Raw genomic sequence first — 55,490 nt, forward strand, 5'->3', positions numbered from 1 at the left:
CAGGGCCGTCGCGATGACCAGGCGCAGCGCGACCGACCCGGCGGCACCGACCACTGGCACCAGGGTGGCGGCCAGTGCGCCGCCGAACTGCACGGACACGACCGCGGCCACGACCAGCAGCGGCGCGGGCGGCCGGCGGGGCATCAGCTCGTGTGCGGCGCGCCCGGGAAGCGTCCGGCCCCGGCCAGGGTGGCCAGCCGGTCGGCGTCGAGGTCCTCCTCGAGGATCACGCCGAGGCCGTCGTTCTCCGGGGCGTGCAGCATCCGGCCCGGCGCGGTGACGATGCCGACGTGGTGGGCGCGCCGGCCCTCGCGGGCGAAGAAGTAGAGGTCGCCGGGGCGCACCTGTTCCAGCGGCACGGGCTCGCACGCGTCGTGCTGGTCGTCGGCGTCGCGGGGGACCACCACCCCGAGCTCGCGCATGGCGCGGTGGACCAGGCCGGAGCAGTCGAGCCCCTCCGCGGACATGCCGCCCCACAGGTAGCGCAGACCGACGTGCCGTCCCGCCTGCTCGAGGAAGGTCCCCTCGACCCGCGGCGTGGTCACGGTGCCGTCGGTGGCGTGGTCGGGGGCAGCGGCGGCGTCCTCGGGGCGTTCGGCGACGAGGTGGGACAGGGGCACCCATCCCGGGTAGCCGCGGGCGTCCAGGGAGCTCGGCTGCCAGGGGCAGACGACCTCCGCCCAGCCGTCGTCGGAGCGGTCGAGCACAAGGACGGGCTCGCCGCGCTCGAGCTGGGTGAGCACCCGCCCGTGCAGGCCGAGCCGGCCCTCGGGGACGGCGTCGTCGAGCAGGGCGAGCCAGGCCTCGACATCGGGCTGCTCGGCCACGGCGGGGCCGTCGATCTCCCGGGGGGCCCGGGCGCTGGTCCAGAGGGCGGTCACCGGCACGGTGACGTACATGCGGTTCTCCACGCAGGCCATACTCACATGTCGTGCTCGCTGAGGAGATCAGGTCCATCATCCGGCGTGCCCCGGGAACGCTCGGGGTGGTCGTGCAGGACCCCTCCGGCGTGGTCGTGGACCTTGGGGGTGACCGGGTCGTCCCGTCGGCCTCCACCATCAAGGTCCTCGTCCTGGTCGCCGCGCTGCGGCGGGTGGCGGACGGCCGCAGCCGCATGGGGGACCTGCTCGACCTGCCGGCGCCGGCGGACCGGGTCGGGGGGAGCGGGCCCCTGCAGGCGCTGGGCTCGGTCACCCGGCTGCGCCTGGGGGAGCTGCTGGAGCTGATGGTGACGCTGAGCGACAACGACGCCACCAACGTGGTGCTCGACCTGGTCGATCCGGACGAGCTGGCCGCGGTGGCTGCCGAGCTGGGTCTGGCCGACACCCGGCTGCAGCGACGGATGATGGACTTCGCCGCCCGAGACGCCGGTCGGGAGAACCTCACCAGCGCGCGCGACCTCGCCGCGCTCGTGGCGGCGCTGCGACGGGGTGAGGCGTTGCCCCCGCAGCAGACGCGGGACGCGCTCGAGGTGCTGGGCCGTCAGCAGCTGCGCGACGGGCTGCCGGCCCTGCTGCCGGAGGCGGTGGTCTGCGGCAACAAGACCGGCGAGCTGCCCGGGATCCGCCACGACGTCGGCCTGCTGGAGTGCGACGGCCGCTGGGCGGCGGTGGCGGTGACCGCCACCGCCCTGGGCGACGGCCAGGTGGACCACGGCTCGCTGGTGTGGCCGTCCATCGCCGCGGTCGGCGCGGCCGTGGGGGACTGGCTCAGCAGCGGCACAGGCAGAACGGGTGCCCTGCCGGGTCCGCGTAGACCCTGAACGTGCGGGTGTCGCCCGGCTGCGGGTCGGTGATCGGGTCCAGCGGCCGGGCGCCCAGCGCGAGCACCTGCTGGTGCGAGGCGACGAGGTCCGTCACGGCCACGTCGAGGTGCAGCTGCTGGGGCGGGCCGTCCGGCCACGCCGGCGGCTCGTAGCGGGACGCGCGCTGGAAGCCCAGGGAGACCCCGCCCGGCGCGGCCTCCAGGCTCACCCAGGCACCGTCCTCGCCGGAGTCCTCGTCCGAGCTGACCGTGGTGCCGAGCAGGGCGGCGTAGAACTGCGCCAGGGCGCGGGGGTCGGGGCAGTCGAGCACGACGGCGTCGAGCGCTCCGACCCCCACGCCGGTGGTGGGGGTGCTCACGCGGCGCAGCCCATCGGGGAGCTGCCTGCCGGGTGGCCGGTTGCCTGCGCCGTCGTGGTGCTGGCGGCAGCCGCGGCGGCGCGGGCCGCCGTACGGGCCCGGCGGGTCAGGTGCGGAAGGTGCGGAAGGTGCGGAAGGTGGCCACGGCCCAGGGCCTGGAGCCCCAGGAACCGTGCGCTGGCGGCACTGACGGGCAGGGTGTGGTCCGCCCGGCGGTGCAGCTCGTGGATGCGCTCGTCAGCCAGGGCCCGCGTCAGTTCGGGGTTCAGCATGTCGATCTCTCCTCCGGTTCACCGGTCACCGTCTGTGCTAACCGGTGAAATGATGATGGCAGTTACCCTCGCTGTTGCGCAACCACCTTTTCGGCTATGGTGGTTACATGGCAGAAAAGAGCGCAGGCGTGTCCGGAACCCGACCCCTCGTGCTCCTGGATGTCTGCGGGGACCCCGCCGAGCTGCTGGTCGACTTCCTCAACACGCTCGACGTGGACGAGGGCACGGACCTGCTGGCCTCGGCCCAGGCCTGGCAGGGGTGGCTCGAGGCGCATGAGCTCGGCTGCTTCGACGCGGCCACGGGGGAGGAGCTCGCCCAGGCCCGGCAGCTGCGCGACGACCTGCGGGCCCGGGCGGCGGGGGAGCCGTGCGCCCAGGTGCGCGAGGTCGGCATCCAGGTGGCACTGACCGGGGACGGCCAGGTGGAGCTCAGCGCCGCGAACCCCGTGGGCTTCCTCGCGGCCGCCGTGGCCACCGTGGCGATCGAGCAGCGGCTGGACCGCGTGAAGATCTGCCCGGCCGACGACTGCCGGTGGGCCTTCTACGACATTTCGCGCAACCGGTCCCGGCAGTGGTGCTCCATGGAGGTCTGCGGCAACCGCGCCAAGGCGCGGGCCCACCGGGAGCGGCTCGCCGCCCGCGACACGGCCTGACCGCCAGCCCCCGCCGGGTAGGGAGTAGTCAGGACGAAGGTCCTACCAGCCGCGTTCGCGCCACTCCGGCAGGTGCGGGCGCTCCGCGCCCAGGGTGGTGTCCCGGCCATGGCCGGGGTAGACCCAGGTGCGGTCGTCGTAGACGCCGAACACGCGCTGCTCCACGTCGTCGAGCAGCGAGGTGAAGCGGGCCGCGTCCTTGCCGGTGTTGCCCACGCCGCCGGGGAACAGCGAGTCACCGGTGAACAGGTGGGTGCCCCCCTCGGGGTCCCGGTAGGCCAGGGCGACGGACCCGGGCGTGTGCCCGCGGAGGTGGACCACGTCGAGGCTGATCTCCCCGAATGTCACCGAATCACCTTGGTGTAGAAGCTGATCCGGCTTCACCGGCAGGTGCGGGGCGTCCGCCTCGCCCGCCGCTGTCGCCGCACCAGTCGCGGCCACGACCTCGGCCAGGGCCCGGTGGTGGTCCCAGTGCTGGTGGGTGGTGACGACCAGGTCCAGGCCGCCGGTGCCCTCCTTCAGCAGGGCCAGGACCCGCGGGGCGTCGTCGGCCGCGTCGACGAGCATCTGGGCGCCGGTGGCCCGGCAGGTGAGCAGGTAGACGTTGTTGTCCATCGCGGACACGCTTGCCTTGCGGATCGTCAGGGCGGGCAGCTCGCGGGTCTGGCTGGGCCCGCCAGGGGTCACGTCACCGGTGTAAGCCATGAGCCCATCTTGGCAAATGCCTGATCTGTCTCCGGCAAAAGTTTCGCCCGCCAATAGTCACGATTGACTATGGCCCGTCCTCCACGGAGGCACCTAACTTGGCGTAGGTAAGGGCTCCGGACACGCCCGTACGGCCGTGGTCGGTCCCTCCCCCAAGACCTGGGTTGAGGTGCTGAGATGACAACAGCTGTGGTGCACGACCCCTCGCGGGCGCCACTGGCGCAGGGGTCTGACGTCGACACGATCAGGGCCCTGTGCCATGACCTGCGCCAGCCGCTCGCGGCCATCCGTCTCCTGGCCGCCTCGGACGGCGGCGACGTCCGGCGGCGCATGGACGGCATCCTCGAGCAGGCCTCCTGGCTGGCCGAGATGGTCGACGAGGTCCTCGTCGGGGCCAAGTCCGACCTGGCCGAGTACGTCGACGCCGGGCACCTGGCCGAGATGTGCGCCGTGCGTGCCCAGCCCACGGCCGCCGGCGAGGTCAGCTGCGCCCATGACGACACAGCGATCGTGCTGGCCAAGCCGGTCGCGCTGAGTCGGGCCATCGGCTGCCTGGTCGACAACGCCGTGCGCGCTGCCGGCGAGGGCGGTCACGTCCTCGTCTCGGTGCAGCAGTCCCTCGGGGTCGTGACGGTGACCGTGAGTGACGACGGGCCCGGTCTCGGGCACGTCGCCTCGCGCACCTCGCTCGGCCTCACGATCACCCGCGCCCTCGTCGCCTCGTGCGGCGGGCGGTTCGAGCTGGTTCCCGGTGAGTCCCGGGGCGCCGTTGCCCGGATCACGCTGCCCGCCGTCGCCCCCGCTGCGGCTGCTTCCTGAGAGATTGGTCCGGTGATGTGTCGTGCGTCTCGTCGTCTGCGATGACCACAGGCTGCTGCTCGAGGCGCTGAGCCTCGCCCTCGGCGAGAGCGGCCAGGAGGTGCTGGCCATGGCGGTCAACACCACCGATGCGGTGGCCGCGGTGCGCGAGCACCAGCCAGACGCCGTCCTGCTGGACCTCAACTTCCCTGACGGGACCGCCCTGGGGTCGATCAGCGACCTGCGGCAGGCCTGTCCCACCGCCAAGATCGTCATCCTGTCCGCCTCGGCGGACCACAGCGTGGTGGCCGAGGCGATCGCCCAGGGCGCGCACGGCTTCATCGGCAAGGACCGCCCGGTGGCCGACATCGTCGGCGCCCTCGAGCAGGCCCGGCGCGGCCAGACGGCGGTGGACCCGGTGCTGCTGCAGCAGGCCCTGCGCCCGCGCCCGGCGGTGGACGACCCGCTGTGGGTGCTGAAGTTCCTGACCGACCGTGAGTGGGAGGTCATGCGCTGCATCATGGACGGCCAGTCCACCGACGAGATGGCCGAGAGCCTCGGGGTGCGCCGCAGCACCGCCCGGACCCACGTCCAGAACCTGCTCGCCAAGCTCGGTGTGCACTCCCGCCTCCAGGTCGCAGCCCTGATGACCGCCCACGGCACCCCCGAGATGTGGCCTCCGCGGATGCGCTGAGGCGATCCCCCCGTGCATCTGCATGAGGCGACGGTCCCTCCTTCGCCTGATCTGCGCAGATGCCGTCTCCCACAGGCTGTACACCATGGCCGCACAGACAATCAGGGTGCTCGTGGTCGACGACCACCCGGTGTTCGCAGAGGCGCTGGCCCAGTTCCTCGGGTCGCAGCCGGACTTCGAACCGGTGGGTACGGCGTCGACCGCTGACCAGGCGCTGCGCGTGATGCAGGAGCACCCCGTCGACGTGGTGACCCTTGACCTCGACCTCGCGGGTGAGGACGGGCTCGAGCTGGGGCGCAAGATCGCCGCGCAGTACCCCGAGACCGCGCTGGTGGTGGTCACGGGGGCCCGCGACACCAGCCGGATGCTGGAGGCGGTCCAGGTCGGGGCGCGGGGCTGGGTCACCAAGGACGGTGAGATCGAGGGCCTGGTCTCGGCCCTGCGGGGTGCTGCCCGCGGCGAGACGCACGTGCCCGCGGCGATGCTGCAGCGCATGCTCAACGGCCTCGCCGGCGGGGGACGGGAGCTGTCCGCGGAGGGGGAGGCGGTCGAGCGGCTGACGCCGCGCGAGCGGGAGGTCCTGCGATGTCTCATGCAGGGCATGGCCCGCAAGCAGATCGGGGAGCTGCTGCAGGTGTCGCCGAACACCGTGCGGACCCACGTCCAGAGCATCCTGCACAAGCTCGAGGTGCACTCGGCGCTCACCGCCGTCGCGCTGGCCCGCCGGGGGGGCCTGGACGAGGAGCCCACGGGAGGCGGGACTGGAGGCGCGGGCGGGGGCAACCACCCCACGGGCCACCACGCCCCGATGGCCGGCCGCAGCGGCTGACCCGCTCGGGCCCGCCGACGCCCCTTTCGCGCGGCGTCAGCCCCAGGACGGCGGGGCGGGGACCGGGCGGTCGCTGGACAGGCCCAGGTCCACGCCCCGTGCCAGCCAGGCCAGCAGCGCGGCGTCGGTGCCGGTGACCACCTGCCCGCCGCTGCCGACGGTCCACTCACCACCCTCACGGGAGCGCAGCGTCAGGGACAGGTCCCGGGCGTGCAGCCGGCCGATGGCGTGGTCGACCGACCGGCGCACGAACCCGGGGTCGGCGTCGGCGAAGCCGTATCCGGCGCGGAGGTCGACGTGGTGGAACACCACCTCGCGCAGCCGCAGGGTCGGCAGGGACCCGCCGCTGACGCGCACCCCGCCGCGCATCTCCACCTCGGCCGCCTCCGGCTCGCCCTCCAGCTCCGGCGCGGCGGCGGCGAACCGGGCCGCCGACGCCTCGAGGTCAGCCAGGATCGCGCTCAGCGGTCGCCGGGCGCCGTCCTCGATGTCGGCGTCGCGGGCCTCGGGGGAGGCGTACATGGGTGTCGGCTCCCCGGTCACCGCCCAGTGCACGAGATGGCCCAGGGCGTCGGCGTTGCGGGCAAGGTGGGACAGGACGTGCGCCCGCGACCACCCCTCGCACAGGCTGCCCTGACGCACCGAGACCTCGTCCAGGGCCGACGCGGTGCGCAGCAGGGCGGCGGTCTCGACCTCGAGCAGCGCGAGGTTGTCGGCCAGGTGCGAGGTGGCAGCCATGGCGCTCAACCTAGCTGCCGCCGAACGGCCGCGCGCGCTCCGGCGAGCCGTCGCGCAGGGTCATCGCCGCGCCGATGAGGGCCAGGTGCGAGAAGGCCTGCGGGAAGTTGCCGACCATGCGCTCGCGGACCGGGTCGTACTCCTCGGCGAGCAGCCCCAGGTCGTTGGCCAGGCCGACGAGCCGGCCCATCAGCGCCTCGGCCTCGGCCCGGCGGCCGGCGAGCGCGTAGGCCGAGACCAGCCAGAAGGAGCAGGCCAGGAACGGGTGCTCGTCCCCGCTGAGGCCGTCGACGCCGCTCTGCGTGCGGTAGCGCAGCACCAGACCCTCGTGCATCAGGTCCTCCTCGACGGCCCGGATCGTGCCCAGCACGCGCGGGTCGTTCCCGGGCAGAAAGCCGACCGCGGGGATGAGCAGCAGGGAGGCGTCGACCTCGCAGGTGTCGTAGTGCTGCACGAAGGTGCCGCGCTCGGCGTCGAAACCGCGCTCGAGGACCTCGCGGTGCACCTCGTCGCGGATGGCGCGCCACTGGTCCACCGGCCCGGACAGGCCGTGCCGCTCCACCGCCGACACCGCGGCGTCGAAGGCCGCCCAGACCATGACCCGCGAGTGGGTGAACTGCCGCTGCGGTCCGCGGATCTCCCACAGGCCGTTGTCCGGCTCGTCCCAGTGCTCGGCCAGCTCCTCCACGAGCGCGCTCTGCAGCGCCCAGGAGTCCTCGGTCTCCTTCAGCCCCATCCGGCGGGCCTGCTCCAACGCGGCCATGACCTCGCCGAGCACGTCGGTCTGCCGCTGCTCCACGGCGCCGTTGCCGACCCGCACCGGCCGGGACCCGGCGTAGCCGGGCAGGTGGTCCAGCTCGCGCTCGGGCAGCTCGCGGCCGCCGTCCACCGCATACATGATCTGCATGTCGGCGGGGTCGCCCGCGATGGCGCGCAGCAGCCAGCCGCGCCAGAGCAGGGTCTCCTCCAGGTAGCCCGAGCCGAGCAGGGCCTGCAGGGTCAGCGAGGCGTCCCGCAGCCAGCAGTAGCGGTAGTCCCAGTTGCGGTGGCCGCCGAAGTCCTCCGGGAGGGAGGTCGTCGGGGCGGCGACGATGCCGCCGGTGCCCGCGTGGGTGAGCAGCCGCAGCACCAGCAGGGAGCGCACCACCGCCTCCCGCCACGGGCCGGTGTGGTCGCAGTTGCCGGCCCAGTGCTCCGAGCGCGCCAGCGTCTCGGCGATCCGCTCGTCGACGTCGAGCGGCTCGGGCACGGGGTGGTGGGACTTGAACCAGGTCGTGGAGAAGGTCAGCTCGTCACCGGCGGCGACCTCGAACTCGTCGACGTGGTGGCCGTCCTCGGGCTGGGGCAGCCGGTCCCCGCGCAGCACGAGCATGTCCGGCCCGGCGATCGCCGAGATCCACTCGTGGCCGTGGTCGTCCTTGTGCCGGTTCACCCACGGGCGGACCTTGCCGTAGGAGAAGCGCACCACCCACTCGTGCCGCACCCGGACCGTGCCCGAGACACCCTGCACGCGGCGGACGATGTCGGCGCGGCCGTCGCCGAGCGGCATGACGTCGGTGACCCGGACCACCCCGGTGTCGGTCTCGTGGGTGGTCTCCAGCACGAAGCTGGACCCCAGGTAGCGCCTGGTGGTGCGCGCCGCCTCGACCGGGCCGAGCAGCCAGCGGCCGTGCTCGGGGGTGCCGAGCAGCGCGGCGAAGCAGGCGGGGGAGTCGAAGCGCGGCAGGCACAGCCAGTCCACCGAGCCGTCGCGCCCGACGAGTGCGGCGGTGCCGGTGTCGCCGAGCAGGGCATAGTCCTCGATCGGGAGTGCCATGCCCGGACTGTATGCCGTGTGGCTGGAGCGCCGCCCGGCACGCCGGCGGGCGGCGCGTCGCCGCAGGTCTCGGGGGTGCCCGGCGGGCGCGGGGGTGGGTATGTCGGCCGGGGCACCTAGCATGGCGGACGTGCCCGAAGTGACCACTCGCCATACCCATGACCGCCTGATCGTGCGCGGTGCGCGCGAGCACAACCTCAAGGACGTCTCGGTCGACCTGCCGCGCGACAGCCTCGTCGTGTTCACCGGCCTGTCCGGCTCCGGCAAGTCCTCGCTGGCGTTCGACACGATCTTCGCGGAGGGGCAGCGGCGCTACGTCGAGTCCCTGTCGGCCTACGCCCGGCAGTTCCTCGGGCAGATGGACAAGCCCGACGTCGACTTCATCGAGGGCCTGAGCCCGGCGGTCTCGATCGACCAGAAGTCCACCAACCGCAACCCGCGCTCCACGGTCGGCACGATCACCGAGGTCTACGACTACCTGCGCCTGCTGTTCGCCCGCGCCGGGCGGCCGCACTGCCCGGTGTGCGGCGAGCCGGTCACCCGGCAGACCCCGCAGCAGATCGTCGACCGGCTGCTCGAGCTGCCCGAGCGCACCCGCTTCCAGGTGCTCGCGCCGGTCGTCCAGGCGCGCAAGGGCGAGTTCGTCGACCTGTTCGCCGAGCTGCAGACCAAGGGCTTCTCCCGGGCTCGGGTCGACGGCGAGGTCATCACCCTCACCGAGCCGCCCAAGCTGGAGAAGCAGAAGAAGCACACCATCGAGGTGGTCATCGACCGGCTCGTGGCCAAGGGCGACGACGCCGGCGCCAAGCGGCGGCTGACCGACTCGGTGGAGACCGCGCTGTCGCTGACCGGCGGGGTGCTCATCGTCGACTTCGTCGACCTTGACGCCAGGGACCCGGAGCGGGAGCGTCGCTTCTCCGAGAAGATGGCCTGCCCCAACAACCACCCGCTGGCCATCGACGAGGTCGAGCCGCGCTCGTTCTCGTTCAACAGCCCGTTCGGTGCCTGCCCCAAGTGCACCGGCCTGGGCACCGAGCTCGAAGTCGACCCCGAGCTGCTCGTGCCCGACGAGGACCTGTCCATCCGCGACGGCGCGATCGCGCCGTGGGCGCAGGGGTCCGGCTCGGCCGACTACTTCCTGCGGGTCATCGGCGCGCTCGCCGAGGACCTGAAGTTCAGCCTCGACAAGCCGTGGCACTCCCTGCCCGAGCGGGCCCGTGACGCGCTGCTCTACGGGCAGGACTACAAGGTCCACGTCAAGTACCGCAACCGTTACGGCCGCGACCGGTCCTACACGACCGGCTTCGAGGGCGTGGTGCCGTTCGTCAAGCGCCGCCACGCCGAGACCGACTCGGACTGGAGCCGGGAGCGCTACGAGGGCTACATGCGCGAGGTGCCCTGCCCCGAGTGCAAGGGCGCCCGCCTCAAGCCGGAGTCCCTGGCGGTCCTCGTCGGCGGCCGCAGCATCTCCGAGGTCTGCGCGCTCGCGATCGCCGACTGCGCGCAGTTCCTCCAGGGGGTGGAGTTCACCTCTCGCGAGCGGCAGATCGCCGAGCGGGTGATCAAGGAGATCGAGGCCCGGCTGGGCTTCCTGCTCGACGTCGGCCTGGACTACCTCTCGCTCGACCGGCCGGCAGGCACCCTCTCCGGCGGCGAGGCCCAGCGCATCCGCCTGGCCACCCAGATCGGGTCGGGCCTGGTCGGCGTGCTCTACGTCCTCGACGAGCCGTCGATCGGCCTGCACCAGCGCGACAACCACCGGCTCATCGAGACGCTGACCCGGCTGCGCGACCTGGGCAACACCCTCATCGTCGTCGAGCACGACGAGGACACCATCGCGACCGCCGACTGGGTCGTCGACATCGGCCCCGGCGCCGGTGAGCACGGCGGCCACGTGGTCCACTCCGGCCCGGTCGCCGACCTGCTGACCCACCCCGACTCGATCACCGGCGCCTACCTGTCGGGCCGCCGTGAGATCGAGGTGCCCGAGCTGCGGCGGCCGCAGGAGAAGGGCCGCGAGGTCACCGTGGTCGGGGCGCGCGAGCACAACCTCGACGGCGTCGACGTCAGCTTCCCGCTCGGCAACCTCGTCGCGGTGACGGGCGTGTCCGGCTCGGGCAAGTCGACCTTGGTCAACGACATCCTCTACAACGTCCTGGCCAACAAGCTCAACGGCGCCCGCCACGTGCCCGGCCGGCACAAGACGGTCAAGGGCCTCGAGCACCTCGACAAGGTCGTCCACGTCGACCAGAGCCCCATCGGGCGCACCCCGCGGTCCAACCCGGCCACCTACACCGGGGTCTTCGACAACATGCGCAAGCTGTTCGCCGAGACCACCGAGGCCAAGATCCGCGGCTACATGCCGGGCCGGTTCTCGTTCAACGTCAAGGGCGGTCGCTGCGACGCGTGCTCCGGCGACGGCACGATCAAGATCGAGATGAACTTCCTGCCCGACGTCTACGTCCCGTGCGAGGTCTGCCACGGCGCGCGCTACAACCGCGAGACGCTCGAGGTGCATTTCAAGGGCAAGACGATCGCCGACGTCCTCGACATGCCGATCGAGGAGGCCGCGGAGTTCTTCGAGGCCGTGCCGGCGATCTCGCGCCACCTCAAGACCCTCGTCGACGTCGGCCTGGGCTACGTCCGCCTCGGCCAGCCCGCGCCGACCCTCTCCGGCGGTGAGGCCCAGCGGGTCAAGCTCGCCTCCGAGCTGCAGAAGCGCTCGACCGGGCGCACGATCTACGTCCTCGACGAGCCGACCACCGGCCTGCACTTCGAGGACATCCGCAAGCTGCTCGGGGTGCTCCAGGGCCTGGTGGACAAGGGCAACACGGTCATCGTCATCGAGCACAACCTCGACGTGATCAAGAACGCCGACTGGATCGTCGACATGGGTCCCGAAGGCGGTCACCGGGGCGGCCAGGTCGTCGCCACGGGCACGCCGGAGGACGTCGCCTCCCACGAGGAGAGCCACACCGGGCGGTTCCTCGCCCCGATCCTGGCCCGCAGCGCGCGGACACCGGGACGGGCCACGGGGTCCGCGGTCACGGCCTCAGGCAAGGCCGGTGCACCGGCCCGGGGCGGCGCCACGGCGCCCAAGACCGTGGCCGCGGCCCGGGCCTCCTCGCGCAAGACGGCCACCTCGTCGGCGACCTCGCCGGCCCGGAAGGCGACCGCTGCGAAGACCGGGGCCGCGAAGTCCGGGGTTGCGAAGTCCGGGTTTGCGAAGTCCGGCATCGCGAAGGCGACCGCCAAGAAGGCGGCGACCAGGGCTACCCGCCCGAAGTCCTGAGCACCCAGGTGTCCTGAGCACTCCGGGCGCCGCGGCGCCCCGGGTCGGTCTACGACTCGGGGTGCTTGCGGCGCTCCCGCGGCGGCGGGGAGATCTGCTGGCGCACCAGCGAGAACGCCTCGGTGGGCCACTCGATCCCCGGGGCGCGCTTGCGCAGCTCCCACTCGGCGAGGTCCACGAGCCGCACCGCCGACTCCGGCAGGTCCAGCGACAGGGCATCGTCGAGCTCGGCGCCCAGCAGCGGGTGCACCCGCTCGAACCGGCGGGTCGGCTCCAGCGAGTCCAGCAGCCCGGCGTTGGCGCTGACCACGTGCCGGTTGAGCAGCACCAGCAGGTGGCGGACGGCGGCGCTCTGCACCAGGGCCCGGCCGCTGAGCTTCTCCCCGCGGCGCCAGCGCCCGACGCCGACGAGGACGTTGGTGAGGAACTGCCCGACGAGGTACTCGTCGGTCTCGGCCTCCTTGTCCACCACCGCGCTCGTGGCGGCCGCCACGGCCGCCAGCCGTTCGGTGACGTCCGCGCGGTCCAGCAGCACGCGATACCGGTTGACGCGGGCGAGGGCGAGCTCGTCCGGCTCGAACACGGCCAGCTCCAGCAGGTGGCCGCTGTCGTAGAGGACCTTCAGGCCGTGGGCGGTCTCCCGGAAGCTGAACGAGATCCGCTCACTGTCCGGCAGCCAGGACAGGTCGCTGCGCAGCATCTCCGCGGCGCCGAGCCTGGTGACCACGAAGAAGTCGTGGTCGCTGTGCCGGTCGGGCGCGTAGTCGCGCAGGGCCATCGACCCGAGCGCCACCAGGCCCAGGACCTCCGGTCGTCCCCCGAGCGACTCCGTGAGGGAGTCGGTGAACCCCTGGTACTCCGCGAGCTCCATGGGGACAACTGTCCCCGATGCGCGCCCGTCCGGACAGAGCCTGCGCACAGGAAATCGTGCGCGGGAGTGGGTGAACCACAGGCAGGGTGTCTACGTTGTCCCCGACAGTCGCCGGCGTCGCCGGCACGGACCCGGGAGGCTGCAGTGACCGAGCTCGACCACCAGACCCCTGTCGAGGCCTGCGCAGGCTGTCTCGCCCGCCGCACCGTCCTGCGTGGCGCGGGCGCCATCGGCGCCGTGGTCGCCGGAGCGGCAGCCCTGGCCGCGTGCGGCAGCGCGGGCGAGGCTGCGTCCTCCGCCGCGTCGCAGGCCGTCGGCTCCGCCACCGACGCCGCGAAGAACGCGGTCAAGTCCGCGCAGGTCCCGGTCGGTGGGGGCAAGGTGCTGGCCGACGCCAAGGTGGTCATCACCCAGCCGGCGTCCGGGGAGTTCAAGGCGTTCTCGGCCGTGTGCACCCACCAGGGCTGCATCGTCGCCGACGTCTCCGGCGGCACGATCAACTGCGGCTGCCACGGCAGCCAGTACGACATCGCCACGGGCGCGGTGAAGCGCGGCCCGGCGACCGCCCCGCTGGCGCCCAAGAGCGTCAAGGTCAGCGCCGACGGGATCACCGTCACCTGAGGCGGCGACGGGGTCGGTCGGTCCCGCCTCATAGGGTGGGGGCGTGGCCGACCCCTCGTCCTACCGTCCCAAGCCGGGGGAGATCCCTGTCGACCCGGGCGTCTACCGCTTCCGCGACGCCACCGGGCGGGTCATCTACGTCGGCAAGGCCAAGTCGCTGCGCTCGCGCCTTTCCTCCTACTTCCAGGACATCGCCGCGCTGCACCCGCGCACCCGCACGATGGTCACCACCGGCGCCAGCGTCGAGTGGACCGTCGTCAGCAACGAGGTCGAGGCGCTGCAGCTGGAGTACTCCTGGATCAAGGAGTTCGACCCGCGCTTCAACGTCAAGTACCGCGACGACAAGTCCTACCCCTACCTCGCGGTGACGATGGGCGAGGAGTTCCCGTGGGCCCAGGTGCTGCGCGGCGCCAAGCGCAGGGGCACCCGCTACTTCGGCCCCTACGCCCACGCCTGGGCCATCCGCGAGACCCTCGACCTGCTGCTGCGGGTGTTCCCCATGCGCACCTGCAGCGGCGGGGTGTTCAAGCGCGCCGGCCAGGTGGGCCGGCCCTGCCTGCTCGGCTACATCGACAAGTGCTCGGCGCCCTGCGTCGGCCGGGTCAGCGAGCAGGAGCACCGCGCCATCGCCGAGGACTTCTGCGACTTCATGGCCGGCAACACCACCAAGTTCGTCAAGCGCCTCGAACAGCGCATGAAGGACGCGGCCGCCGAGATGGACTACGAGCAGGCGGCCCGGCTCCGCGACGACATCGGCGCGCTGCAGCGGGCGCTGGAGAAGTCCGCGGTGGTCCTCGGCGACGCCACCGACGCCGACGTGTTCGCCCTGGCCGACGACGAGCTCGAGGCCGCCGTGCAGGTGTTCCACGTCCGGGGCGGCCGCGTGCGCGGCCAGCGCGGCTGGGTGGTCGAGAAGGACGACGAGGCCGTGCCCGACCTGGTTGAGCACCTCCTGCAGCAGGTGTATGGCGGGGAGTCACCAGAGGGGGTCCCGCGCGAGGTCCTCGTCCCCGTCCTGCCCGAGGACGCTGCCCACCTCGGCCAGTGGCTGACCGGGCTGCGCGGTGCGCAGGTCGACCTGCGGGTGCCGCAGCGGGGCGACAAGCGCGCCCTGATGGACACCGTGCGGCGCAACGCCGAGCAGTCCCTGGCCCGGCACAAGGTCGCCCGCGCCGGCGACCTCACCGCGCGCAGCCTCGCCCTCGAGGAGCTGCAGCAGACCCTCGAGCTGCCCGACGCGCCGCTGCGCATCGAGTGCTTCGACGTCAGCCACATCCAGGGCACCCAGGTCGTCGCGTCGATGGTGGTCTTCGAGGACGGCCTGCCGCGCAAGTCCGAGTACCGCCGGTTCATCGTGCGTGGCGCCGCGGGCGCCGACGGCGGGGGAGCGGACGGCGCAGCCGCCGACGGCCCGGTCCAGGTGGACGACACCGCCGCGATGCGCGAGGTGCTGACCCGCCGGTTCCGGCGCTACCTCGACGACCGCTCCGAGGCCACCGACCTCGAGGTCGACGACCGGCTCGGTGAGGACGAGGACGGCCCGGCCGGCGCGCGGATCGACCCCGACACCGGGCGGCCGCGCCGGTTCGCCTACCCGCCCAACCTCGTCGTGGTCGACGGCGGCCTGCCGCAGGTCAACGCCGCCCAGGCGGTGCTCGACGAGCTCGGCATCGACGACGTCGCCCTCGTCGGCCTGGCCAAGCGGCTCGAGGAGGTCTGGGTGCCCGGGCAGGACTTCCCGGTGATCCTGCCGCGGACCAGCGAGGGCCTCTACCTGTTGCAGCGGCTGCGCGACGAGGCGCACCGGTTCGCGATCACCTTCCACCGGCAGCGGCGGTCCAAGGCGATGACCAGCAGCGTGCTGGACACCATCCCGGGGCTTGGCGCCACGCGGCGCAAGGCGCTGCTCAAGCACTTCGGGTCGGTCAAGAAGGTCCGGGCCGCAACGGAGGAGGAGATTCGCGCGGTTCCCGGCATCGGACCCGCGCTTGCTGCCACGATTCATACGACGCTGGCTGCCGAGCAGCAGACCGCGACGCCGGCGGTCAACGTGACCACCGGTGAGGTGCTGGACTGATGACGTGCAAAGGGGAGCACACGTGAGTGACACAGGCGGGCCCGCCAACGCGCCGACGGACGTGGTGGTACTCACCGGCATGAGCGGCGCCGGGCGGTCCACGGCAGCCAACGTGCTCGAGGACCTCGGCTGGTACGTCGTCGACAACCTCCCGCCCCAGATGATCCTGCCCATGGCCGAGCTCGCCGAGCACTCCCGCGGCGGGGTCTCCCAGCTCGCCGTCGTCGTCGACGTGCGCAGCCGCACCTTCTTCACGGCCCTGCGCGAGGCGCTGCAGACCCTGCGCAGCCGGGGCTGGAAGCCCAACGTCGTGTTCGTCGACGCCACCGACGAGGCGCTCGTGCGCCGGTTCGAGAGCGTGCGACGGCCGCACCCGTTGCAGGGCCACGGCCGGCTGCTCGACGGCATCACCCGGGAGCGCACGCTGCTCGGCGACCTGCGCTCCGAGGCCGACATCCTCATCGACACCTCGGGGCTGAACGTCCACCAGCTCTCCGCCAAGGTCTCCCAGGTGTTCGCCATCGAGGGCGGCCCGCGCCTGCGCCTCGCGGTGATGTCGTTCGGCTTCAAGTACGGCATCCCGCTCGACGCCGACCTCGTCTTCGACATGCGCTTCCTGCCCAACCCGTTCTGGGTGCCCGAGCTGCGCTCCCAGACCGGCAAGGACGCCCCGGTGGCCGACTACGTCATGAGCCAGCCGGGCGCCAAGGAGTTCGTCGACCGGGTCGTGGACCTCATGGACCCGGTGGTCGGCGGCTACCTGCGTGAGGGCCGGCGCTACGTCACCCTCGCGGTCGGCTGCACCGGCGGCAAGCACCGCTCCGTCGCCGTGGCCGAGGCGCTGGCCGCCCGGCTCTCCTCCGACGAGGTGGCCACGATCCTGGTGCACCGAGACCTGGGCCGCGAGTGAGCGGGCCCTCCGTCGTCGCCCTGGGCGGAGGCCACGGCCTGGCCGCCTCCCTGGCGGCCCTGCGGCACGTCACCGACCACATCACCGCCGTCGTCACGGTCGCCGATGACGGCGGCTCCAGCGGCCGGCTGCGCCGGGAGTTCGACGTGCTCCCGCCCGGCGACCTGCGGATGGCGCTGTCCGCGCTCACCGAGGACACCGAGTGGGGCCACCTGTGGCGGGACGTGCTCCAGCACCGCTTCCACGGGGACGGTGAGCTCGGCGGCCACGCCCTGGGCAACCTGCTCATCGTCTCGCTGTGGGAGCAGCTCGGTGACACCGTCACCGGCCTGGACATGGTCGGCCGGCTGCTCAACGCCCGTGGCCGGGTGCTGCCGATGGCGGCCGTGCCGCTGACCATCCGCGCCGACGTGATGGGCGAGGACCCGGCGCGGCCCTTGGACATCAGCGTGGTCACGGGCCAGGTCGAGGTGGCCACCACCACGGGGCGGGTGCTGAGCATCAGCCTCGACCCGGAGGCGCCACCGGCGTGCGACGAGGCGGTGTCCGCGGTCGACGAGGCGGACTGGGTCGTCCTGGGGCCGGGGTCCTGGTTCACCTCGGTCATGCCCCACCTGCTCGTGCCGGGGCTGCGCGACGCGATCGTCGGCACCGGCGCGCGCCGGCTGCTGACCCTGAACCTGCAGATGCACACCGGAGAGACCGAGGGCTTCTCGGCCGAGAACCACCTCGAGGTGCTGGCCGCCCACGCGCCCGACCTGCACCTCGACGTGGTGCTCGCCGACCCGCGGGTGGTCACCGACGAGAAGCTGCTGCGCCGGGTCTGCGAAGACCTCGGGGCCGACCTCGTCGTCGTGCCCGTGGCGGCGACCGACCAGCCCGGCCAGCATGACGAGCTGCGCCTCGCTGCGGCATACCGCGACGTCCTGACCTGACCCCGCCGGCGGGTTTGTTGCCACCTTCGGCCACGACCGGGTGGCACCGGATGGCAGGATGGCCCCCATGGCGATGACGGCGAAGGTGAAGGACGAGCTCAGCCGTCTGCAGGTGACGAAACCGTGCTGCCGCAAGGCAGAAGTGTCGGCCATGCTCCGATTCGCCGGGGGGCTGCACATCGTCGGGGGACGGATCGTCGTGGAGGCCGAGCTCGACACGGCACAGGCGGCGCGACGGCTGCGCAAGGACATCACCGAGGTCTACGGCCACTCCAGCGACGTGATGGTGCTGGCGGCCGGCGGCCTGCGCAAGGGCAGCCGCTACGTCGTGCGCGTCGTCCAGGACGGTGAGGCCCTGGCCCGCCAGACCGGCCTGATCGACACCCGCGGGCGTCCGGTCCGCGGGCTGCCCCCGCGGGTCGTCAGCGGGGCCGTCTGCGACGCCGAGGCGGCCTGGCGCGGCGCGTTCCTCGCCCACGGCTCGCTGACCGAGCCGGGTCGGTCCTCCTCGCTCGAGGTGACCTGCCCCGGCCCCGAGGCGGCGCTGGCGCTGGTCGGTGCGGCGCGCCGGCTCGGCATCCAGAGCAAGGCCCGCGAGGTCCGCGGCGTCGACCGCGTGGTCATCCGCGACGGCGACGCGATCGGGGCGATGCTCACCCGCATGGGCGCCCACGACGCCGTGCTGGCGTGGGAGGAGCGCCGGATGCGCCGCGAGGTGCGCGCCACCGCCAACCGGCTGGCCAACTTCGACGACGCCAACCTGCGCCGCTCGGCGCGCGCGGCGGTCGCGGCCGGTGCCCGGGTCGAGCGCGCGCTGGAGATCCTCGGCGCCGACGTGCCCGACCACCTGCTCGACGCCGGCCGGCTGCGCCTGGAGCACAAGCAGGCCAGCCTCGAGGAGCTCGGCCAGCTGGCGCAGCCGCCGATGACCAAGGACGCCGTCGCCGGGCGGATCCGGCGCCTGCTGGCCATGGCCGACAAGCGCGCCGCCGACCTCGGCATCCCGGGCACCGACGCCAACCTGACGGCCGACATGCTCGACGCCTGAGACTGCGCCGACCACCTGACGTCCTACCCATCGGTATCCCCTAGGGTCGAGGCGTCGTTCAACAGCAGGCTCGCGCCGCGGTGGCCCGGGCCCGTGCACCATGTGATCGAGGAGAGGCTGGACCCCCAGTGACTGTTCGCGTTGGTATCAATGGCTTTGGCCGCATCGGCCGTAACTTCTTCCGCGCCGTCGAGGCATCCGGCGCCGACATCGAGGTGGTCGCCGCCAACGACCTGGGTGACCTCAAGACGATGGCCCACCTGCTGAAGTACGACTCGATCCTCGGTCGCTTCCCCGAGGACGTCTCGGTCGAGGGTGACGGCATCAAGGTTGGCGACAAGACCATCACGATCCTCGCCGAGCGTGACCCGGGCGCCCTGCCCTGGAAGGACCTCGGTGTCGACGTGGTCATCGAGTCGACAGGCTTCTTCACCGACGCCACCAAGGCCCGGGCGCACGTCGACGCCGGCGGGGCCAAGAAGGTCATCATCTCCGCGCCGGCCTCCAACGAGGACTTCACCGTGGTCATGGGCGTCAACCACGCCGACTACGACCCCGAGGCGCACACGGTCATCTCCAACGCCTCCTGCACCACCAACTGCCTGGCGCCGATGGCCAAGGCCATCAACGACGAGTTCGGCATCGTCAAGGGCCTGATGACGACCATCCACGCCTACACCCAGGACCAGAACCTCCAGGACGCGCCGCACAAGGACCTGCGCCGTGCCCGCGCCGCCGCCCTCAACATGGTGCCGACCTCCACCGGCGCCGCGAAGGCGATCGGTCTGGTGCTGCCGGAGCTCAAGGGCAAGCTCGACGGCTACGCCATGCGCGTGCCGCTGCCCACCGGCTCGGCCACCGACCTGACCGTCGAGGTCTCGCGCGAGACGACGGTCGAGGAGGTCAACGCGGCCGTCAAGGCTGCCGCCGAGGGTGCGCTCAAGGGCTTCCTGACCTACAACGAGGACCCGATCGTCTCCACCGACATCGTCACCGACCCCGCGTCCTGCATCTTCGACGCGCCGCTGACCAAGGTCATCGGCAACCAGGTCAAGGTCGTCGGCTGGTACGACAACGAGTGGGGCTACTCCAACCGCCTCGTCGACCTAGTCACCTACGTCGGCAAGCGCCTCTGAGCCTGATGCGGACCCTCGACGACCTGCTGGCGAACGGCGTGCGCGGCAAGCGCGTCCTCGTCCGCAGCGACCTCAACGTCCCGCTCGACGCCGACGGCACGATCACCGACGACGGCCGGGTGCGCGCCTCGGTGCCGACCATCGAGGCCCTCACCGGGGCGGGCGCACGCGTCGTCGTGTGCGCCCACCTCGGGCGGCCCAAGGGCGCCCCGGAGGCGAAGTACTCCCTGGCGCCCGCGGCGGCCCGCCTCGGGGAGCTCCTCGGCGCCGACGTGACGCTCGCCCGGGACACGGTCGGTGTGTCCGCCCGCGCCCTGGTCGACGGCCTCGCCGACGGCCAGGTCGCGATGCTGGAGAACCTGCGCTTCAACGCGGGGGAGACCAGCAAGGACGACGCCGAACGTCAGGCGTTTGCGCGTGAGCTCGCGGCCCTGGCGGACGTGTTCGTCAGCGACGGCTTCGGCGTGGTCCACCGCAAGCAGGCCAGCGTGTATGACGTGGCGCAGCTGCTGCCGCACTACGCCGGCGGGCTGGTGCGGGCCGAGGTCGACGTGCTGCAGCGCCTGACCCAGGACCCGCAGCGCCCCTACGCCGTGGTGCTCGGCGGCGCCAAGGTCAGCGACAAGCTCGGCGTCATCGCCAACCTGCTGCAGACGGCCGACCGGCTGCTGATCGGCGGCGGCATGGTCTTCACCTTCCTCAAGGCCCAGGGACACGAGGTGGGCAAGAGCCTGCTCGAGGCCGACCAGGTCGAGGTGGTCAAGGGCTACCTCCAGCAGGCGCAGGAGCGCGGTGTCGAGATCGTGCTGCCCACCGACATCGTCGCCGCCGACGCCTTCTCCGCCGACGCGGCGCACGACGTCGTGGCCGCCGACGCCATCCCGGCCGACCGCATGGGCCTGGACATCGGGCCGGAGTCGGCCAAGGCGTTCGCCGCCAGGCTCGCCGACGCGCGCACGGTGTTCTGGAACGGCCCCATGGGCGCGTTCGAGATGGCCCCCTACGCCGCGGGGACCCAGGCCGTCGCCGAGGCGCTGGTCGAGGCGACCCGGGGTGGGGCGCTGACCGTCGTCGGGGGCGGTGACTCCGCCGCGGCGGTGCGCCAGCTCGGCTTCGCCGACGACCAGTTCGGCCACATCTCCACCGGCGGTGGCGCCAGCCTGGAGTACCTCGAGGGCAAGGCCCTGCCTGGCCTGACCGTGCTCGAGCAGGACTGACACCCGCCGCAACCGAACCACCACGGTGGGCCGGGCCGGGGCACCCGGCCCGGCCCCCCCGCATACGCATCCCCGAGGAGCCCCATGGCAGCCAAGCCGGCCGGTCGCACGCCCCTGATGGCGGGCAACTGGAAGATGAACCTGGACCACCTGCAGGCCACGCACCTGGTGCAGAAGCTGGACTGGACCCTGCGCGACGCCAAGCACGACTACGAGGCGGTGGAGGTCGCCGTGCTGGCGCCGTTCACCGACCTGCGCAGCGTGCAGACCCTCATCGAGGGCGACCGGCTGCGGCTGGCCCACGGCGCGCAGGACCTGTCCGTGCACGACGCCGGCGCCTACACCGGTGAGGTGTCCGGGGCGTTCCTGGCCAAGCTCGGCTGCACCTACGTCGTCGTGGGGCACAGCGAGCGGCGGGAGTACCACGGTGAGGACGACGCCACCGTCAACGCCAAGGTCAAGGCGGCCTACCGCCACGGGCTGACCCCGATCCTGTGTGTCGGGGAGGGCCTGGACGTGCGCCGGGCCGACGGCCACGTCGCCCACGTGCTGGCCCAGCTCGACGCCGCGCTCGAGGGCGTCACGGCCGAGCAGGTGCGCTCCGTCGTGGTGGCGTACGAGCCCGTGTGGGCCATCGGCACCGGCGAGGTCGCCACGCCGGCCGACGCCCAGGAGGTGTGCGCCGCGATCCGCACCCGTCTGGCCGAGCTGTACTCCGGTGACACCGCCGACGGCATCCGCATCCTCTACGGCGGGTCGGTCAAGGCGGCCAACGTCGCGGCGATCATGGCCGAGGCGGACGTGGACGGCGCGCTGGTCGGCGGCGCCTCGATCGTGGTGGAGGAGTTCGCCTCCATCTGCCGCTACCGCGAGCACGTCACCGCCGGCTGAGCCGGTGCGCCCGGCCCGTGGCCTCGACGGCGGCGGGTCGGTTGGTGGCCCCGGGGCCAGCAGGTAGGCTGAGCCCTTGGCGCGCGCGTGAGGCGTGTGCCCTCTGGTGAACTCGATGAGATAGGTGTGACCGTGACTGCGGTGAAGATCGGGCTGCAGGTCCTGCTCGTCCTGACGGGCCTGTTCCTGACCCTGCTGATCCTGATGCACAAGGGCAAGGGCGGCGGCCTCTCCGACATGTTCGGTGGCGGCATGTCCAGCACCATGGGCGGGTCGTCGGTGGCCGAGCGCAACCTCGACCGCTTCACCGTCGCCGTCGGCATCGTCTGGTTCACCTGCGTGGTCGGCCTCGGCCTGATCGAGCGGTTCTCGCCGAGCTGACCCACCCCGCCCGGGCGCCGACGGCGCACCGGGCACGCACTACGAGCACGACGTCGAGGAGCACAACAGTGGCAGGTGGCAACGCGATTCGGGGCAGCCGGGTCGGAGCGGGTCCCATGGGAGAGGCCGAGCGGGGTGACGCCGCACCGCGCGTCTTCATCTCGTACTGGTGCTCCAACGGGCACGAGACCCGTCCCAGCTTCGCCGAGGAGCCGGGCCTGTCGGTCCCGGAGACCTGGGACTGCCCGCGCTGCGGCTTCCCCGCCGGCCAGGACAAGGACAACCCGCCGGCCCCGCCGCGGGTGGAGCCGTACAAGACGCACCTGGCCTACGTGAAGGAGCGGCGCAGCGACGCAGACGGCCAGGCGATCCTCGACGAGGCGCTGCAGAGCCTGCGCGACCGCGGCCTGATCCAGTAGGCCTGATCCAGTAGGCCTGTTGGTCCAGGAGGGCGCCCGCGGCCCGATGCACGGGGCAGCCCGCTGACCATGACGACGCCCCCGGACCCAGCAGGGTCCGGGGGCGTCGTCGATGCAGGTATGCGCCGTGTCGCGCACGTCCCGCGGGCGTGGACCGGTCAGCGACCTGTCGTGCCGCTCAGGGGCTGGCCGGGCGGATGAGCTGCCGGGGCACGTGCGTGGCGGCCTCACGGTCCAGCAGCCACGTCGTGGACCGCGTGCCGTGGACGCCTGCCGCAGGGGCCTGCATCTCACCCGCACCGGACAGCGCCAGCCCGACCGCGCCGGCCTTGTCGGCACCGGAGACGAGGAACCACACGTCCCGGGCGGCGCACAGGGCCGGGAACGTCAGCGAGATCCGCGTGGGGGGCGGCTTGGGCGCCCCGCGGACGCCGATCACCGAGCGCTCCCGCTCGTGCAGGGCCGCGTGCTCGGGGAAGAGCGAGGCCACGTGGGCGTCCGGCCCCACGCCGAGCATCACCACGTCGAAGGCGGGCACGTCGCGACCCGAGCCGGCCGCGGCAGCGAGCTGACCGGCATACCGGGTCGCCGCGGCGTCGGGGTCGGCACCGTCCGCGCCGTCCGGGCCAGGCATGGCGTGAACCCGGGCCGGGTCGAGCGGGACCGTGTCGAGCAGCGCCTCGCGGGCCTGGGTCTCGTTGCGGTCGGGGTCACCCGCGGGCAGGAAGCGCTCGTCGCCCCACCAGAGGTTGAGCCGGCGCCAGTCCACGGCGTCCCGGGCGGGGCTGGCGCCGAGGGAGGCGAGGATCGCCGAGCCCATCGACCCACCAGTGAGGACGATGTCGGCCTCGCCGCGGGAGGCCTGGGCGTCGACGATCGCCGTGACCAGCCGGGCGGCTGCGGCATCGGCCAGCAGCTGCTTGTCGCGGTGGACGACGACGCTGGGACCGCGGCTCACGCCTCGCTCCCGGTCTTGTCCGCCAGCTTGCGCGACGCAGCCTCCTGGACCGCTTCGGTCGAGGCCGTCTCGGGCACCTCCGCCTCGACCATCTGGGCGCTGGCGTGCTTGCGCGCCTCCCGGGCCAGCCGGTTGGCCTCCCGAGCCGCCTGCTCCACCGACGGGGCGTCGCCGTTGGCGATCGCCTTGCTGGCCGTGGTCGAGCGGCCCTGCGAGACCTTGGCCAGCCCCTTGGTCAGGGCCTGGGCGTAGATCTCATCGGGGTCGAGGCGGCGCAGCTCGTCGGCCAGGCACTCGGCCAGCCCGCGTCGGGCCAGGCCGATCCGGCGCACCGGCTGCCCGGCCTGGGTCAGCGTGGCGACGTTGCCGTCGGGGCGGACGAGGTCGACGTCGCCGCTGCGGCGCTCGAGCCGGACGCTGATCATGCCCGAGCCGGCCCGGGTGCGGGCCCGCTTGACCGGGCACTTGAGCATCTGCGCGAGCCAGCCCGCCAGCAGGTCGGTCGACGGGGAGTCCGAGCCGCCGGTGACGGTGGCGCCGACGACAGGCTCGAACGGCGGCTGGTCGAGGGCCGCGGCGAGCAGGCCACGCCACAGGGTCACGCGGGTCCACGCCAGGTCGGTGTCACCGGGCTTGTAGGTCTGCGCCCGGTAGTCCATCTCCTTGTGCGGGTTGCGCGCCTCCGCGGCGTCGGTGATGCGGCGCTGGGCCATCCGCCCGATCGGGTCGGTCGACACCGGGTGCGGGGCCGCCTTGGGCCACCACGCCACGACGGGGGAGTCCGGCAGCAGCAGGGGGGTCACCACGCTGTCGCCATGGTCGACCAGCGGGCCGAACAGGCGCAGCACGACGACCTCGGAGGCGCCGGCGTCGCCGCCGACCCGGATCTGGGCGTCGAGCCGGCTGGTGCCGCGCTTGTTGCCGCTGACGAGCGCGATGATCCGGCACGGGTGCTGGCGCGAGGCGTCGTTGGCGGCCTCGATGGCCTCGTCGGCATCGGCCTCGTCGACCACAATGATCAGCGTCAGGACCCGGCCGAGGGCCATCGCGCCGACGTCGTTGCGCAGCCGGACGAGCTTCTTGCTGACGGCCTGCGTGCTGGTGCTGGGCAGGTCGACGATCACGGCATCCTCCAGTGGCGTCCGTCGCGGTGCATCATCTCGTCGGCGCTCCTGGGGCCCCACCCACCCGAGGAGTAGGGCTCGGGACGACCATGCCGGGCCCAGAACGCCTCGATCGGGTCGAGGATGTTCCAGGACAGCTCGACCTCCTCGTGGCGCGGGAACAGCGGCGGGTCGCCGAGAAGCACGTCGAGGATGAGCCGCTCGTAGGCCTCGGGGCTGGACTCGGTGAAGGCGTTGCCGTAGCCGAAGTCCATCGTCACGTCGCGGACCTCCATGGCGGTGCCGGGCACCTTGGAGCCGAACCGCATCGTGACGCCCTCGTCGGGCTGCACCCGGATGACGATGGCGTTCTGGCCGAGCTCCTCGGTCGCCGTGTCGTTGAAGGGCAGGTGCGGGGCCCGCTTGAACACCACGGCGATCTCGGTGACCCGCTTGCCCAGGCGCTTGCCGGTGCGCAGGTAGAACGGCACCCCGGCCCAGCGGCGGGTGTCGATCTCGAGCTTCACCGCGGCATACGTCTCGGTCGTGGAGGCCTTGTTGATGCCGTCCTCGTCGAGGTAGCCGACGACCTGCTCGCCACCCTGCCACCCGGCGGCGTACTGCCCGCGGGCGGTGGTGGTCTCCAGGTCGTGCGGCAGCCGGACCGCCGAGAGGACCTTCTCCTTCTCGGAGCGCAGGTCGCTGGCGGAGAAGGAGACCGGCTCCTCCATCGCGGTCAGCGCCAGCAGCTGCAGCAGGTGGTTCTGGATGACGTCGCGGGCGGCGCCGATGCCGTCGTAGTAGCCCGCGCGGCCGGCGATGCCGATGTCCTCGGCCATCGTGATCTGCACGTGGTCGACGTAGTTGGCGTTCCAGATCGGCTCGAACATCTGGTTGGCGAAGCGCAGCGCCAGGAGGTTCTGGACCGTCTCCTTGCCCAGGTAGTGGTCGATCCGGAAGACCGAGTCCGGCGGGAACACACGCTCGACGATGTCGTTGAGCTCGCGGGCGCTCTTGAGGTCGTGCCCGAAGGGCTTCTCGATGACCACGCGGCGCCAGGTGCCGGGGTCGGGCTTGGACAGGCCGCTGCGGTCGAGCTGCTCGCACACCGTCGAGAACGCGCCCGGCGGGATGGACAGGTAGAACGCGTGGTTGCCACCGGTGCCGCGCTCGGCGTCGAGCTCCTTGACCGTCGAGGCGAGCAGGTCGAAGGAGGTCGGGTCATCGAACGTGCCGGGCACGAAGCGGAACCCCTCGGCCAGGTTGCGCCACACCTCCTCGCGGAACGGCGTGCGCGAGTGCTGGCGCACCGCGTCGTAGACGATCTTGCCGAAGTCCTGGTCGGCCCAGTCACGCCGGGCGAAGCCGACGAGGCTGAAGCCGGGCGGCAGCAGGCCGCGGTTGGCCAGGTCATAGACCGCCGGCATCAGCTTCTTGCGGGCGAGGTCGCCGGTGACGCCGAACAGGACCAGACCGCACGGGCCGGCGATCCGGGGCAGGCGCTTGTCACGGGGGTCGCGCAGCGGGTTGTGTCCCTGCGCGACGCGAGCTGGGCTCATCCTTGGCCTTCCGGGGAGGAGGACGGTATGCCGAGTGCCTGGGTCAGCTGGGCCAGGCCGGCGTCGTGGTCGGTCAGGTGCAGGCGCAGGACCGGGCGGCCGTGGTCGGCCAGCACCTGTGCGTCGCCGCCCGCCTGGGCGGCGATGAGGGTGCCGAACGTGAAGTCACGTCCGGGCACCGGGAGGTCCTCGTGCGGGGCGGACGTGACCTGGAGGTAGACGCCGGTCGCGGGGCCGCCCTTGTGGTACTGCCCGGTGGAGTGCAGGAAGCGCGGGCCCCAGCCGAACGTGGTCGGCCGCTCGGTGCGCCGGGCGACGGCCCGGCGCGCCCCGGCGAGGGGGGCGTCAGCCAGCCGGTCGAGGTAGGCCATGACGGCGACGTAGCCGTGCTGGCGGTCCAGCTGGTCGAACAGCGCGTCGAGCGCGGTGCCGACCGTGGTGGCCGAGCCGAGCCAGTCGCCGCCGAGGGAGCGCACCTCGATGGCGCCGTCGGTGAACGCAGGCTCGTCGGCGGCCTTGTCGCTGCCCTCGAGCATGGCGCGGGCGGCCTTCTTGGCGCTCTCGACGTCGGGCTGGTCGAACGGGTTGATCCCCAGGACCGCGCCCGCAGCCGCCGTGGCGACCTCCCACAGCAGCAGCTGGGCGCCGAGGGCGCCGCTGACGCGGACCTCCGAGCGCGGGGCGCCGGTGGCGTCGTCGGGGGAGGGGGCCTGCTCGTCGGCGACGTCGGCCACCAGCCGGGCGACCGTGACGTCGGCGGCCGGCCAGGCCACCTCCGGGTCGTCGTCGCCGTCGACGACCACCGGCAGGAGGCCGGTGCCGTCCTTGCCGGTGCTCTCGGCGATCAGCTGCTCGGCCCAGTCGGCGAACCCGGTGATGCCCGAGCCGTCGTCGACGATCGCGAGCTTGTCGCGCAGCGGGTCGGTGCCGGCGATCGCGGCGCCGAGGACCAGGCCGGGGTTGGCCGCGTCGTCGTCGGCGAGCAGGTCGGCGACCGACTCGGCGTCGTCGAGCAGCTCCTCGATGTCGGCGCCGGCCAGGCCGCTGGGCACCAGGCCGAACGCGGTCAGCGCCGAGTAGCGGCCGCCGACGTTGGGGTCGGCGTTGACGACGCGGTAGCCGCGCTCCCGCGCGTCCTTGTCGAGCGGGCTGCCGGGGTCGGTCACCACGACGATGCGCTGGGCGGGGTCGATGCCGGCGGCCTCGAACGCGCCCTCGAAGGCGCGACGCTGGGAGTCGGTCTCGACCGTGGAGCCGGACTTGCTCGAGACCACGACGACGGCGCGGTCGAGCCGGTCGGCCAGGGCGGCCCGGACGTAGTCGGGGTCGGAGGAGTCGAGCACGGTCAGCTCGACGCCGGCGGTGGCGCAGATGACCTCCGGTGCGAGCGAGGAGCCGCCCATGCCGCACAGCACGACGTGGTCGACGCCCTGCTCGCGCAGGTGGTCCCGCAGCGCGGCGACCTCGCCGACCAGCGGCCGCGAGCTGCGGCCCAGGCCCGTCCACGAGAGGCGGACCGAGGCCTCGGCCTCCGCCGCAGGACCCCACAGCGTGGGGTCCTGGGCGAAGAGGCGGCTGGCGAACCGGTCACCGACCAGTGCCGCGACGTGGCGCGAGACCGCCTCGCCCGCCGGCCCGGAGGCCAGCACCCCCAGGGCGGAGGAGGTCACTTGGCGGCCCCCGCGGAGGTGGCGGTGGCCTTGGCCAGCTCGTCCTGGACGTCGGTGAGCAGCTCGTCCCAGGACTTCTCGAACTTCTCGACGCCCTCGCGCTCGAGGACGGCGACGACGTCGGCGTAGGAGATGCCCAGGCGCTCGAGCGCGTCGAGCACGGCCTTGGCGTTCTCGTAGTTGCCGGTGACCTGGTCGCCGGCGATCTCGCCGTGGTCGGCGACGGCCTCGAGGGTCTTGCCCGGCATGGTGTTGACCGTGTTCGGGGCGACCAGCTCGGTGACGTACATCGTGTCGGGGTAGGCCGGGTCCTTCACGCCGGTGGAGGCCCACAGCGGGCGCTTCTTGTGGGCGCCCTCGGCCTCGAGCACCTGCCAGCGCGGGGTCGAGAAGACCTCGTCGTAGGCGTGGTAGGCCAGGCGCGCGTTGGCGATGCCGGCCTTGCCCTTGAGCGCCTGGGCCTCGGTGGAGCCGTCGAGGGCGTCGAGGCGCTTGTCGATCTCGGTGTCGACGCGGGAGACGAAGAACGAGGCGACCGAGTGGATCGTCGACAGGTCCCTGCCGCCCTCGCGGGCCTGCTCCAGGCCGGTGAGGAAGGCGTTCATCACGCCGCGGTAGCGGTCGAGGGAGAAGATCAGCGTGACGTTGACGCTGATGCCCTCGGCGATGACCTGGGAGATCGCCGGCAGGCCCTCCACCGTCGCCGGGATCTTGATGAGCAGGTTGGGGCGGTCGACCGCGGCCCACAGCTCCTTGGCCTGCTCGACCGTCCTGGCCGTCTCGTGGGCCAGGCGCGGGTCGACCTCGATGGAGACCCGGCCGTCCTGGCCGCCGGTGGCGTCGTAGACCGGTCGCATGATGTCGCAGGCGTGGCGGACGTCCTCGGTGGTGAGGGCGAACACCGCCTCGTCGACGTTGCGGCCGTCGTCCGCGAGGGACTTGACCTGCTCGTTGTAGGCGTCGCCCTGGGACAGCGCCGCGGCGAAGATCGTGGGGTTGGTCGTCACGCCCACCACGTGCTTGGTGTCGATGAGCTCCTGCAGCCCACCGCTGGTGATCAGCGGTCGGTTGAGGTCGTCGAGCCAGATCGAGACACCCTGGTCGGACAGGGCCTTGAGTGCGTCAGTCATCGGTTGCCTCCTGCAGCCTGGATGGAGTCGCGGGCAGCGGCGACGACGGCCTCGGCCGTGATGCCGAACTCGCGGTAGAGCGTCTGGTAGTCAGCCGACGCACCGAAGTGGTCGAGGCTGACGATGCGTCCGGCGTCGCCGACGTAGTCACGCCAGCCGAGGGCGACACCGGCCTCGACGCTGACCCGGGCGCGGACCGCGGGCGGGAGCACCTCGTCACGGTAGGCCTGGGGCTGCGCCTCGAACCACTCGCGGGAGGGCATCGACACCACGCGGGTGGAGACTCCCTCGGCCTCGAGGGTCTCGCGGGCCTCGACGGCCAGCGGCACCTCCGAGCCGGTCGCGATGAGGATCACCTCCGGAGCGTCCTTCGAGCCGTCCGCGAGCACGTACGCACCCTTGGCAACACCCTCGGCCGAGCCGAATGTTCCCCGGTCGAGGACCGGCAGGGGCTGACGGGTCAGGGCCAGGCCGGCGGGCCGGTCGCTGTGCTCGAGGATCGTGCGCCAGGCGACCGCCGTCTCGTTGGCGTCGGCGGGGCGCACGACGTCCAGGCCGGGGATCGCCCGCAGCGCGGCGAGGTGCTCGACCGGCTGATGGGTCGGGCCGTCCTCGCCGAGGCCGATCGAGTCGTGCGTCCACACGAACGTCACGGGGATCTGCTGGAGCGCGGCGAGGCGCACCGCGGGACGCATGTAGTCGGAGAACACCAGGAAGGTGCCACCGTAGGGGCGGGTCAGCCCCTCCAGCGCGATGCCGTTGAGGATCGCGCCCATGCCGAACTCGCGGATGCCGAAGTGCAGGGTGCGGCCGTAGGGACCGCCCTTCCATTCGTGCGTCTGCTTGCCGGTGGGGATGAAGCTGTCCACCCCGGCCATCGTCGTGTTGTTGGACTCGGCCAGGTCGGCCGAGCCGCCCCACAGCTCGGGCATGACGTCGGCGAGGGCGCCGAGGACCTTGCCGCTGGCGGCGCGGGTGGCGATGCCCTTGGCGTCGGCCTCGAAGACCGGCAGCGCGTCCGCCAGGCCCTCGGGCAGCTCGCGCTCGACGAGCCGGTCGAGCAGCGCGGCGCGCTCGGGCTGGGCAGCCCGCCACGCGGCATACCGCTCGTCCCACTCGGCGTGGGCCTGCTTGCCGCGCTGCTGCACCTCGCGGGCGCGGGCCAGCACGTCCTCCTCGACGGCGAAGGTGACCTCGGGGTCGAAGCCCAGCAGCCGCTTGGTGGCCTGGATCTCCTCGTCGCCGAGGGCCGAGCCGTGGCTCTTGCCGGTGTTCTGCTTGGTCGGCGCAGGCCAGGCGATGATCGTCTTGAGCACCACGATGGTCGGCTTGTCGGCGATGGCCTTGCCGCGCTCGATGGCGGCGAGCAGCGCGTCGACGTCCTCGACGTAGGTCGCGCCGTCACCGCCCTTGCGCCAGTCGACCTGCTCGACGTGCCAGCCGTATGCCGCGTAGCGCGCCGCCACGTCCTCGGAGAACGAGATGTTGGTGTCGTCCTCGATGGAGATGTGGTTCTGGTCGTAGATGAGGGTCAGGTTGCCGAGCTCCTGGTGGCCGGCGAGGGCGCTCGCCTCGTGGGAGACGCCCTCCATGATGTCGCCGTCGGAGGCCATCACGTAGATGTGGTGGTCGAACGGGCTCTCCCCGGGTGCGGCGTCGGGGTCGAGCAGGCCGCGCTGGCGACGCTGCGCGAAGGCCATGCCGACCGCGGAGGCCAGGCCGGAGCCGAGCGGCCCGGTGGTGATCTCGACGCCGTCGGTGTGGTGGACCTCGGGGTGGCCGGGGGTCAGCGAGCCCCAGGTGCGCAGCGACTTCAGGTCGTCCAGCTCCAGGCCGTAGCCGGACAGGTAGAGCTGGATGTACTGCGTGAGGCTGGAGTGCCCGCAGGACAGCACGAACCGGTCGCGACCCAGCCACTGCGGGTCGGTCGGGTCGTGCCGCATGAGGTTCTGGTAGATCAGGTAGGCCGCCGGGGCCAGGCTCATCGCGGTGCCGGGGTGGCCGTTGCCGACCTTCTGCACGGCGTCCGCGGCGAGCAGCCGGATGGTGTCCACCGCCCGGACGTCGAGGTCGGTCCACCCGGTCTGCGTCACGACCGGCGCGGGCAGCGAGGTGTCACGCGTGCGGGGTGCGGTTCCGGTGGTCGCAGGGTTGTGCTCGGTCACGGATTTCACGACTCCTTTACACGGCGTCGCGCAGCGGGTCAGGGGGCCGATCGGGCCACCGTTCCCGGCAACGGCGCCAGCTTGGGCACGACGGTGCCGAGCCTATCCCCGCTGGTGACGGGCGTCGCACGGAGTCCGCCGTCCGGACCACGAACCGTGCGGGCTAGACTGACCGGGCCCGAAGGACGCCCCCGCCGAGACCGACCGGCACCAGCCGGCCGACCGCGAGGCGCCACCGACGCCGAAGCCCCCGAAGGACACCGTGACCGCTCTCGAGCCGCGCGCCGACGCTGCCGCGGCCCCGTCGCCGGGGCTGGCTGTCACGATCCGCAACTACGTCGCGCTGACCAAGCCGCGCATCATCGAGCTGCTGCTGGTCACCACGGTCCCGACGATGTTCCTCGCCCAGCGTGGCCTGCCCTCGCTGTGGCTCGTCATCGCCACCCTCGTCGGCGGCGCGCTGTCGGCCGGCTCGGCGAACACGCTCAACTGCTACATCGACCGCGACATCGACAAGCTCATGCACCGCACCGAGGGCCGCCCCCTGGCCACCGGGGCGATCACCCCGGCCGCGGCGCTGCGCTTCGGCATCGCGCTGTCCGTGGTCTCGACGCTGTGGCTCGGCCTGCTGGTCAACTGGCTCTCGGCCGCCCTGTCCTTCGGCGCGATGGCGTTCTACGTCGGCGTCTACACGATGGTGCTCAAGCGCCGCACCGCCCAGAACATCGTCTGGGGTGGCGCCGCCGGCTGCATGCCGGTGCTCATCGGCTGGTCCGCCGTGACCGACACGGTCGCCTGGCCCGCGGTGATCCTGTTCCTCGTCATCTTCTTCTGGACGCCGCCGCACTACTGGCCGTTGTCGATGCGGTTCAAGGACGACTACGCCGCCGCCGGCGTGCCGATGCTGCCGGTCGTGGCCCAGGACGTCGCGGTCGCCCGGCAGGTCGTGGCCTACAGCTGGGCGATGGTCGCGGCCTCGCTGGCCCTGGTCCCCGTCGCCGACATGGGCTGGGTCTACCTCGTCGGGGCGGTGGTCTCCGGTGCCCTGTTCATCGGCGAGGCGCACCGCCTGCTCGCCCGCGCGAAGGAGGGCGCTGCAGCGTCGGTGCTCAAGCCGATGCGGCTGTTCCACTTCTCGATCAGCTACCTGACGATCCTCTTCCTCGCCGTGGCGGTCGACCCGCTGCTGCACCTGGCCCTCTGATGGACGTCGCCGGCTTCGCCTCCTGGGTCGCCGGCTACGAGCGTGCCTGGCGCGCCCCCGGCACCGACCTGCTGGCCACCCTGTTCGCCGACGACGCGGCATACCTCATGAGCCCGTATGCCGACCCGGTCGTCGGGCTCGAGGCGATCAGCGAGCTGTGGGAGGCCGAGCGCGACGGGCCGGAGGAGGTCTTCACGATGACCTCCCAGGTCGTCGCGTTCTCCGGTGACACCGGGGTGGCGCGGGTGCACGTGGTCTACGGCGCGCCCTACCGCGAGTGGCGGGACATCTGGATCGTGCGCTTCGACGGGCATGGCCGGGCCGTGCACTTCGAGGAGTGGCCGATCGGCCCGCCCGGCTCGCACCGCCCCTCCGGCCTCTGACCGGTCTCCACACTCGCCGGGGTCGAAGCTGGGCACACTTCCTGTTCGCGACGTGTGGGTTCTCGTCGACCTCGGAGCCGGTGAGGGGTGTCAGGCCTGCCGGGGAAGCAGGAGGTTGTCGCTGATCCGGCGCACGACTCGCGCGAGGAGCAGGGCGGCACCGAGCAGGAGCACGTCCCCGGCGCAGGAGACCCCCATCGCGGCAGCGAGCCTGCCGAAGTCCTCGCTGCGGGCGAGCTGGGTGGACACCCGGTCGAGGAACAGACCGCCGAGCCACAGCGCCCACCACGCGGAGACGGACCGGGGCGTCGGCGAGGTCATCGCCACCGGCTCTCCCGGGGCAACCGGCTCGGAGGCGTGCCAGAGGTCGGCCGTCATGCGAGGCGGCTTGACCAGGGATATGAACGGCACGAGCCAGCCCCACACCGCCCACTTCGGTTGCTCGCGCAGGCGCAGGCCGTCGACGCGGTCACAGGTGTACGCCTGGTGGAACCACACGAGGAACGTGACGGCCGTGCCGAGGAGAGCCAGCATCGTGACGGCGCCGGCGATCACGGTCGCGGCGTCGAAGAGCCTGCCCGTGGCAAGGTCGGCGCTGGTCGGGTCGTGGGCCCAGCCCCCGATCAGCACCACGCCACAGGCGTGGACGAGCGCCGACCCGGCGAACACCGCTGCGGACAGGCCGAGCAGGATCCGCACCGCGCGGGCGAGGCTCGCGAACCCCGGTGCGAGCGGCAAGCGGCTCACCCGGGGCGGGGTCATCGGCATCGGGGCGGCCGGGTCGTGCGTGTGCGGTGTCCATGCGATGCCGTCCCAGTAGCGCAGCCGCGCCTCCGGCGCTCCCGGGTCGGGGTACCACCCGGACGGCGTGACGGTTGGAGTGCTGTCGGTGCTCATGGTTCCCCCTGCGTGACGTGTGCGAGGAGAGTATGGCGTGGGGCCGCGCCGGTCGACGCGCAGTTTGCCGCGACACGGTGATCGACCTCATGAGCCGCGGTCAGGGGGCAGGCGTCACACCCGTGGTGGGACCGATGGTGGTGGCACAGGTGGAGTGATCGCGACACGTTCGCTGCCACCGTCTCCACCTCCAAGCAGTGTGCGTGGGGGGGTGATTGCCCGGCTGGGATCCCTGGGCCAGCTAGCGGGTGCGCAGGGAGAGCAGGCCCCGGGTCAGGGTGACCACGAGCAGGCTCGCGCCGAGCATGTGCAGGGCGACCACCGCCTCGGGCAGGCCGGTGAAGTACTGGGCGTAGCCGACCACACCCTGGGCGAGGGTCACGACCAGCACCCAGGTCCACGCCCGCCGCGTCCGCCCGGGGGCGTCCACGAGGCGCACCGCCACGACCGTCGCCACGACCAGGCCGGTGAACAGCATCACCGCGTCGGCGTGCAGCCACGAGACCGAGCGCGGGTCGAAGCCGAAACGGGTCGGGTGCTCGGCGTCGCCCGAGTGCGGCCCGGACCCGGTGACTACCGTGCCGAGGGCGAGCACGACCGCCCCGAGGGCCACGGTGACACGGGCCAGCAGGCCGACCTCGCGGCGCGCCACCGGAGTCGGCGCCGCATCGCCCTCGCCGGCGCGGACCAGCAGCAGCGTGCTGATGGCGACGATGACCATCGACAGCAGGAAGTGCGCGGCCACGGTCGCCGGGTTGAGGCCGGTCAGGACGGTGATGCCGCCGAGCACCGCCTGGGCGACGACGCCGAGCAGGGGCAGCGTGGACAGGCGCAGTAGCGCCCGACGGCCCGGCGCCAGCTTCCAGACCGCGAGGATGACGGCGACCGCGGCGATGCCCACGACCGAGGTGAGCGTGCGGTTGCCGAACTCGATGACCTTGTGGATGCCTTGGGCCTGGTGGGCCACCGGGGTGAACGAGCCGGGCACGCACTCGGGCCAGGTGGGGCAGCCCAGGCCGGAGCCGGTGAGGCGGACGAGGCCGCCGGTGACGACGATGCCCACCTCGAGCATCACGTTGGCGAGCAGGATGCGGCGCAGCCAGGGGTTCGGCGAGGCGTCGACGGGCGCCGGCGCGGGGGCGGTCGCAGAGGGGATCGTCACGTCAGAAGGGTAGATGGGTAGGGTCCGGGCCATGTCGGTGACCCTGCGCCTGGTGCGGCCCGAGGACAGCGGGCTGCGCGCCCAGCTCATGGCCCACACCCTGCCGCCCGAGCAGGACTTCGCGCTCCCGGCACGCGACACGCTGCCGCTGGCCGACGCCGACCCCGGCCGCATGTCGGTCGCCATCCTCGACGGCGACCTGCCCGTGGGCATGTTCCAGCTCGACCGGGGCGGCTTCCTGCCGGAGATCACCGACCGGGTCGAGGGGACGCTGCTGCTGCGCGCGTTCTACGTCGCCCCGCCGTTCCAGGGGCGCGGCCTGGCCACCGGCGCCGTGGCGGCGGTGGCGGACTTCGTCCGCGCGACCTTCCCCGACGTGGACCGGGTGCTGCTCACCGTCAACCACGCCAACCCGGCGGCGGCCCGCTGCTACCTGCGTGGCGGCTTCACCGACACCGGCCGGGACTACCTGGTCGGGCGCCGCGGTCCGCAGGACGTGTTCGCCCTCCAGCTCTGAGCGGCGGCGGCACCCGCCAGTGCCCGGTCAGGCGCGGAGCACGACCGCCAGGCCCTGGCCGACGCCGATGCAGATCGCCGCGAGGCCCCAGCCACCGCCCCGGCGGTGCAGCGCGTGGGCGAGCGACCCGATGACCCGCGCCCCGCTGCAGCCGAGCGGGTGGCCGATCGCGATCGCGCCGCCGTTGACGTTGACGATGGTCGGGTCGAGCTCGGGCCAGGAACGCAGGCAGGCCAGCGACTGCGCCGCGAACGCCTCGTTGAGCTCCACCGCGGCCAGGTCGCCCCAGTCGATCCCGGCCCGCTCCAGCGCCCGCTGCGCCGCCTCGACCGGGCCGATGCCGAACACGTGCGGGTCGACCCCGGAGGCGGCGCGGGAGACGACCCGGGCCAGCGGCTCGGGGGAGCCGAGGCGCTCCAGGCCGGCGTCGTCGGCGAGGAACAGCGCGGCCGCCCCGTCGTTGAGCGGCGAGGCATTGCCGGCGGTCACCGTGCCGTCGGGGCGGAACACCGGCTTGAGCCGGGCCAGGCCCTCCATCGAGGCGTCGGCGCGGATGCCCTCGTCGCGGGTGAGGTCGGTGCCCTCCACCGGGACCACCTCGGCGTCGTACAGGCCCTCGTCCCACGCGCGCGCGGCGTTGCGGTGCGAGGCGACGGCGAACGCGTCCTGCTCCTCACGGCTGATCCCGAACTGGTCGGCGAGGATCTCGGCGCCCTCGCCGAGCGCCACGGTCCACTGCGCCGGCATGGCCGGGTTGACCATGCGCCAGCCCAGGGTCGTGGAGTGCAGCTGCTCGTGCCCGCGGGGGTAGCCGCGCTCGGGCTTCTGCAGCACCCAGGGCGCCCGGCTCATCGACTCGACCCCGCCGGCGAGGACGAGGTCGGCGTCACCGGCGGCGATCGCCCGCGAGGCCTGGATGACCGCCTCCATGCCCGACCCGCACAGCCGGTTGACGGTGGCGCCCGGCACGGAGGTCGGCAGCCCGGCCAGCAGCGCCGCCATGCGGGCCACGTCACGGTTGTCCTCACCGGCGCCGTTGGCGTCGCCGAGGAGCACGTCGTCGACCCCTGCGGGGTCGAACCCCCTCCCGGTATGCCGGGCCACCAGCTCGCGCACGACGGTCGCCGCCAGGTCGTCGGGGCGCACCCCGGCGAGGGCACCGGCATACCGTCCGATGGGGGTGCGGACCGCGTCGGCCACCCACACGTCGTTCATCAGCGACTCCTGTCCAGGTGAGGAACGCCACGAACCTTCTCACAGCGGCGCCTCCTGCCCATGGCGCAGGTCGGACGGCCCCTGCCTGCGCCCGTGGGGTGAGGGAGCCTCGTCGTGCGGGGGGATTCGGGGTGAGGCGCCGTGCGGCACCGTGTGGACAGCACCTGTCCCGGCCGCAGAAGGGGCCCCTGATGCCCACAGCAGCAACCACCGCCCCGCGGCGCCGCCACCGGGCGCTCGCTGCCGGCTGGCTGGCCACCCTCCTGGCGTGCGCGTCCGCACTCGTGATGGTGCCCACCGGGCCGGCGTCGGCGATGGCCAAGATCCAGTGCAAGCAGACGACAGGCACGGGATACATCGACCCGATCGTGCACCACGACCAGGCCATCTCGTCGGCCACGACGCACCTGCACCAGTTCTTCGGCAACAACGCCTGGTTGGCGCTCGGCAGCTACGCCAACCGCGCGAACTACGCCAACCTCGCCGGCCGGGGCACGAACTGCCTCAACACCGCCGACACGGCGGGGTACTGGTCCCCGGCCCTGCGCTACACGGCGACCGGCTCGGTCATCCCGGCGGTGGGGTTCTGGGCCTACTACCGGGCCTTCGACGGCAGCAACAACGGACCGGGGATGGCGTTCCCCGCCGACACGCGCCTCGTGGCGACGGTCCACAACTGGACCTGCGGGCAGTTCGAGCGGCAGGCCCCGGTGCCCAACATCCCCGACTGCCACCGGGCTGACGGCCGGCCGGGGCACACCCTGACGGCCCACATCGACTTCCCGTCCTGCTGGAACGGGGTGCGGCCGTACCACCCGAGTACCCAGGTGGGGGACACCCGGGACAACCGCAACTACGCCTACCCGGTCAAGGGCGTCTGCCCGGCGGGCTTCCCGTACAAGATGGTCCAGCTGCGCGAGACGATCGCGTACGCCTACCACGGCTACGGCACCGACGTGCAGCTCTCCAGCGACCCGATGATGGGGATGACCGACGGCATGTCGATGCACGCCGACTTCTGGAACACGTGGGTGCAGACGGGGCTGGTCTCGATGGTGGCCAACTGCGTCAACGGGACCGGCACGCGCACCAAGGCGCAGTGCGGCTGAGTCCCCCGTCACCGCCTGGTCGCCGTGCGGACCGCATCGTGGGACGGCGACGTCCCACGATGCGGGATGGTTGATGCGCGGGCCCGACGCCCGTGCAAGCGGTTCGACGCTGCCGGTGGGTTCGCGCCCGCGGATGGTCAGGCCTGCCCGACCCCGTCCGTTCCGGGTCGCCGGCGTGGCGCCTGTCACCGGGTGTGGCCCCTGGGGAGGTGGGGACGGTCCGGGTCTGCCGTGCCCGTGCCCGGGTCGGTGGTGTCCCGGAAGGTGCGGGAGGTCCACCGGGACCTAGGTCCCGAAACGCCGCAATGCCGGACAACCAACGCGTCTCTGGACCAAAGGTCACGGTTTAGGCACTCTCGGGGACTGCGGCTCACCGGCCGCCTCTCCTGTCCCCTGTGAGGAGTCCCATCCATGAGACACACGCCCCGTCATGCCGCGGTGGCCCTGCCCAGCCGTCGGCTGCAGGTGATCGCGATGGTCATGGCGGCCACGCTGGCGCTGATCGCCACCTCGCTGGTCTCGCAGTCGCGGTCCCAGTCGGCCCAGGCCATGGCCAAGATCAAGTGCAAGCAGACCACCGGCACCGGGCGGTTCGACCCGATCGTGCACCACGACGAGCAGGGGCAGGTCGGCCACAACCACCAGTTCTTCGGCAACAACGCCTGGCTGTCCCTGTCGAACCCCAACGCCGCGAACCTGTCGGATCTGCAGGGCAAGGGCACGAACTGCGAGAACCCCAAGGACACGGCCGGTTACTGGGTCCCGGTCCTGCAGTACACCGCCACGAAGAAGGCGCTCACCCCGCAGGCCTTCACCGCGTACTACCGCAGCTGGGACTTCAAGGAAACCGGTGAGGGCCAGCCGTTCCCGGCCGACACCCGCCTCGTCGCCGAGAAGCACGACTGGTCCTGCGGGCAGTACATGTCCGTCCCGCCGTCGCAGGCCATCCCGGACTGCACCGGCGCCACCGGCAAGCCCGGCTCGACGCTGACGGCTCACATCGACTTCCCGTCCTGCTGGAACGGCGTCAAGCCCAACCACCCGGCGAGCCAGGTGGGCGACACCACCGACAACAAGAACTACGCCTACCGCGTGGGGAAGAGCTGTCCGTCCGGATTCCCGATCAAGATGGTCGCGCTGCGCGAGACCATCTCCTACCCCTACACGGGCAAGGGCGCGGACCTGGAGCTGTCCTCCGACGCCGAGCACGGCACCAGCGACGGCCAGTCGCTGCACGCCGACTTCTTCAACGCGTGGGACACCGCAGGCTTCGCCTCCATGGTGAAGAACTGCATCAGCGGCACCGGCACCTTCACGACAACCGAGTGCGGCTGACCTGAGACGCGCCGGGCGCCCCGCGGCCACGGGGGCCCGGCGACCAACCAGGGGCCTGGACGGTCCGGACGTGTTCGACAGGGGGCGCGTCCGGGCCGGACCCGGGCCCACCGGTTCCGGGTGACCCCGGCAGCCGCAGGCGGAGAGACCTGCGGAGGCGGGGGTCCTCGCCGTCCCGGGGTCCTCGCCGTCCCGGGGGCGCTGGCGGGCCCGGGTCGCTCCGGGCCAGGTCGCCCGGCGGGCGGTCTCAGTCGCCCCAGCGGAAGGTGCGGGCGGCGACCACGGTCGCCGCTGCGCCCCAGAGGACCAGCACCAGCACCGGTATGCCGGCCAGCCGGCCGTGCAGGAAGGCGTCCCGCAGCCCGTCGGCCAGGGCGCTTGAGGGCAGGACCGCTGCCAGGTGGGACAGGCCGGCCGGCTGCTCGCTGCGCGGGATGATCACCCCGCCGAGCGCCAGCAGGACCACCCAGACGAGGTTGGCGATGGCCAGGACGCCCTCGGCGCGGACCGTGCCCGCCAGCAGCAGGGCCAGGGCCACGAACGCCCAGGTGCCCAGCAGGGCGACGACGAGGGCCGGCAGCAGGCCGACCCAGCTCGGGTGCCAGCCCAGCGCCAGGCCCAGGCCGCCGATCACGACGAACTGCAGCAGCTCGACGGCGAGCACCGCGACCGACTTGGCCGCCAGCAGGCCGCCGCGGCCGAGCGGGGTCACCCCGAGCAGGCGCAGCACCCCGTAGCGACGGTCGAAACCGGTCTGGATCGCCTGCCCCGTGAACGCCGTGGAGATGACCGCCAGGGCCAGCACCCCCGGCACCGCGACGTCGATCCGCCGGCCGGGGCCGAGCGAGGGGGAGTGGGCCAGGGCGAGGCCGACGAGGGCCAGGGCGGGCAGGACGAGCGCGACGAGGAGCTGCTCGCCGTTACGCAGCAGGGTGCCCGACTCGAACCGGGCCTGGGCGAGGACGCGGGTCCGCGGGGTCGCCGGCGCGCTCATCGGGACCCCTCCCGGGTCAGCTCGAAGTAGACGTGCTCGAGGGTGCGCTCCCCGGTGACCTGGGCGAGCGAGCCCTCGGCCACGGCGCGGCCGTGGTCGACGATGACCACGTGGTCGGCGAGGCGCTCGGCCTCCTCGAAGGAGTGGGTGGTGACCACCACGGCGCAGCCGGTGTCGCGGGTCTCGCGCACGAGGTCCCACACGTCGAGGCGGGCGTGCGGGTCCAGCCCGGCGGTCGGCTCGTCGAGGAAGACCACCTCGGGACGGCCGACCAGGGCGGCGGCGAGGGAGACCCGCTGCTTCTGCCCGCCGGAGAGCCGGCGCACCGTGGTGCCGCTGAAGCCGTCGATGCCCAGCCGCTGGACGAGGCCGTCGACGTCGGCCGGGTCGGCGTAGAGGGAGGCCAGGTGCCGCAGCAGCCGCACCGGCTTCGTGCCGCCCGGCAGGCCGCCGTCCTGGAGCATCACCCCGACGCGGGAGCGGTGGTGGGCGGGGGAGGACCACGGGTCGGTGCCCAGGACGCGGACCTCGCCGCCGTCGGGACGCTGCAGGCCCTCGGCGCACTCGATGGTCGTGGTCTTGCCGGCCCCGTTGGGGCCGAGCACGGCGGTGACCTGCCCGCTCGCGGCGCGCCACGACATGCCGTCGACGGCGCGGCGGGGTCCGAACTGCCGGACCAGGTCGCGGACGGTCACGGCTTCGGTCACGTGGGCGAGTGTAGGTCGCGCGCCCGGGTGACCCGGCTCACCCCCTGTCCGGCCCCCGGTTAGGTGAGCCTGACTAGTAGTCCCGCCCCGAATTACGTCACAATGGTGTTGTGTTTATCGCCCGAGCGGACCAGGCAGGTGGGACCACCCCGTCCCACCGCCTCGAGGCGCGCACGCGCGACCGCGTCCGCCGGGCCGTCTCCGAGCACGGGCCGGTGACCGCCGCGGCGTTAGCCGAGCAGCTCGGCCTGACGCCCGCCGCGGTGCGGCGCCACCTCGACGCCCTCGCCGAGCAGGGGATGGTCGCCGAGCGCGAGCCGGCCGCCGCCGGCAAGGGCCGCGGCCGCGGACGCCCCGCCCGTTCCTACGTGCTCTCCGAGGCGGGTCACCACACCCTGCAGGACGACTACGACGACGTGGCCACGTCCGCCCTGCGCTTCCTCGCCGACCGGGTGGGGGAGGACGCGGTCACCGCGTTCGCGCGCGAGCGGATCGACCACCTCGAGCAGCGGTATGCCGCCCAGCTCGCCGCTGCGGGCGAGGACCGCACCGCCCGGGCGGAGGCCCTCGCCGAGGCGCTGACGGCCGACGGCTACGCTGCCTCGACCCGGCCGGTCGGCCTGGGCAGCCCCCTCGCCGGCGTGCAGCTGTGCCAGGGGCACTGCCCCGTCCAGCACGTCGCCGCCGAGTTCCCCGCCTTCTGCGACGCCGAGACCGACGCGTTCTCGCGCCTGCTCGGGGTGCACGTGCAGCGGCTGGCCACCCTGGCCCACGGCGAGCACGTGTGCACGACGTTCATCCCCCTGACCAGCACGACCTCCGGTCCCTCGGGGCCGACCCCGCCCACCTCTGATGAAAGGGCCTCTCGATGAGCACCCACATTGAAGAGCTCAACCCCGGTCTGAAGGACCTCGGCCGTTACGAGTACGGCTGGGCCGACTCCGACACCGCCGGTGCGAGCGCGCGCCGCGGCCTCAACGAGGAGGTCGTGCGCGACATCTCCGGGCGCAAGAACGAGCCCGAGTGGATGCTCAAGCTGCGCGAGAAGTCGCTGCGGCTGTTCGACAAGAAGCCCATGCCGAGCTGGGGCTCGGACCTGACCGGCATCGACTTCCAGAACATCAAGTACTTCGTGAAGTCGACCGAGAAGCAGGCGACCTCCTGGGACGAGCTGCCCGAGGACATCAAGAACACCTACGACAAGCTCGGCATCCCGGAGGCGGAGAAGCAGCGCCTCATCGCCGGCGTCGCCGCGCAGTACGAGTCCGAGGTCGTCTACCACCAGATCCGCGAGGACCTGGAGGAGAAGGGCGTCATCTTCGTCGACACCGACACCGGCCTGCGCGAGCACGAGGACCTGTTCCGCGAGTACTTCGCCTCGGTGATCCCCGCCGGTGACAACAAGTTCGCCGCGCTCAACACCGCCGTGTGGTCCGGTGGCTCGTTCATCTACGTCCCGCCGGGCGTCCACGTGGACATCCCGCTGCAGGCCTACTTCCGGATCAACACCGAGAACATGGGCCAGTTCGAGCGGACGCTGATCATCGCCGACGAGGGCTCCTACGTGCACTACGTCGAGGGCTGCACCGCGCCGATCTACAAGTCGGACTCGCTGCACTCGGCCGTCGTCGAGATCGTCGTGAAGAAGAACGCCCGCGTGCGCTACACGACCATCCAGAACTGGTCGAACAACGTCTACAACCTCGTCACCAAGCGCGCGACCTGCGCCGAGGGCGCCACGATGGAGTGGATCGACGGCAACATCGGCTCCAAGGTGACGATGAAGTACCCCGCCGTCTTCCTGCTCGGCGAGCACGCCAAGGGCGAGACCCTGTCCATCGCCTTCGCCGGCGAGGGCCAGCACCAGGACGCCGGCGCCAAGATGGTCCACGCCGCGCCGCACACCAGCTCCTCGATCGTGTCCAAGTCCGTGGCGCGAGGGGGCGGCCGCACGTCGTACCGCGGCCTGGTCCAGGTCATGGACGGCGCGCACCACAGCAAGTCCACCGTCCGCTGCGACGCGCTGCTCGTGGACACGATCAGCCGCTCCGACACCTACCCGTACGTCGACGTCCGCGAGGACGACGTGCAGATGGGCCACGAGGCGACCGTGTCCAAGATCGGCGACGACCAGCTGTTCTACCTGATGTCGCGCGGCCTGACCGAGGAGGAGGCCATGGCGATGATCGTGCGCGGGTTCATCGAGCCCATCGCGCGTGAGCTGCCCATGGAGTACGCCCTCGAGCTCAACCGCCTGATCGAGCTGCAGATGGAAGGAGCCGTCGGCTGATGACGGTCGTGACCCCCCAGCCCCACACCGACGCGGCCGAGGCCTTCGTCCCGGACCAGTCGCGCGCCGAGCGCCGGACCTCCTTCGAGGTGGCCGACTTCGCGGTGCCGAACGGCCGCGAGGAGGAGTGGCGCTTCACCCCCGTCGACCGCCTGGCCGACCTCATGCAGGTCGAGCCCAGCGACGAGGGCGCCCTGCTCGTCGAGACCCAGGCGCCCGAGGGCGTCGAGCTGCTCGACCTGCCGCTGACCGACGAGCGGGTCGGCACCGCCTTCGTGCCCGCAGACCGTGCCGCGGCCTCCGGCTGGGCCGGCACCGCCTCGGCGCTCTACGTGGGCATCCCGAAGGAGGCCGAGCTGGCCGAGCCGGTCGTCGTCCGGCTCAAGGGCGACGCCCGCAAGCGCGGCAACGGCCACACCGTCATCGACGCGGGCCGGCACAGCCGCGGCACCGTCGTGCTCAGCCACACCGGCTCGGCCCAGCACCTCGGCAACGTCGAGATCCGCGTCGGCGACGGCGCCGAGCTGACCTTCGTCACGGTGCAGGAGTGGGACGACGACGCCGTCCACGTGGCCCAGAACGACGCCCTCGTCGGCCGCGACGCCAGCCTCAAGCACATCGCCGTCACCCTGGGCGGCGAGGTGGTGCGGGTGTCCACCAACGTGCGCTACGCCGGGCCGGGCGGCTCGGTCGAGTGCCTTGGCGTCTACTTCGCCGACGCCCACCAGCACCAGGAGCACCGCCTCTTCGTCGACCACGAGGCGCCGCACTGCAAGAGCAACGTGCAGTACAAGGGCGCCCTGCAGGGCGAGGGTGCCCACACCGTCTGGATCGGTGACGTCCTCATCCGCGCCGCGGCCGAGGGCACCGACACCTACGAGCTCAACCGCAACCTGGTCCTCACCGACGGCGCCCGCGCCGACTCGGTGCCCAACCTGGAGATCGAGACCGGCGAGATCGTCGGCGCCGGCCACGCCTCGGCGACCGGGCGCTTCGACGACGAGCAGCTGTTCTACCTGCAGGCCCGCGGCATTCCCGAGGACCAGGCCCGGCGCCTGGTCGTGCGCGGCTTCTTCGCCGACATCGTGCACCGCATCGGCGTGCCCGAGGTGCAGGAGCACCTGATGGCCGCGATCGACGCCGAGCTGTCCGGGTCGATGGGCGAGCAGGCCGAGGCGGTCACCGCGTGAGCGAGACGACCGAGATGACCGAGACGACCGGCGAGTTCGTGCGCGTCTGCTCCGTCGACGACCTGCCCGAGGTGGGCGCCGTCGCGGCCGACGTCGACGGCACCCTGGTGGCCATCGTCCGCGACAGCGCGGGTGACATCCACGCCATCGACGACACCTGCAGCCACGCCAACGTGTCCCTGTCCGAGGGCGAGGTCGAGGACTGCAGCATCGAGTGCTGGCTGCACGGCTCGCGGTTCGACCTGCGCACCGGCAAGCCGACCGGGCTGCCGGCCATCACCCCCATTGCTGTCTACCCCGTGAAGATCGACGGCGGCGACGTGTTCGTCTCCGTGACGAAGGAGAACTGAGAACCCATGGCAACCCTGGAGATCAAGGACCTGCAGGTCACGGTCGACACCGAGAACGGCGTCAAGGAGATCCTCCGCGGCGTCACGCTGACCGTGAAGTCGGGCGAGACGCACGCGATCATGGGTCCCAACGGCTCGGGCAAGTCGACGCTGGCCTACTCCATCGCCGGCCACCCGAAATACACCATCACCGGCGGCACGGTGACCCTCGACGGTGAGGACGTCCTCGCCATGAGCGTCGACGAGCGCGCCCGCGCCGGCCTGTTCCTCGCCATGCAGTACCCCGTCGAGGTCCCCGGCGTCACGGTGTCCAACTTCCTGCGCACCGCCAAGACGGCCATCGACGGCCAGGCCCCGGCGCTGCGCCACTGGGTCAAGGACGTCAAGAACGCGATGTCCGACCTGCGCATGGACCCGGCGTTCGCCGAGCGCAACGTCAACGAGGGCTTCTCCGGCGGTGAGAAGAAGCGCCACGAGATCCTGCAGATGGAGCTGCTCAAGCCCAGGTTCGCGATCCTCGACGAGACCGACTCCGGCCTCGACGTCGACGCGCTGAAGATCGTCTCCGAGGGCGTCAACCGCGTCCGCTCCACCGGCGACGTGGGCGTCCTGCTGATCACGCACTACACGCGGATCCTGCGCTACATCAAGCCCGACTTCGTGCATGTCTTCGTCGACGGCAAGATCGTCGAGGAGGGTGGCCCCGAGCTGGCCGACCGCCTCGAGGACGAGGGCTACGACCGCTTCGTGGGCGTCAAGGCCTGAGGCTGACCACGATGACCGACGTCACCCCGGAGGGGTTCACCAGCGAGGAGCTGGCCGCGATCCGCGCCGACTTCCCGATCCTGTCGCGCCAGGTGCGTGACGGGCGGGCGCTGGTCTACCTGGACTCCGGGGCGACGTCGCACAAGCCGTCCGCCGTGCTCGACGCCGAGCGCTCGTTCTACGAGCAGCACAACTCCGCGGTGCACCGCGGCGCCCACCAGCTCGCCGAGGAGGCCACCGACGCCTTCGAGTCGGCCCGCGAGACGGTCGCCTCGTTCATCGGTGCCCGGTCGCAGGACGTGGTGTTCACCAAGAACGCCACCGAGGCGATCAACCTGGTGGCCTACGCGTTCAGCAACGCCGCGGCCCCCGGCGCCATGGACGGTGCCGACCCGGCCGTCGCAGCGCGGTTCGCCCTCGGTCCCGGCGACGAGATCGTCGTGACCGAGATGGAGCACCACGCCAACCTCGTGCCCTGGCAGGAGCTGGCCCGCCGCACCGGTGCCACGCTGCGCTGGCTCGGTGTCACCGACGAGGGGCGACTCGACCTGGCCGACCTCGAGACGGTGGTCACCGAGCGCACCAAGGTGCTGGCGTTCACCCACGTCTCCAACGTGCTCGGCACGGTCAACCCGGTGGCGACCCTGGTCGCGCGGGCCCGGGCCGTCGGGGCGCTCACCGTGCTCGACGCCTGCCAGTCGGTGCCCCACCTGGCGGTGGACGTGACCGACCTCGGCGTCGACTTCGTCGCGTTCAGCGGTCACAAGATGCTCGGCCCGATGGGCATCGGCGTGCTGTGGGGCCGCTCCGAGCTGCTCGCGGCGATGCCGCCGTTCCTCACCGGCGGCTCGATGATCGAGCTGGTCCGGATGGAGGGCTCGACCTACGCCGCGCCGCCGCAGCGCTTCGAGGCCGGAGTGCCCATGGCCGCCCAGGCTGTCGGGCTCGCCGCGGCCTGTGACTACCTCACCAAGCTCGGTATGGACCGGGTCGCCGCGCACGAACACGTCCTCACCGAGGCGCTGCTCGCCGGCCTGGCCCAGCGTCCGTGGGTGCGGGTCCTCGGCCCGGCCGACGACACCGACCGCTCCGGGGCCGTCGCCTTCGAGGTCGACGGCGTGCACGCCCACGACGTCGGGCAGGTGCTCGACGACGCCGGCGTGGCCGTGCGGGTCGGGCACCACTGCGCGTGGCCGCTGCACCGCCGGTTCCGGGTGACCGCGTCCGCGCGGGCGAGCTTCGCGGCATACAACACCCTCGAGGAGGTCGAGGCGTTGCTCGCAGCGCTCGACCGGGTGCCGGCCGTGTTCGGGCTGGAGGGCTGATGGACCTCTACCAGGAGATCATCCTCGAGCACTCCAAGCGCCCGCACCACGCCGGCCTGCGCGAGCCGTTCGGCGCCCAGGTGCACCACATCAACCCCACCTGTGGCGACGAGGTGACCCTGCGGGTCGACGTCGAGGGCGAGGGGGGCGACGCCGTCGTGCGTGACGTGTCCTGGGACGCGCTCGGGTGCTCCATCTCCACCGCCTCCACCTCCGTGCTCACCGACGAGGTCATCGGCCGGCCGGTCACCGAGGCGCTGCAGACGTTCGTCGCGATGCGCTCCATGCTGACCAGCAAGGGCACCGACCCCGGTGACGAGGAGGCCATCGGGGACGGCGTGGCCTTTGCCGGCGTCGCGAAATACCCTGCCCGTGTGAAGTGTGCGCTGCTGGGATGGACCGCGTTCACCGATGCGTTGGCACAGGCAGGCATCGACATCTCGGCTACGGCGTCCCAGGCGCCGGGTCACACCACGAGCCCATCACAGGAGCTGTCATGACTGACACGACCACCAGCACACCGGCCAACGTCGCCGACGTCGAGGAGGCGCTGCGCGATGTCGTGGACCCCGAGCTCGGCATCAACGTCGTCGACCTCGGCCTCATCTACGGCATCACGGTCGACGGCCAGAGCCATGCGGTCATCGACATGACGCTGACCAGCGCGGCGTGCCCGCTCACCGACGTCATCGAGGACCAGACTGCCCAGGCGCTCGAGGGTCTGGTCGCCTCGCACCGGATCAACTGGGTCTGGATGCCGCCGTGGGGCCCGGACAAGATCACCGACGACGGCCGCGAGCAGCTGCGGGCGCTCGGCTTCAACGTGTGAGCAGCCCTGCGCCCGCCGATGCGCGCCGGATCGAGGTCGATCCGGCGCGCATCGCTCGTTGGGTGGCGGGTTTCGGCGAGCGGCACGGCACACCGGCCTGGACCGCGGGTGAGGGGACGCTGACCCTGGCCGCCCCCGACGGGGCGCAGGCAGTGCTGGAGCCGTGGCTGCCCGCCTGCCCGTGTCCGGACGGCGAGGTCGAGGCCCTGCCTGCATGGGCCGAGCCGCCGCGGGCGGTCGGGCTCGTCCTCGTGCGCCGCGGCGGGTATGCCGTGGGGCTGGCCGAGGGGGAGCGCCTCGTCGCGCACAAGGCCGGCACCCGCTACGTGCAGTCCCGCACCGCCGCCGGCGGGTGGTCGCAGCAGCGCTATGCCCGGCGCCGGGGCAACCAGGCCGACGCCCTGGCCACCGCCGTGGCCGACCACACGCTGCGGCTGGTGCTGCCCGGGGACCCGCGTGCCCTCGTCGTGGGTGGTGACCGGGCCTTGGTGCGTGACGTCCTGGCCGACCCCCGGCTGGCGCCGCTGGCCGGCCTGCCGCGCCGGGAGCTGCCCGACCTGCCCGACCCCCGGCTGGCCGTCCTGGAGCAGGCGCTGCGCCGTGGCCGGGCCGTGCGGGTGCTCGTGTCCGACGGCGCCTGACGGTGCGGCGTGGTAGCCATGGGCATGGCCTCGAACCGCTCGCTGCTGCCCGTTGCCGCCGCCCGCTTCACCGCCGCCGTGCGCGCCGTGCCCCGGAACCGGTGGAACGACCCCACGCCCTGCGCGGAGTGGAGCGTGCGCGACGTCGTCAACCACATGACCGCCGAGCACCTGTGGGTGCCGCACCTGCTGGGCGGGCAGACCCTCGCCGAGGTCGGTGACCGCTATGACGGCGACAACCTCGGCGCCGACCCGGTCGCGGCGTGGGAGTCCGCCGTCACCGCGTCCCTGGCGGCGTGGCAGGCACTGCCCACCGACGAGGAGCCGGTCCACCTGTCCTTCGGGCTGGTGCCGGCCTCCCTCTACGCCTCGCAGATGCTGGTCGACCTGAGCGTGCACTGCTGGGACGTCGCGCGCGGCGCGGGGCTGGACGAGCGGCTGGTCCCCGAGGCGGTCTCGGCGGTGCTGGCGTTCCTCGAGCCGCAGGGCAGTGCGCTGGCCGAGAGCGGCTACTTCGCCGCCGCGGTCGCCACGTCCTCCGCGGACATCCAGGACCGGGTGCTGGCCCTGTCCGGGCGCGACCCGACCTAGGACGCGAGTCGCCGGTGCACGTCATCCGACGCAGGGAAACGCCTCACGGCGAAGGGGGCGAGGCAGCCCCTCGCGGGCGCGCCATCCGGACGGTGTGACGTAGGTCAGTGCTGGGTGCGGGACGCTGAGCGGCTACAACCAGGTCTACGACAAGAGCTGGGGCCAGTACCTCGCCCGGACGCACCCGGTGGTGGGCAACCACGAGTACTCCGGCAGCAGCTGCTCGGTGCCGGGGGCGTCGGGCTACTTCAGCTACTTCGGTGACCGGACCAGCCCCAACCAGCCGGGAGCGGCACGACCACCTGCCACTGAGCGTGCGAGGATCCGGGCCATGGTCCTGCGTCCGGTGCTGTCCCACACCCACCACGTCCACCCCGGTGAGAAGGTCGCCATCCTCTCCCCGTCGTGGGCCGGCCCGGCCGCCTTCCCGCACGTGCACGAGCTCGGCTTGCGGCGGCTGCGCGAGCAGCTGGGGGTCGAGCCGGTGGAGTACCCCACGACGCGCCGGCTCGGGGCGACGCCGCAGGAGCGGGCCGCGGACATCCACGCCGCCTTCGCCGACCCCGAGATCCGGGCCGTCATGGCCAGCATCGGCGGCAGCGACCAGCTCCTCGTGCTGAACCACCTCGACGCCGACCTCATCCGGGCCAACCCCAAGCCCTTCTTCGGCTACAGCGACAACACCAACCTGCTCATCTACCTGTGGAACCTGGGCATCGTCGGCTACCACGGCGGCTCGACGCTGGTGCACCTCGGACGCCCCGGCGCGATGCACCCGGTGACGCTGGATTCCCTGCGCACCGCGTTGTTCGAGCGCAAGCCCGTCGACATCGCACCGTCGCCGGACTTCGGGGACGAGAGTGGCAACTGGGCGGAGCAGGGCGACAGCACCCCGGAACCGCCCATGCGCCCCGGCTCCGGCTGGCGCTGGCACGGAGAGGAGCGGCGCGTGGTCGGCCCGTCCTGGGGTGGCTGCCTGGAGATCCTGGACATGCACCTGCGCTCGGGGCGGCACATCCTGGACCCCGCAGCATACCGGGGGTGTGTCCTGCTGCTGGAGACCTCGGAGGAGATGCCGCCGGCGGAGTACGTCTACCGGGTGCTCATGGGCATGGGGGAGCGGGGGATGCTCGAGGAGCTCGCAGGGGTCCTGGTGGCCGCACCCAAGGCCTGGTCGTTCGAGCGGCCGCTGGACCTGCCGGCGCGGGAGGCCTACACCCGCGACCAGGAGGCGGCGGTGCTGCGCGCGCTCGCGGAGTACCACCCCGGCGTGCCGACCGTGACCGGGATCGAGTTCGGCCACACCGACCCCCAGCTGGTGCTGCCGTACGGCGGGGAGATCACCATCGACCCGGCGCAGCGCCGGCTGACGGTGGCCTACTGACGGGGCCCGCCGACCCCGGGGGCCGGGTGGGTCAGACCGGGGGCTCGGGCAGGCTGAGGCCGGGGTCGGTCTGGACCTCCGCTGCAGCGACCGAGGCCGTCGGGGCGGGGTCCGGGACGTACCAGCGGGAGGCGATGAGCGTGGCGCCCTCGATCTGGCCCCGGCGGGCGCGGCGGGCCAGGCTGCCGGTGGAGACCCCCTGGGCCTTGGCGTGCGCGGCCAACGGCACGAGGGTCACTTCGGGCGGGGGCGGGGAGGGAGCCTGGGCAGGCGAGGACGAGAACATGGAAGCACCGGACCTTCAGGTTGGACCTGGGGGCGGAGTTGCCGACAGGCCGGGCGAACCTGTGAACCGTACCCCGGGCGGTGCCGCGGCAATCACGGCGGAGGGGCAGCGGTCACGGCGGAGGGTCAGCGTTCGGCGCGGACCGGGACGACGCAGGCGCCAAGCAGCGGCAGGGCCACGCAGGCCGCGAACGCCGTGCCGTAGCCGCGGGCGCCGGCCAGTGCCCCGACCAGCGGCCCGGTGAGGAAGGCGGCGACGTTCTGCGCGGTGTTCTGCGTGCCCAGGGCGCGTCCGGACCACGCGGTGCCCGCCAGCTCGGCCGTCGCCGTGAAGCCCAGCCCGTTGTCGGTGACTGACACCACCGATGCGGCAGCGAGGGCGGCCAGCACCAGCGGCGAGCCGGCCTGGATTGCCGCGGCCACCAACGCCATCGTCAGCGCGGACAGCAGCGCCACCTGACGCATCGGTCGCAGCCGGCTGCCGACCAGGTCCGACCAGCGGCCGACCGCGAGCCGGCCCAGCGCGCCGGCCAGGGCCACCACGGCCAGCACCCGCCCGGCATCGGCCGCGTCCCAGTGCTGCTGGGCCACGAGGTATTCCGCCGAGAACGTCGCCGTCGCGAACTGCGGCACGACCAGCAGGGCGCTCGCGAGGTGCACCCGGGCCAGGGCCCAGGACTGCCGGTACGGCGAGCGGGGGCGCGTGCCGTCACCTCCGGAGGCGTCGGCCCGGCGCGGGTCGGCGGCCAGCACCAGCAGCAGGACGGCCACGGCCAGGCACAGGACCGCCGGGCCCGCCATGGCGAGGGTGATCCCGCCGGCGCGGTCCAGCGGCGGGAGCAGCACCGCCGCGACCGCGACCCCGAGCGGCTGGCCCATCTGCCGGATGCCCATGGCCAGCCCGCGCTGGTCGGCGCCGAACCAGCCCATGACCAGCCGCCCGCTCGCGGCGTTGACCGAGGCCCCGGCGGCGCCGACGAGCACGAGCAGCAGACCCCTGGCCCACGGGGCGTCCACCGGTGCGGCGGCGAGGGCGAGCACCCCGGTCAGCCCGAGGCCGGACCACAGCGCAAGCCGCTCGCCATACCGGTCCGCGAACGCGCCCCAGAGGATGAGGGTGAGGACCAGGCCGAGGGAGGGTGCGGCCACCAGGGCACCCGCCTGCGCGAGCGTGAGCTGGTCCTCCTCGCGCAGGGCCGGCAGGAGGAACGGCAGCCCGAACAGCAGGGTCGAGGCGGCCGTCTGCGCGGCGGTCCCCAGCGCGAGCATGAGCCACCGTCGTGGGGCGGGCTCCGCGGGGGTGGGCATGTCCGCGACGCTAGCGCCGAAGACCGCATGCCGAGACCGCCGTCTTGCCATGTGACCGCCGTATGCCGGGGCGCCGCGTCCGCGGGCTGCCCGCCTCCGTGAGGCTCCGGCCTCCGGCGGACCTCAGCGGCCGGTCAGGTGTCCCCGCAGCCAGCCGGGGAAGGCAGCGAGGTGCTCCAGGGTCACCGCGGCCCCGACCGCGCTCAGGGCCTGTGCGTCATGGGAGCCGGTGGTCACACCGACGGCGAGGGCGCCGGCGCCGGCCGCTGCGGCCATGTCCCCCGGGTGGTCGCCGACGTAGACGGTGGCCTCCTGCTCGAGCAGGGCAGCGGACTTGTCCTCGGCGAACAGCTCGCCGTAGACCGCGTCGACGAGGTCGACCAGCCCCGCCTCCTCGAGGGCGGTGTGCACGGCCGGGACGTACTTGGCCGAGACCACCACGATGCGGCCCCCGTGCTGCCGGACGGCCGACAGCGCCTCGGCCGCGCCACGCATCGGCTCGGTGGGCGGGGAGGCCGGGTCGTCGTAGTAGCGCCGGTAGCGGGCGACCAGCGCGTCGGCGTCCACGGCCGGTGCCACCGCGGCGACCGTGTGCGTCAGCGGGATGCCCATGTGCGGCTCGAGGTCCTCGCGGCTGACCTCCACGCCGACGTCGCGCAGCGCGTGGATGTAGGAGCGCATGATCCGCTCCCGGGAGTCCACGAGGGTCAGGTCGAGGTCGAAGCCGACAACGAGCCGGGACTGCGGGAGGGCCATGGTGGCGACCTTAGACCGACGAGAACCCGGCACTCGGCCCGGGAGTGCCGCTCAGCCGAGGCTGGTTGCGTGCAGGGTGTCGCACTGGCGTGGATCGCCCGACCGGTACCCGGTGAGGAACCACTTCTGCCGCTCCGCGCTCGAGCCGTGGGTCCACGACTCCGGCGTGACCCGGCCCTGGGCCTTCTGCTGGATCCGGTCGTCGCCGACCGCTGATGCGGCCGACAGCGCCGAGCGGATGTCGTTCTGCGTCAAAGGCTTCAGGTAGGTGTTGCCTTGGGCGTCCGTGGTCGTGCTGGCGTCGTGCGCCCACGCCCCGGCGAAGCAGTCGGCCATCAGCTCGATGCGCACGGACCCGCTCTCGGGGCCCTGCGGGTCCTGTTGCGCGGCGTCGAGCACCCCGAGCAGGTCCTGGACGTGGTGGCCGTACTCGTGGGCCACGACGTACTCCTGCGCCAGCGCCCCGCTGTCGGCGCCGAAGCGGGAGGTGAGCTCGGTGAAGAAGCTGGCGTCGATGTAGGCCTTGCCGTCGCGCGGGCAGTAGAACGGGCCGACCTGGTTGGAGGCCGTGCCGCAGGCCGAGGGCACGGCGCCGGAGTAGAGCCGGGTGGTCGCCCGCGTGTAGTTGGTGCCGAAGAACCGGGGCAGGGCGGTGGCCCAGTAGGACTGCACGCTGTTGACCGTGCCGACCACGCGGCACTCGACGTTCGCGTTCGCGTCGGCGCCGGTCCGGCAGCGCTGGGCGATCTCGCTCTGGCTGGTCCCCCCGGAGCCCGCCGAGCCCGCACCGCCCGCCGTCGAGGGGCCCTGGCCACCGAGCACGCCCGGGCCGAACACCAGCGCCAGGATCAGCAGCAGGATGCCGCCCGCGCCGCCGCCGACGACCAGGCCGCCGCCGGGGAACCCGCCACCACCGCCGCTCTCGACCTGCGAGGTGTCCAGGCCGGCGTCGTCGTTGAAGCTCATGCGGTGCCTCCGGCAGGTCGCGTCGTCGGGGCGAGGGGTCGTCGCACCGTAGACTAGCCAGCCGGCCCGGACCGACTGCCGCCCGCCAGGGGCGGGCACACGGCATACCGACGCCTCATTCTCCCACCCGCACCACCCCAAGGAGCCTGCCGTGATCGCCGCCACCGGGATCGAGCTGCGCGCGGGCTCACGGCTGCTGCTGGCCGACGCGACGTTCCGGATCGCGGCGGGGGACCGGGTGGGCCTCGTCGGGCGCAACGGCGCCGGCAAGACCACGCTGACCAAGGTGCTCGCCGGCGCGGGCAGCCCGGCCGCCGGCTCGGTGACCACCTCCGGCGAGGTCGGCTACCTGCCGCAGGACCCGCGCACCGGCGACCTGCACGTGCTGGCGCGCGACCGGATCCTGTCCGCCCGTGGCCTGGACCGGATCATCCGCGACCTGCGCGCCGCCGAGGGCTCGATGGCCAGCGCCGACGACGAGACGCGCGACAAGGCGATGGCCCGCTACGCGCGCCTCGACGAGGAGTTCGCCGCACGCGGCGGGTATGCCGCGGAGTCCGAAGCCGCGGCCATCGCCTCCGCGCTGGGGCTGGACGAGCGCATCCTCGGACAGGAGCTGGTCACCCTCTCCGGTGGCCAGCGCCGCCGGGTGGAGCTGTCGCGGATCCTCTTCTCCGGCGCGCAGACCCTGCTGCTGGACGAGCCGACCAACCACCTCGACGCCGACTCGATCATCTGGCTGCGCGACTACCTGCGGGCCTACAAGGGCGGGCTGATCATCATCAGCCACGACGTGGAGATGCTCGACACCGTGGTCAACCGGGTGTTCCACCTCGACGCCAACCGGGCCGAGCTCGACCTGTACAACGTCGGCTGGAAGGCCTACCTGCAGCAGCGCGAGACCGACGAGCGCCGGCGCAAGCGGGAGCGGCTCAACGCCGAGAAGAAGGCCAGCACCCTGCTCGCCCAGGCCGACAAGATGCGGGCCAAGGCCACCAAGGCCACGGCAGCCCAGAACATGGCCAAGCGCGCCGAGCGCCTGCTGTCCGGCATCGAGGGGGAGCGGGTCGCCGACAAGGTGGCCAAGCTGCGCTTCCCCGACCCCGCGCCGTGCGGCAAGACCCCGCTGCGCGCCTCCGGGCTGTCCCGCTCCTACGGCTCGCTGGAGATCTTCACCGACGTCGACCTGGCCATCGACCGGGGCTCCCGGGTCGTGGTGCTCGGCCTCAACGGCGCCGGCAAGACCACCCTGTTGCGCATCCTGTCCGGCGTCGACGCCCCGGACACCGGTGACGTCGAGCCGGGTCACGGGCTCAAGCTGGGCTACTACGCCCAGGAGCACGAGAACCTCGACACCGACCGCACCGTGCTGGAGAACATGAAGTCCTCAGCGCCGGACCTCAACGAGACCGAGACCCGCAAGGTGCTGGGCTCGTTCCTGTTCAGCGGCGACGACGTCAACAAGCCGGCCGGGGTGCTCTCCGGTGGCGAGAAGACGCGGCTGTCCCTGGCCATGCTCGTCGTCTCCTCGGCCAACGTGCTGCTGCTCGACGAGCCCACCAACAACCTCGACCCGGCCTCCCGCGAGGAGATCCTCGGCGCGCTCAAGACCTACAAGGGCGCCGTCGTCCTGGTCAGCCACGACGAGGGCGCGGTCGAGGCGCTGGAGCCGGAGCGGGTCCTGCTGCTGCCCGATGGTGTCGAGGACCACTGGAACGCCGACTACCGCGACCTCATCGCCCTGGCCTGAGTCCCCTAGGGTCGCGGGGGTGACGAGCACCGAGACCTCCCGGCCCCACCCGCACCTGCGCGCCGAGCGCGACGGGTCACTGCTGACGCTGACCCTGGACAACCCGGACCGCCGCAACTCGCAGACGCCGAGCCTGTGGACGGCGCTCGCCGCGGTCGGGGAGTCGCTCGACCCTGCCGTGCGCGTCGTCATCGTGCGCGCCGAGGGCCCGTCGTTCTCCGCCGGCCTGGACCGGGCGATGCTCACCCCGCAGGGCGCCCCGGGCGAGGTCAACGTCCTGGGCCTCGCCGCGCAGGGGGAGGAGCCGCTCGCCGAGGCGATCGAGGGCTTTCAGCGCGGGTTCGCGATCTGGTCGCAGGTGCCGGTGGTGACCATCGCCGCGGTGCAGGGCCACGCCATCGGCGCCGGCTTCCAGCTCGCCCTGGCCTGCGACCTGCGGGTGGTCGCCGACGACGTGCAGCTCGCCATGCGCGAGACCAGCCTGGGCCTGGTGCCGGACCTCGCCGGCACCTCGCCGCTCGTACGG

Annotated in this window: 56 protein-coding genes; 34 read left to right on the forward strand and 22 right to left on the reverse strand. The window is 72.7% G+C overall.

Annotated features, from left to right (window positions below):
* Window positions 1-143: 143 nt before the first annotated feature.
* Window positions 144-911: a C40 family peptidase gene (locus ACXVGS_RS06785; protein WP_458529681.1), complete on the reverse strand. Its 768-nt coding sequence runs from the start codon at window positions 909-911 to the stop codon at window positions 144-146.
* Between the two features lie 20 nt (window positions 912-931).
* Here ACXVGS_RS06785 and ACXVGS_RS06790 point away from each other — a divergent pair, with 20 nt between their 5' ends.
* Window positions 932-1,762: a serine hydrolase gene (locus ACXVGS_RS06790; RefSeq protein ID WP_458532309.1), complete on the forward strand. Its 831-nt coding sequence runs from the start codon at window positions 932-934 to the stop codon at window positions 1,760-1,762.
* Here ACXVGS_RS06790 and ACXVGS_RS06795 read toward each other — a convergent pair.
* The gene (locus ACXVGS_RS06795; RefSeq protein ID WP_458532308.1) at window positions 1,710-2,123 is read right to left on the reverse strand and encodes a VOC family protein; all 414 of its coding nucleotides are present in this window, start codon (window positions 2,121-2,123) and stop codon (window positions 1,710-1,712) included. The genes ACXVGS_RS06790 and ACXVGS_RS06795 overlap by 53 nt on opposite strands.
* Window positions 2,120-2,395, reverse strand: a complete 276-nt coding sequence (locus ACXVGS_RS06800; protein WP_458529678.1) for a hypothetical protein — start codon at window positions 2,393-2,395, stop codon at window positions 2,120-2,122. The genes ACXVGS_RS06795 and ACXVGS_RS06800 overlap by 4 nt, the downstream gene beginning before the upstream one ends.
* 128 nt (window positions 2,396-2,523) lie before the next feature.
* On the opposite strand from ACXVGS_RS06800, the gene ACXVGS_RS06805 reads away from it, so the two are divergent.
* Entirely contained in the window at window positions 2,524-3,048 is a 525-nt protein-coding gene (locus tag ACXVGS_RS06805; protein ID WP_458529677.1) for a CGNR zinc finger domain-containing protein, read from the forward strand.
* Window positions 3,049-3,090: 42 nt separating this feature from the next.
* On the opposite strand, the gene ACXVGS_RS06810 is transcribed toward ACXVGS_RS06805, so the two are convergent.
* Window positions 3,091-3,753: an MBL fold metallo-hydrolase gene (locus tag ACXVGS_RS06810; RefSeq protein WP_458532307.1), complete on the reverse strand. Its 663-nt coding sequence runs from the start codon at window positions 3,751-3,753 to the stop codon at window positions 3,091-3,093.
* A 177-nt stretch (window positions 3,754-3,930) separates the two neighbouring features.
* Between ACXVGS_RS06810 and ACXVGS_RS06815 the strand changes: the two genes are divergently transcribed.
* The 3 genes from ACXVGS_RS06815 (at window position 3,931) to ACXVGS_RS06825 (ending at window position 6,074) form a co-directional block, all read left to right on the forward strand.
* On the forward strand, window positions 3,931-4,572 hold the full coding sequence (locus ACXVGS_RS06815; RefSeq protein ID WP_458536767.1) for a sensor histidine kinase: 642 nt from the start codon (window positions 3,931-3,933) through the stop codon (window positions 4,570-4,572).
* A gap of 22 nt (window positions 4,573-4,594) precedes the next feature.
* Window positions 4,595-5,245: a response regulator gene (locus tag ACXVGS_RS06820; RefSeq protein WP_458529674.1), complete on the forward strand. Its 651-nt coding sequence runs from the start codon at window positions 4,595-4,597 to the stop codon at window positions 5,243-5,245.
* A gap of 85 nt (window positions 5,246-5,330) precedes the next feature.
* On the forward strand, window positions 5,331-6,074 hold the full coding sequence (locus tag ACXVGS_RS06825; protein ID WP_458529673.1) for a response regulator: 744 nt from the start codon (window positions 5,331-5,333) through the stop codon (window positions 6,072-6,074).
* A gap of 36 nt (window positions 6,075-6,110) precedes the next feature.
* Here the strand turns inward: ACXVGS_RS06825 and ACXVGS_RS06830 are convergent, their stop codons facing one another.
* Together ACXVGS_RS06830 and ACXVGS_RS06835 are read right to left on the reverse strand one after the other, a co-directional pair.
* On the reverse strand, window positions 6,111-6,812 hold the full coding sequence (locus ACXVGS_RS06830; protein WP_458536768.1) for a maleylpyruvate isomerase family mycothiol-dependent enzyme: 702 nt from the start codon (window positions 6,810-6,812) through the stop codon (window positions 6,111-6,113).
* A gap of 10 nt (window positions 6,813-6,822) precedes the next feature.
* Window positions 6,823-8,628, reverse strand: a complete 1,806-nt coding sequence (locus tag ACXVGS_RS06835; RefSeq protein WP_458533506.1) for a glycoside hydrolase family 15 protein — start codon at window positions 8,626-8,628, stop codon at window positions 6,823-6,825.
* 121 nt (window positions 8,629-8,749) lie between these two features.
* Here ACXVGS_RS06835 and uvrA point away from each other — a divergent pair, with 121 nt between their 5' ends.
* Window positions 8,750-11,920 (forward strand): excinuclease ABC subunit UvrA, encoded by a 3,171-nt coding sequence (gene uvrA, locus ACXVGS_RS06840; protein ID WP_458536769.1) that lies wholly within the window; start codon window positions 8,750-8,752, stop codon window positions 11,918-11,920.
* Between the two features lie 49 nt (window positions 11,921-11,969).
* Here uvrA and ACXVGS_RS06845 read toward each other — a convergent pair whose 3' ends face one another.
* On the reverse strand, window positions 11,970-12,791 hold the full coding sequence (locus ACXVGS_RS06845) for a hypothetical protein (protein ID WP_458529669.1): 822 nt from the start codon (window positions 12,789-12,791) through the stop codon (window positions 11,970-11,972).
* A 144-nt stretch (window positions 12,792-12,935) separates the two neighbouring features.
* Here ACXVGS_RS06845 and ACXVGS_RS06850 point away from each other — a divergent pair, with 144 nt between their 5' ends.
* From ACXVGS_RS06850 to ACXVGS_RS06895, 10 genes are all read left to right on the forward strand, one after another.
* The gene (locus ACXVGS_RS06850; RefSeq protein ID WP_458529668.1) at window positions 12,936-13,412 is read left to right on the forward strand and encodes a Rieske (2Fe-2S) protein; all 477 of its coding nucleotides are present in this window, start codon (window positions 12,936-12,938) and stop codon (window positions 13,410-13,412) included.
* A gap of 43 nt (window positions 13,413-13,455) precedes the next feature.
* Window positions 13,456-15,489 carry an excinuclease ABC subunit UvrC gene (gene uvrC / locus ACXVGS_RS06855; protein WP_458536770.1) on the forward strand — a complete coding sequence of 678 codons (2,034 nt, stop codon included), beginning with the start codon at window positions 13,456-13,458 and terminating at the stop codon, window positions 15,487-15,489.
* Window positions 15,490-15,511: 22 nt separating this feature from the next.
* Window positions 15,512-16,399 carry an RNase adapter RapZ gene (gene rapZ, locus ACXVGS_RS06860; RefSeq protein WP_458532668.1) on the forward strand — a complete coding sequence of 296 codons (888 nt, stop codon included), beginning with the start codon at window positions 15,512-15,514 and terminating at the stop codon, window positions 16,397-16,399.
* A complete protein-coding gene (locus ACXVGS_RS06865; RefSeq protein ID WP_458529665.1) occupies window positions 16,396-17,334 on the forward strand; it encodes a gluconeogenesis factor YvcK family protein in 939 nt (312 codons plus the stop codon). The genes rapZ and ACXVGS_RS06865 overlap by 4 nt, the downstream gene beginning before the upstream one ends.
* Window positions 17,335-17,401: 67 nt before the next feature.
* Window positions 17,402-18,382, forward strand: coding sequence for a DNA-binding protein WhiA (gene whiA, locus ACXVGS_RS06870; RefSeq protein ID WP_141788518.1), 981 nt, complete (start codon window positions 17,402-17,404; stop codon window positions 18,380-18,382).
* Between the two features lie 128 nt (window positions 18,383-18,510).
* On the forward strand, window positions 18,511-19,518 hold the full coding sequence (gene gap / locus ACXVGS_RS06875) for a type I glyceraldehyde-3-phosphate dehydrogenase (RefSeq protein WP_141788517.1): 1,008 nt from the start codon (window positions 18,511-18,513) through the stop codon (window positions 19,516-19,518).
* A gap of 5 nt (window positions 19,519-19,523) precedes the next feature.
* Complete coding sequence (locus ACXVGS_RS06880; RefSeq protein ID WP_458532670.1) at window positions 19,524-20,735, forward strand: phosphoglycerate kinase; 1,212 nt, start codon at window positions 19,524-19,526, stop codon at window positions 20,733-20,735.
* Window positions 20,736-20,819: 84 nt separating this feature from the next.
* On the forward strand, window positions 20,820-21,626 hold the full coding sequence (tpiA, locus tag ACXVGS_RS06885) for a triose-phosphate isomerase (protein ID WP_458532363.1): 807 nt from the start codon (window positions 20,820-20,822) through the stop codon (window positions 21,624-21,626).
* A 132-nt stretch (window positions 21,627-21,758) separates the two neighbouring features.
* A complete protein-coding gene (gene secG / locus ACXVGS_RS06890; protein ID WP_458530330.1) occupies window positions 21,759-22,007 on the forward strand; it encodes a preprotein translocase subunit SecG in 249 nt (82 codons plus the stop codon).
* A gap of 68 nt (window positions 22,008-22,075) precedes the next feature.
* The gene (locus ACXVGS_RS06895) at window positions 22,076-22,426 is read left to right on the forward strand and encodes an RNA polymerase-binding protein RbpA (protein ID WP_141788513.1); all 351 of its coding nucleotides are present in this window, start codon (window positions 22,076-22,078) and stop codon (window positions 22,424-22,426) included.
* A 178-nt stretch (window positions 22,427-22,604) separates the two neighbouring features.
* Here the strand turns inward: ACXVGS_RS06895 and pgl are convergent, their stop codons facing one another.
* Genes pgl through tkt form a run of 6 tightly spaced genes read right to left on the reverse strand, consistent with a single transcriptional unit; the run spans window position 22,605 to window position 31,011 of the window.
* The gene (gene pgl, locus ACXVGS_RS06900; RefSeq protein WP_458530329.1) at window positions 22,605-23,384 is read right to left on the reverse strand and encodes a 6-phosphogluconolactonase; all 780 of its coding nucleotides are present in this window, start codon (window positions 23,382-23,384) and stop codon (window positions 22,605-22,607) included.
* The gene (gene opcA / locus ACXVGS_RS06905) at window positions 23,381-24,508 is read right to left on the reverse strand and encodes a glucose-6-phosphate dehydrogenase assembly protein OpcA (RefSeq protein ID WP_458530328.1); all 1,128 of its coding nucleotides are present in this window, start codon (window positions 24,506-24,508) and stop codon (window positions 23,381-23,383) included. Before opcA ends, pgl begins: the two co-directional genes overlap by 4 nt.
* Window positions 24,505-26,046: a glucose-6-phosphate dehydrogenase gene (gene zwf / locus ACXVGS_RS06910; protein WP_458530327.1), complete on the reverse strand. Its 1,542-nt coding sequence runs from the start codon at window positions 26,044-26,046 to the stop codon at window positions 24,505-24,507. Before zwf ends, opcA begins: the two co-directional genes overlap by 4 nt.
* Window positions 26,043-27,716, reverse strand: coding sequence for a glucose-6-phosphate isomerase (locus tag ACXVGS_RS06915; RefSeq protein ID WP_458530326.1), 1,674 nt, complete (start codon window positions 27,714-27,716; stop codon window positions 26,043-26,045). Before ACXVGS_RS06915 ends, zwf begins: the two co-directional genes overlap by 4 nt.
* Window positions 27,713-28,846: a transaldolase gene (gene tal / locus ACXVGS_RS06920; protein WP_458536771.1), complete on the reverse strand. Its 1,134-nt coding sequence runs from the start codon at window positions 28,844-28,846 to the stop codon at window positions 27,713-27,715. Before tal ends, ACXVGS_RS06915 begins: the two co-directional genes overlap by 4 nt.
* Window positions 28,843-31,011: a transketolase gene (tkt, locus tag ACXVGS_RS06925; protein WP_458530324.1), complete on the reverse strand. Its 2,169-nt coding sequence runs from the start codon at window positions 31,009-31,011 to the stop codon at window positions 28,843-28,845. Before tkt ends, tal begins: the two co-directional genes overlap by 4 nt.
* Before the next feature lie 262 nt (window positions 31,012-31,273).
* On the opposite strand from tkt, the gene ACXVGS_RS06930 reads away from it, so the two are divergent.
* Both ACXVGS_RS06930 and ACXVGS_RS06935 read left to right on the forward strand, forming a co-directional pair.
* Window positions 31,274-32,215 (forward strand): heme o synthase, encoded by a 942-nt coding sequence (locus tag ACXVGS_RS06930; protein ID WP_458530323.1) that lies wholly within the window; start codon window positions 31,274-31,276, stop codon window positions 32,213-32,215.
* Complete coding sequence (locus ACXVGS_RS06935; RefSeq protein WP_458532361.1) at window positions 32,215-32,598, forward strand: nuclear transport factor 2 family protein; 384 nt, start codon at window positions 32,215-32,217, stop codon at window positions 32,596-32,598. Before ACXVGS_RS06930 ends, ACXVGS_RS06935 begins: the two co-directional genes overlap by 1 nt.
* 90 nt (window positions 32,599-32,688) lie before the next feature.
* Here ACXVGS_RS06935 and ACXVGS_RS06940 read toward each other — a convergent pair whose 3' ends face one another.
* Window positions 32,689-33,495, reverse strand: coding sequence for a DUF4328 domain-containing protein (locus tag ACXVGS_RS06940; protein ID WP_458530321.1), 807 nt, complete (start codon window positions 33,493-33,495; stop codon window positions 32,689-32,691).
* A gap of 241 nt (window positions 33,496-33,736) precedes the next feature.
* Window positions 33,737-34,657: a COX15/CtaA family protein gene (locus tag ACXVGS_RS06945; RefSeq protein WP_458536772.1), complete on the reverse strand. Its 921-nt coding sequence runs from the start codon at window positions 34,655-34,657 to the stop codon at window positions 33,737-33,739.
* A gap of 31 nt (window positions 34,658-34,688) precedes the next feature.
* Between ACXVGS_RS06945 and ACXVGS_RS06950 the strand changes: the two genes are divergently transcribed.
* Window positions 34,689-35,174 carry a GNAT family N-acetyltransferase gene (locus ACXVGS_RS06950; RefSeq protein ID WP_458530319.1) on the forward strand — a complete coding sequence of 162 codons (486 nt, stop codon included), beginning with the start codon at window positions 34,689-34,691 and terminating at the stop codon, window positions 35,172-35,174.
* A gap of 27 nt (window positions 35,175-35,201) precedes the next feature.
* Here the strand turns inward: ACXVGS_RS06950 and ACXVGS_RS06955 are convergent, their stop codons facing one another.
* Window positions 35,202-36,389, reverse strand: a complete 1,188-nt coding sequence (locus ACXVGS_RS06955; RefSeq protein WP_458530318.1) for a thiolase family protein — start codon at window positions 36,387-36,389, stop codon at window positions 35,202-35,204.
* Between the two features lie 191 nt (window positions 36,390-36,580).
* On the opposite strand from ACXVGS_RS06955, the gene ACXVGS_RS06960 reads away from it, so the two are divergent.
* On the forward strand, window positions 36,581-37,498 hold the full coding sequence (locus ACXVGS_RS06960; RefSeq protein WP_458530317.1) for a DUF1996 domain-containing protein: 918 nt from the start codon (window positions 36,581-36,583) through the stop codon (window positions 37,496-37,498).
* Window positions 37,499-37,909: 411 nt separating this feature from the next.
* Window positions 37,910-38,833 carry a DUF1996 domain-containing protein gene (locus ACXVGS_RS06965; protein ID WP_458530316.1) on the forward strand — a complete coding sequence of 308 codons (924 nt, stop codon included), beginning with the start codon at window positions 37,910-37,912 and terminating at the stop codon, window positions 38,831-38,833.
* Between the two features lie 247 nt (window positions 38,834-39,080).
* Here ACXVGS_RS06965 and ACXVGS_RS06970 read toward each other — a convergent pair whose 3' ends face one another.
* Both ACXVGS_RS06970 and ACXVGS_RS06975 read right to left on the reverse strand, forming a co-directional pair.
* Window positions 39,081-39,827, reverse strand: coding sequence for an ABC transporter permease (locus tag ACXVGS_RS06970; RefSeq protein WP_458530315.1), 747 nt, complete (start codon window positions 39,825-39,827; stop codon window positions 39,081-39,083).
* A complete protein-coding gene (locus ACXVGS_RS06975; protein ID WP_458530314.1) occupies window positions 39,824-40,534 on the reverse strand; it encodes an ABC transporter ATP-binding protein in 711 nt (236 codons plus the stop codon). Before ACXVGS_RS06975 ends, ACXVGS_RS06970 begins: the two co-directional genes overlap by 4 nt.
* Window positions 40,535-40,650: 116 nt before the next feature.
* Between ACXVGS_RS06975 and ACXVGS_RS06980 the strand changes: the two genes are divergently transcribed.
* From ACXVGS_RS06980 to ACXVGS_RS07030, 11 genes are all read left to right on the forward strand, one after another.
* Window positions 40,651-41,406: a helix-turn-helix transcriptional regulator gene (locus ACXVGS_RS06980; protein ID WP_458530332.1), complete on the forward strand. Its 756-nt coding sequence runs from the start codon at window positions 40,651-40,653 to the stop codon at window positions 41,404-41,406.
* Window positions 41,403-42,824 carry a Fe-S cluster assembly protein SufB gene (sufB, locus tag ACXVGS_RS06985; RefSeq protein ID WP_458536079.1) on the forward strand — a complete coding sequence of 474 codons (1,422 nt, stop codon included), beginning with the start codon at window positions 41,403-41,405 and terminating at the stop codon, window positions 42,822-42,824. Before ACXVGS_RS06980 ends, sufB begins: the two co-directional genes overlap by 4 nt.
* On the forward strand, window positions 42,824-44,014 hold the full coding sequence (gene sufD / locus ACXVGS_RS06990; RefSeq protein ID WP_458536773.1) for a Fe-S cluster assembly protein SufD: 1,191 nt from the start codon (window positions 42,824-42,826) through the stop codon (window positions 44,012-44,014). The genes sufB and sufD overlap by 1 nt, the downstream gene beginning before the upstream one ends.
* A 14-nt stretch (window positions 44,015-44,028) precedes the next feature.
* Window positions 44,029-44,364, forward strand: coding sequence for a non-heme iron oxygenase ferredoxin subunit (locus ACXVGS_RS06995; protein WP_458534417.1), 336 nt, complete (start codon window positions 44,029-44,031; stop codon window positions 44,362-44,364).
* Window positions 44,365-44,370: 6 nt separating this feature from the next.
* Window positions 44,371-45,129: a Fe-S cluster assembly ATPase SufC gene (gene sufC, locus ACXVGS_RS07000; protein ID WP_141788496.1), complete on the forward strand. Its 759-nt coding sequence runs from the start codon at window positions 44,371-44,373 to the stop codon at window positions 45,127-45,129.
* 11 nt (window positions 45,130-45,140) lie between these two features.
* Entirely contained in the window at window positions 45,141-46,454 is a 1,314-nt protein-coding gene (locus tag ACXVGS_RS07005; RefSeq protein ID WP_458536774.1) for a cysteine desulfurase, read from the forward strand.
* Window positions 46,454-46,954 (forward strand): Fe-S cluster assembly sulfur transfer protein SufU, encoded by a 501-nt coding sequence (sufU, locus tag ACXVGS_RS07010; RefSeq protein ID WP_458534412.1) that lies wholly within the window; start codon window positions 46,454-46,456, stop codon window positions 46,952-46,954. Before ACXVGS_RS07005 ends, sufU begins: the two co-directional genes overlap by 1 nt.
* Window positions 46,951-47,283, forward strand: a complete 333-nt coding sequence (locus tag ACXVGS_RS07015; RefSeq protein WP_331110486.1) for a metal-sulfur cluster assembly factor — start codon at window positions 46,951-46,953, stop codon at window positions 47,281-47,283. The genes sufU and ACXVGS_RS07015 overlap by 4 nt, the downstream gene beginning before the upstream one ends.
* A complete protein-coding gene (locus ACXVGS_RS07020; RefSeq protein WP_458536775.1) occupies window positions 47,280-47,924 on the forward strand; it encodes an acVLRF1 family peptidyl-tRNA hydrolase in 645 nt (214 codons plus the stop codon). Before ACXVGS_RS07015 ends, ACXVGS_RS07020 begins: the two co-directional genes overlap by 4 nt.
* Before the next feature lie 18 nt (window positions 47,925-47,942).
* Window positions 47,943-48,515 (forward strand): TIGR03086 family metal-binding protein, encoded by a 573-nt coding sequence (locus tag ACXVGS_RS07025; RefSeq protein ID WP_458532707.1) that lies wholly within the window; start codon window positions 47,943-47,945, stop codon window positions 48,513-48,515.
* 190 nt (window positions 48,516-48,705) lie between these two features.
* Entirely contained in the window at window positions 48,706-49,899 is a 1,194-nt protein-coding gene (locus ACXVGS_RS07030; protein WP_458536776.1) for a S66 family peptidase, read from the forward strand.
* A 31-nt stretch (window positions 49,900-49,930) separates the two neighbouring features.
* On the opposite strand, the gene ACXVGS_RS07035 is transcribed toward ACXVGS_RS07030, so the two are convergent.
* From ACXVGS_RS07035 to ypfJ, 4 genes are all read right to left on the reverse strand, one after another.
* Complete coding sequence (locus tag ACXVGS_RS07035; RefSeq protein WP_458532708.1) at window positions 49,931-50,128, reverse strand: hypothetical protein; 198 nt, start codon at window positions 50,126-50,128, stop codon at window positions 49,931-49,933.
* 182 nt (window positions 50,129-50,310) lie between these two features.
* Window positions 50,311-51,492 carry an MFS transporter gene (locus ACXVGS_RS07040; RefSeq protein WP_458532709.1) on the reverse strand — a complete coding sequence of 394 codons (1,182 nt, stop codon included), beginning with the start codon at window positions 51,490-51,492 and terminating at the stop codon, window positions 50,311-50,313.
* Between the two features lie 123 nt (window positions 51,493-51,615).
* Window positions 51,616-52,248, reverse strand: coding sequence for an HAD family hydrolase (locus ACXVGS_RS07045; protein ID WP_458531014.1), 633 nt, complete (start codon window positions 52,246-52,248; stop codon window positions 51,616-51,618).
* 51 nt (window positions 52,249-52,299) lie between these two features.
* Entirely contained in the window at window positions 52,300-53,214 is a 915-nt protein-coding gene (ypfJ, locus tag ACXVGS_RS07050; RefSeq protein ID WP_458531015.1) for a KPN_02809 family neutral zinc metallopeptidase, read from the reverse strand.
* Between the two features lie 151 nt (window positions 53,215-53,365).
* Here ypfJ and ACXVGS_RS07055 point away from each other — a divergent pair, with 151 nt between their 5' ends.
* Together ACXVGS_RS07055 and ACXVGS_RS07060 are read left to right on the forward strand one after the other, a co-directional pair.
* Window positions 53,366-54,964 carry an ABC-F family ATP-binding cassette domain-containing protein gene (locus ACXVGS_RS07055; RefSeq protein ID WP_141788487.1) on the forward strand — a complete coding sequence of 533 codons (1,599 nt, stop codon included), beginning with the start codon at window positions 53,366-53,368 and terminating at the stop codon, window positions 54,962-54,964.
* Window positions 54,965-54,983: 19 nt separating this feature from the next.
* The coding region (locus ACXVGS_RS07060) for an enoyl-CoA hydratase/isomerase family protein (protein ID WP_458536777.1) at window positions 54,984-55,490 on the forward strand (507 nt) is incomplete at its 3' end.

The organism is Oryzihumus sp. (assembly GCF_054325275.1).

Bases quoted from the DNA above. Each gene is read 5' to 3' on its own strand.
- ACXVGS_RS06815 (WP_458536767.1), top strand. From the start codon at position 3,931: ATGACAACAGCTGTGGTGCACGACCCCTCGCGGGCGCCACTGGCGCAG.
- ACXVGS_RS06800 (WP_458529678.1), bottom strand. From the start codon at position 2,395: ATGCTGAACCCCGAACTGACGCGGGCCCTGGCTGACGAGCGCATCCAC.
- ACXVGS_RS06935 (WP_458532361.1), top strand. From the start codon at position 32,215: ATGGACGTCGCCGGCTTCGCCTCCTGGGTCGCCGGCTACGAGCGTGCC.
- sufB (WP_458536079.1), top strand. From the start codon at position 41,403: ATGAGCACCCACATTGAAGAGCTCAACCCCGGTCTGAAGGACCTCGGC.
- uvrA (WP_458536769.1), top strand. From the start codon at position 8,750: ATGGCGGACGTGCCCGAAGTGACCACTCGCCATACCCATGACCGCCTG.
- ACXVGS_RS07015 (WP_331110486.1), top strand. From the start codon at position 46,951: ATGACTGACACGACCACCAGCACACCGGCCAACGTCGCCGACGTCGAG.
- ACXVGS_RS06955 (WP_458530318.1), bottom strand. From the start codon at position 36,389: ATGAACGACGTGTGGGTGGCCGACGCGGTCCGCACCCCCATCGGACGG.
- sufU (WP_458534412.1), top strand. From the start codon at position 46,454: ATGGACCTCTACCAGGAGATCATCCTCGAGCACTCCAAGCGCCCGCAC.
- ACXVGS_RS06950 (WP_458530319.1), top strand. From the start codon at position 34,689: ATGTCGGTGACCCTGCGCCTGGTGCGGCCCGAGGACAGCGGGCTGCGC.
- ypfJ (WP_458531015.1), bottom strand. From the start codon at position 53,214: ATGAGCTTCAACGACGACGCCGGCCTGGACACCTCGCAGGTCGAGAGC.
- tpiA (WP_458532363.1), top strand. From the start codon at position 20,820: ATGGCAGCCAAGCCGGCCGGTCGCACGCCCCTGATGGCGGGCAACTGG.
- ACXVGS_RS07040 (WP_458532709.1), bottom strand. From the start codon at position 51,492: ATGCCCACCCCCGCGGAGCCCGCCCCACGACGGTGGCTCATGCTCGCG.
- ACXVGS_RS06825 (WP_458529673.1), top strand. From the start codon at position 5,331: ATGGCCGCACAGACAATCAGGGTGCTCGTGGTCGACGACCACCCGGTG.
- sufC (WP_141788496.1), top strand. From the start codon at position 44,371: ATGGCAACCCTGGAGATCAAGGACCTGCAGGTCACGGTCGACACCGAG.
- ACXVGS_RS06970 (WP_458530315.1), bottom strand. From the start codon at position 39,827: ATGAGCGCGCCGGCGACCCCGCGGACCCGCGTCCTCGCCCAGGCCCGG.
- ACXVGS_RS07045 (WP_458531014.1), bottom strand. From the start codon at position 52,248: ATGGCCCTCCCGCAGTCCCGGCTCGTTGTCGGCTTCGACCTCGACCTG.
- ACXVGS_RS06810 (WP_458532307.1), bottom strand. From the start codon at position 3,753: ATGGCTTACACCGGTGACGTGACCCCTGGCGGGCCCAGCCAGACCCGC.
- ACXVGS_RS06940 (WP_458530321.1), bottom strand. From the start codon at position 33,495: ATGAGCACCGACAGCACTCCAACCGTCACGCCGTCCGGGTGGTACCCC.
- ACXVGS_RS07025 (WP_458532707.1), top strand. From the start codon at position 47,943: ATGGGCATGGCCTCGAACCGCTCGCTGCTGCCCGTTGCCGCCGCCCGC.
- tal (WP_458536771.1), bottom strand. From the start codon at position 28,846: ATGACTGACGCACTCAAGGCCCTGTCCGACCAGGGTGTCTCGATCTGG.
- ACXVGS_RS06995 (WP_458534417.1), top strand. From the start codon at position 44,029: ATGACCGAGACGACCGGCGAGTTCGTGCGCGTCTGCTCCGTCGACGAC.
- ACXVGS_RS06830 (WP_458536768.1), bottom strand. From the start codon at position 6,812: ATGGCTGCCACCTCGCACCTGGCCGACAACCTCGCGCTGCTCGAGGTC.
- whiA (WP_141788518.1), top strand. From the start codon at position 17,402: ATGGCGATGACGGCGAAGGTGAAGGACGAGCTCAGCCGTCTGCAGGTG.
- zwf (WP_458530327.1), bottom strand. From the start codon at position 26,046: ATGAGCCCAGCTCGCGTCGCGCAGGGACACAACCCGCTGCGCGACCCC.
- ACXVGS_RS06845 (WP_458529669.1), bottom strand. From the start codon at position 12,791: ATGGAGCTCGCGGAGTACCAGGGGTTCACCGACTCCCTCACGGAGTCG.
- ACXVGS_RS06965 (WP_458530316.1), top strand. From the start codon at position 37,910: ATGAGACACACGCCCCGTCATGCCGCGGTGGCCCTGCCCAGCCGTCGG.
- ACXVGS_RS06835 (WP_458533506.1), bottom strand. From the start codon at position 8,628: ATGGCACTCCCGATCGAGGACTATGCCCTGCTCGGCGACACCGGCACC.
- ACXVGS_RS06880 (WP_458532670.1), top strand. From the start codon at position 19,524: ATGCGGACCCTCGACGACCTGCTGGCGAACGGCGTGCGCGGCAAGCGC.
- sufD (WP_458536773.1), top strand. From the start codon at position 42,824: ATGACGGTCGTGACCCCCCAGCCCCACACCGACGCGGCCGAGGCCTTC.
- ACXVGS_RS07005 (WP_458536774.1), top strand. From the start codon at position 45,141: ATGACCGACGTCACCCCGGAGGGGTTCACCAGCGAGGAGCTGGCCGCG.
- ACXVGS_RS06960 (WP_458530317.1), top strand. From the start codon at position 36,581: ATGCCCACAGCAGCAACCACCGCCCCGCGGCGCCGCCACCGGGCGCTC.